Here is a 41,701-nt window from a genome sequence, read left to right as displayed (position 1 = left end):
CCCCCCCCCCCCCCCCCCCCCCCCCCCCCCCCCCCCCCCCCCGCCGCCCCCCCCCCCCCCCCCCCCCCCCCCCCCGGCCCCCCCCGCCCCCCCCCCCCCCCCCCCCCCGCGCCCGCGCTGCCGAGCGCGGCAGTCGTGCGGCCGCCGTCGACCGTCTGCCGCGCCCGCGGCTTGAACTTCCACCTCACCGAAGGCCGTGGTCTGGCGCGCGGCTGGAAGGAGCGTGCGCGCGACAATATCGCGGCCATCCGGCTCGCCGGCGAAATCGAAGCGGACGAGCGCCCGGCCACGCTCGGGGAGCAGGAGAGGCTGATCCGCTTCACCGGCTTCGGCGCGTCCGACCTTGCCAATGGCGTCTTCCGCCGCCCCGGCGAGATCGACTTCCGCAAAGGCTGGGGCGAAATCGGCTCAGAGCTGGAGGATGCAGTCGGAGAGGTCGACTATGCCTCGCTCGCCCGCTGCACCCAGTATGCCCACTTCACGCCGGACTTCATCGTCCGGGCGATCTGGTCAGGCCTGCAGCGGCTCGGCTGGCGCGGCGGCCGTGTGCTCGAGCCCGGCATCGGCACGGGCCTGTTTCCGGCGCTGATGCCCGAAGCGCTACGCGATGTGTCACACGTCACCGGGATCGAACTCGATCCCGTCACGGCACGCATCGCCCGGCTGTTGCAGCCGCGCGCGCGTATCGTCACCGGCGACTTCGCCCGCATTGATCTGCCGGCGAATTTCGATCTTGCCATCGGTAATCCGCCATTTTCCGATCGCACCATTCGCTCCGACTGGGCCTATCGCTCGCTCGGCCTGCGCCTGCACGATTATTTCATCGCCCGCTCCGTCGACCTGTTGAAGCCGGGCGCTTTCGCCGCCTTCGTCACCAGCTCCGGCACTTTGGACAAGGCGGATTCCTCTGCGCGTGAGCATATCGCCAAAACGGCCGACCTGATCGCCGCCATCCGCCTGCCCGAAGGCAGCTTCCGCGCCGACGCCGGCACGGACGTCGTGGTCGACGTGCTGTTTTTCCGCAAGCGCAAGGTCACCGAGCCCGAAGGTGATCTGTCCTGGCTCGACATCGAGGAGGTCCGCCAGGCGACGGAGGATGAAGGCGCGATCCGCGTCAACCGCTGGTTCGCGCGCCACCCGGATTTCGTGCTCGGCACGCATGCCACTGTCTCGGGGCCTTACGGCGAGGCCTATTCCTGCCTGCCCCATCCCGGTGTCGATCTGGAGCGGGCGCTCACCGCAGCGATCTCCCTCCTTCCACAAGCCATTTATGACGGCGAGCCGGACGAGATTGATCATGACGCCGACGACAGTGCCGACGTTGTCGATGCCCTGCCGGAATTCGCCGGAGTGCGCGAGGGCAGTTTCTTCGTCGCGAGAAATACCGCCCTTGCGCAGATGATCGGTGGCGCTGCTGTGACCGTCACCGTACGCAAGGGCCGCACCGCCGAAGGCATCCCCGAAAAGCACGCGCGGATCATCCGCAAATTCATCCCCATCCGTGATGCGGTGCGCGAGCTGCTGAAGGCCCAGGAGCTCGACCGGCCCTGGAAGCCGGCCCAAGTCAAGCTGCGCATCGCCTGGTCGAATTTTGTGCGCGACTTCGGGCCCATCAACTTCACTACCGTGTCGGTGAGTGAGGATGCCGAAACCGGTGAAGTGCGCGAAACACATCGCCGGCCGAACCTGCAGCCCTTCCTCGATGATCCCGATTGCTGGCTGGTGGCTTCTCTCGAAGACTACGATCTCGAGACCAATACCGCCCGGCCGGGTCCGATTTTCACCGAGCGCGTCATCGCGCCGCCCGCAGCACCCATCATCACAAGTGCTGCCGATGCGCTTGCCGTCGTGCTCAACGAATGCGGCCATATTGACATCGATCACATCGCCGAATTGCTGCATGAAAATGTCGATGACGTCATTGGCGAATTGGGTGACGCCATCTACCGCGATCCGGAGACCGGTTCGTGGCAAACGGCCGACGCCTATCTCTCCGGTCAGGTCCGCGACAAGTTGAAGGTCGCGGAAGCCGCAGCCGCCCTCGATCTCGCCTATGAGCGCAACGTCACGGCGCTGCAGGGCGTGCAGCCGGCCGATCTTCGTCCCTCGGATATCACCGCGCGTCTCGGCGCGCCATGGATTCCAGCCGCTGACGTCGTCGCCTTCGTCAAGGAGACGATGGGTGCCGAGATCAGGATCCATCATATGCCGGAGCTGGCATCGTGGACCGTAGAGGCGCGGCAATTGGGATGGATGGCGGCTGGCACGTCCGAATGGGGCACCGATCGCCGTCATGCCGGCGAGCTCATCGCCGATGCGCTCAACAGCCGGGTGCCGCAGATCTTCGACACGGTGAAGGAGGGCCATGCTGAAAAGCGCGTGCTCAATGTCGTGGATACGGAAGCTGCCAAGGAAAAGCTGCAGAAGATCAAGACCGCTTTCCAGACCTGGATCTGGTCCGATCCTGACCGGACCGACCGGCTGGCGCGCGTCTATAATGACCGCTTCAACAACCTCGCCCCCCGAAGATTCAACGGGGATCATCTGCAACTTCCAGGCGCCTCCGGCGCCTTTTCTCTTTACGGGCACCAAAAGCGCGGCATCTGGCGCATCGCCTCGGCCGGCTCGACCTACCTTGCCCATGCCGTCGGCGCCGGCAAGACCATGACGATTGCGGCGGCCGTCATGGAGCAGCGCCGGCTTGGCCTGATCGCCAAGGCCATGCTGGTCGTTCCCGGCCATTGCCTTGCACAGGCGGCCCGCGAATTTCTGGCGCTCTATCCGACCGCGCGGATCCTCGTGGCCGACGAGACGAATTTTTCCAAGGACAAGCGGCATCGCTTCCTGTCACGGGCGGCGACCGCCGCCTGGGACGCGATCATCATCACGCATTCTGCCTTCCGCTTCATTGGCGTGCCGTCGGCCTTCGAGCAACAGATGATCAGGCAAGAACTGGAGCTCTACGAGACGCTGCTGACCAAGGTCGAGGGCGACGACTGTGTCTCGCGCAAGCGCCTCGAGCGGCTGAAGGAGGGGCTCAGGGAACGGCTGGAAGCGCTGGCGACCCGCAAGGACGACCTGCTGACCATCTCCGAGATCGGCGTCGACCAGATCATCGTCGATGAAGCCCAGGAGTTCAGGAAGCTTAGCTTCGCCACCAACATGTCGACGCTCAAGGGCGTCGATCCGAACGGCTCCCAGCGGGCCTGGGACCTTTATGTCAAATCCCGGTTCGTGGAGACGAAGAATCCGGGCCGGGCGCTCGTGCTGGCTTCCGGCACGCCGATCACCAATACGCTTGGCGAGATGTTCTCGGTGCAGCGCTATCTCGGTTACGAGGCGCTGCTTCAGCGCGGCCTGCACGAGTTCGACGCCTGGGCTTCGACCTTCGGCGACGTCACGACCGAACTTGAATTGCAGCCATCCGGCAAATACAAGCCGGTGACGCGCTTCGCCACCTTCGTCAACGTGCCGGAGCTGATCGTGATGTTCCGCTCCTTCGCGGATGTGGTGCTGCCGGAAGACCTTCGCGAATATGTGAAGGTGCCGGCGCTTTCGACCGGCGCACGTCAGATCGTCACCGCCAAGCCGTCTGCGGCCTTCAAGCGCTACCAGATGGTGCTCGGCGCCCGCGTCAAGGCCATCGAGGAACGCGACCGTCCGGCACAACCTGGTGACGACATCCTGCTCTCGGTGATCACCGATGGCCGGCACGCCGCGATCGACCTGCGCCTGGTCGATCCGGACAATGACGATGAGCCGGACAACAAACTCAACGAGCTGATCGGCAATGCCTTCCGTATCTGGCAGGAAACAGCGCAAAGCAGCTATGTCCGCGCCGACGGCAAGCCGTTCGAGCTTGCGGGCGCAGCGCAGATGATCTTCTCCGATCTCGGCACGATCGGCGTCGAGAAAAGCCGCGGCTTCTCAGCCTATCGTTGGATCAGGGATGAACTGGTCCGCAGGGGCGTTCCGGCATCGGAAATTGCCTTTATGCAGGACTTCAAGAAGGCGCAAGCCAAGCAGCGCCTGTTCGGTGATGTGCGGGCCGGCAAGGTCCGGTTCCTGATCGGCTCCTCCGACACAATGGGCACCGGCGTCAACGCGCAGCTCCGCCTCAAGGCGCTGCATCATCTCGACGTGCCGTGGCTTCCCTCCCAGATCGAGCAGCGCGAAGGCCGTATCCTGCGGCAGGGCAACCAGCACGATGTCATCGATATCTTCGCCTACGCCACGGAAGGATCGATGGACGCCCAGATGTGGCAGAACAACGAGCGCAAGGCCCGGTTCATCGCGGCCGCCCTTTCCGGAGACACGTCCATCCGTCGGTTGGAGGATATGGGTGAGGGGCAGGCCAACCAGTTCGCGATGGCCAAGGCGATCGCCTCTGGCGATCCGCGTCTTATGCAGAAGGCAGGTCTGGAGGCAGACATTGCCCGTCTGGAGCGCCTTCGCGCGGCCCACATTGATGATGAGCACGCCGTTCGACGGCAGATCCGCGATGCCGAGCGCGATATCGAATACTCGACCCGGCGCATCGGCGAGGTCGGGAAGGATATCGAGCGCCTCGTGCCAACCACCGGCGATGGGTTCAGCATGGTGATCGGAGGCGACGCGTTCACGGAGCGCAAACTCGCCGGTCGTGCGCTGATGAAGGAAATCCTGACTCTCGTGCAGCTTCAGCAGCAAGGCGAAACCACTATCGCCTCCATCGGCGGGTTCGATTTCGAATATTCCGGCGAGCGGTTCGGCAAGGACGGCTACCGCTGTGCCACCATGCTGATGCGCACCGGCGCCGATTATGAAATCGAGCTCCCCGTCACCACCTCGCCGCTTGGCGCCATCGCCCGGCTCGAGCATGCCTTGGCCGGCTTCGAGGGCGAGCAGGAACGATATCGCCAGCGTCTTGAGGATGCCGAGCGCAGGCTCACCTCCTATCGCTCGCGTGAGGGTGGCGAATTCGGATTCGCTGGTGAACTGGCCGAGAAGCGCCGACAGCTTGCGGAAATCGAAACCGATCTTGCGTCTTCGATTGATGGCCAGGATCAGCGTGCAGCCGCATAGCAGGCTCAACACAGCTGCCGGTCAATGTGTCAGGCATTGACCGGCGGCAAAGGTTCAAGGTGGCTCGGGTGCAGACGATACAGGAGGCGCGCCGATATCCGGTCAAGCCGCGATACAAATCGTGGCGGAGTCCCGTCTCGGATCGTTCGGTTCTGGATCCACGTCGCAGGACGGAGCAAGGAAAACGGAGGAAGAATAGAGCCCGCTCGCAGATCGGGCGGGCCGCTGACGCTGGGGCTCAACCGCGCCGCTCGCGATCCCGGCCGATCGCTCTGCGCAGGGCTCAAGAGCCCCGCTTGATCTGCCCGGCAGGGATGCTCGGCCGCAGTTGCACCTGCCCGTCCGCTCCGCGGGCCGGGGGATGTCTTCGGGAAGAAGACGAGGAAGGACCCGCGAACGGCGGTGTCCGCAATCCCCTTGAAGGAGCATCTCCATGGAACTGAAGTTTGTCGATCCGCGTGCGCTGAAGGACAACCCTGACAAGGCGCGACGCTCGAAGTCCAGCCCGCAGGCCGACGCATTGCTGCTTGCCACTATTCGCGCCGTCGGCATCGTGCAGCCACCTGTCGTGGCGCCGGAAGCGGATGGCGGCAACGGCTATGTCATCGATGCCGGACATCGTCGTGTGAGGCAAGCGATTGCCGCGGGTTTGGAAGAGATCGCCGTGCTGGTGATCGAGCGCGCCGAGGATGGTGGTGCAATGCGGTCGCTGGCCGAGACGCTGGCGCATGAGCAGCTCTTAGGTTATGCGTCAAGTGTCCTGTTAGCTGGATGGCGCTGATTCTTTTAGCATTTTTGCTGCGGATTGCATTTTAGGTGTATCTTTGGCGTTGAAGCGCAGCCGGTTGGTGTCAATCACGATGGCTTTCTTGACGGAAGCGATAGCCACCCTTTGATACGCGTAGTGCTTTGGCGATAGCCTTGTTGATGTCATCGAGATTGCAGGACTCCGGGTGGAACTTGCGGCCAACCCATCGATGCATGGCTTTGTGTTCTTCATGGTCTGGGTCGAGCCAGGCCTCGAGGAAGTTGGCATAGCCTGAAGGCCCACCAGCGTCTTCGGGAGGTCCTGAGCGTGCGGCGGCGATACAGCGAGGATATTTGGCGCTCTCCTCGCGCGCGACGCGCTCCAAGCGCAGCAGATGACGCCAATTGTCGCCAAAGTCGTATTCGTAGAGGATCGTGAGAGGGCTTTCCTCGGGATCGTAGGGAAAGTGAAGGTCGATCATCCTGACCTCGGTCGCCTCGAAGGTCCGGCTATCGGACAGACCGTCCTCATCGAACTCCGGGGCACCATAGATAAGACCGCCAATATTGAACTGATGCAAATGACTGTCGGTCCAGCCAAAGGCGGCCTGGAGAATCTCGTGGAGTTGGGCAAGGTTGAGTGTGATTGGCAGTTCGAGAGTGCGGCTGATCTTGGGCTCGACGTCGAGGATATGAACCTCGGCGCGCACAATGAAGCTGTCTGGATCGAAGGGGTCAAGCATGCCGCAGATCATGCCGCGCACGATGGTCGCAGGCAATCGATGGGGAGACAATTTTCCTTCGACGAGCATGGCGACACGAAGTGGCAACCGTAGACGACGTCAGGATTTTGGCCCGCGGGTGAGCGGCACTGGTTTCACAGCTCGATCGCGTTCGGCAATCAGGCGGGCGTTGTGATGCTTCTGCCGCGCAACCTCCGCTTCGGCTTCGAGAATACGTTTCAGCAGGACGGCGTTTTCCGTAACCCTGCGCCTTTCCTCGATCTGCAAGACCTGAATCAGAGCTCGCTGCTGGGCGAGTTTGTCTTCCCAGGCTGCCAGCTTCTCGGGGACGATCTTGCGATCGCTAGCGCGGCGCAACTCGTCGATCATCGACCGGTGGTTGGTGTAGATGGCGTTGCGGCCGACGTGCGCTTCGCGCGCGAGCGTCGCAACAGTCAGGCGGTAGGATCGTTTTTGCAGGTCCGGATGTGTGGGGATCCCCTTTACCAACCGCCCCAGAGCTTCCCGCAGCCTGCGGTTCGTGTTGCGTAGCCGCTTTTCGTGAGGCGTTAGCGCCGGCATTTTGCTGGTCTTACGCGCCATCGCGACCATCCTTTCCATGATCGAGATTGCCAAGAATGCGATCGCATTCGGCAATCCGGGCTTCGGCAAGTCTCCGGCTGATCGGGTCCAGCCCGGGGTGATCGAGAAGGCCGGCATTGCGATCCCGGCGCGCCTGCCAGACCGGCCTGTGCCTGGCTGTGACGGCGAAGTTGGCGCAGGACAGACAGGTGCTTTCGGTTCTCAGCACAGGGTTCGGTCCCCGCTCGTCGCCGAAGCAGGCCGCGGTTTCGACACGGTAGACGCAATAACCCGGTCACAGACACCGAGCCTGAGGTCGGTCTCCGCCATCAGGAAGGAGACATAGGCCTGGACATCGCCGTCGCGCGTGCGCCCGCGGAAGCGGGAGCGCTCGGCAATCATCCGTCCGCCCTTGCCTGCAAGCTCAGTCGCCGTCAGCACCTCTTCCAGGGCAGCGCGGGTTTCCTCCTGTGCATGCCGGTCGATCAGGTCGTCGAGCGCGAAGTCGGTCCCGACATAGCCGCGGTCGGTCATGGCCCGGGTGACATGACCGAAGTGCGCCTGAAGCGCATGCAGGCCGGTCCGGTCGCGTTTGCCAACGAAGCGGGCGAAGGTCTTTCGGCCCTGATGGGTGTTCAGGTGCCAGGGTTCGCCCTCGTGGTCCGGCAGGCCGATGAACGGCGCAAACTGATTGTTCAGCCGCGATATGATCGTGTTGACGATTGGCAGGCTGATCCGGGCTGCAGGGCCGACGAGCCCCGTGCAGGCCGTCACCAGGAAGAGCTCGGATCGCCTACTCTGTGCCCGCAGGCGGGCGGACAGCCGGTCCATGACCTCGACCGCCCGCTCGACCGGCGCTGGAGCAACCCAGCGATGGGCTTGGCCATCGACACCGCGCGCCGTCTTGTAAATCTGTCCGGCAAGATAGGCGAAGTTCTCGCCGGCATCGCCGGAGCGATGCTGCTCGATACAGCCGGTCTGAAGGCCAAGGATCTCCGAGACCCGGGCGCCGACAAGATAAGCGATCACGACAAAGCAGGCGTCGTAAATGCGATTGGCAAGATACCGCACCTGCTTGGTGCTCGTGACGGGCGCCTCATACCAGGGAGTTTCCTCGCCGGGCAGCGTCGAGAAGGTAAACGGCGCGATCGCGTCGGTTACGATGAAGCCGGCCTTCGTCTGGCTGATCCCGTTGGCAAGCGCGTCGTCATAGGCAGCCTGCGCCTGCGTTAGCAAAGCGATGACGTCGTCCGCCGGCTGTTCGATCAGCCGCAACGCCGCCGAGATTAACGGCACGGCGATCGCGTCCGGCGTATAGGGCAGCCAGCCCCGGTCACGGCGAACGAACGGGGGCGCGATCCCCGGGAATGGATCGTCGATCGCCACTTCGGGGAACTTCGCTCCCTGAAGATACAGGCATGTCAGCAAGTTTGCATAATGTTGCAGGGTCACGGTCATCACCGCCTTGCCCGGCTTGCTGCCCGGACGCTGCGCCATCGCCGCCATGAACCTATCGCAGCCATCATGATCGAGATCGGCGAAGCTGCGGTATCCTTGCGCCGCCATCCAGCGGATCAGCATCCGCAGCGTGTTGAAGACACGGACGATCGTCGACTCGTGAACGTTGCGGCGACCTGGAGGCGGGTCCAGCTTCAGGCTCCACAGGAACAATTTGGCCGCCTCTTGCCAGTCAGCCCATTGCGGATCGCTGAGCCGGCTGTCGTCGGCAAGGGCAAAGCCCCAGTCGAGCGAGAAGTCGCTCCGGTTTGCACCGGGACGATGGCCGTCGAGATGCCAGACCTGATCCGACCACACCGAGCGGGCCGATATCCGGAGTGCTGGCCTTGCGGCGGCAACAAGATCGGATGCAGTGGACGCTTGCATCGTTCACTCCAGCGCCGGAAGGGCTGGCAGGGTCGACATTCGACGTTCGGCTTCCGTGCGCAGCGATTGCGGGAAGTCTGGCAGGATGTCGTCGACCAGAATGCGCAGGCTCGGCGCATACAGAAGCTCGAAGCGGCGCGGATCGATGCGTTCACGCGTGCGCTCCAGCTCCTCCTTGGCCTGAAGAACGCGCGCCATGTGATCCGCATCGATCGGGATAACCAGTCCCGGGCAGCGCAGGCATCCGCCGAAGTGCCGGCAGATCCTGCCAGCCGCCGATCCCGGTGCTGTGCCCGCTACCGGGTTGAGGCAATCATGGCTGAACGGAACCGTCGCATCGCTCGCCAGCGCAATCTGCTCGCCTTGCGCCTGATCCTCGGCTTCTGCCTTCTCGCCGATGATCCAGCCAAGCATCAGCTTCTGCGATCGGGCGATGGTCTCGCGCTGAATGCGGCGCGTCTGCGGTCCCTTGATGTAGAGCTCGGTCGTGTCGGCGCGGGCGTGGTTGAGTACATCCTGTGTCGCGACGATGTCGCCGCCCGACGCCTTGTAATATTCGGTGGCGACGCTGCCTCGCAGCAGAACGGCGGCAAAGTCCGGCAAGAGCTGACGTGCGCGTTCCGGTGCGGCCTTGTTCCAGATGGCGATCCGGGCATTGGAGCGTTTGATGAACGGCTTCAGGGCATGCGACAGGGTCGCCTCCGCAATCAGCGTCACCGAGTCCTTCTTCTCGCTCTTCACCAGAAACAGGCGGTTGCGGTCCTGTCGGCTGGATCGGGAGACGAGCGGTGCCGTCATCGCCAGCAACCGGTTAATCAGGTTCGGCGCTGCATGCCGCCGACGACGATCGAAGGACCGCCGCTGCGCGCGCTTCACCTTCGCGCCGGCCCGGGGCTTGGCCCATTCGACGATGATGCGATGCTCGTCGAGCGGATGCGCCACCTGGCAATCGCGCGCCATCAGCCGCAGCGCATCAGGATTGCCCGCCGTCTGAATCGACAGCGCGATGAAGAACGCGACGACCGTTTCGCCAGTCAGGTGAAGATAGCCGCCGAGATGACGAAGCCCACCATGGCGGTTGACCGCCGAGATGTTGACACCTCTGCGGATCGCAAGCGTCCGCGAAGGAAGCACTCCGTCATTCACCCGGGCGAGCGCCCGGACCAGGTCGCAAAGCTCGGGATCGACGCCATCGACCGGGCCGCTCGTGGCGAGGATGGTCCGACCCGCTTCGAAGCGATCCCACGCCTCGTCAATTTCCTCATAGCACGCGCGCAGAATTGCCTTGAGGTCATCGCCGCCGAGACGAGCCCGGGGATCGGCACTACGGTTCGGCCAGACCCCCCAGGGGAAGTCGATTCGGCCCGGCAGCCGGGACGGATGCCGGCGCTTCGTCCAGTCGATCATCTGGCGAAGCTGCATCAGCACATTCGCCCGCGAGCCCTTTGACCAGGGCTGGTTCGTCTGTCCTCCGATCTGGCGATCCAGCCACGCGATATAGCGCCCGACCATCGCACTGGTCAGATCGTCGACCGACACAACAAGACCGTCTTCCGACACGAAGCGCGCGAACGCCCGCAGCGCCATCCAGCAATGACGCTGCGTGTCCCGGCTCGAGGCGGCATGATGATGACGAAAGGCGTCGGCCAGAAGCGTTGCGACGTCACACGGCAAACCGAGCCTGCCGAGATCGTAGCGCTTTGTGACCTCGCCCCAGCCGTCACGGAAGACGACGATGGTATCGGCTGGCTGATCCAGAACGATCGGCGCCGCAGCCGACAGCCGCCGGTCGATGCGCTCGCGTCTAATGGCCATCTGGGATCAGCTCGCCATAGAGATAGTCAATGCTGTCGGCGAGGTCCCGGGCATTCAGCTCGACGCAGCGCAGGTAGATCGACGTGCTCTGGATCGAACTGTGCCCCAGCAGCACCTGCACGATCTTCAGCGGGTTGAGGTCCGGCGTGGTCGCTGCCTTCCGCTGCAACCGCACCAGCATCGTCATCGCGAATGTGTGCCTCAGGTAATGCAAAGTTCCCGTCACACCCGCCGCCCGGAACGCCTCTGCAAACACCGCCGTCAATCGTGTCTTGCTGACTGCGTTTCCCTGAAGATTGAGGAACAGCGCCGAGGGCGGCCGATAATCCGGCCGTCGACGACGCAACGCCCGGACCTGCGGCGTGCGAACCTCGTCGATATAGCGTTGCGTCCGGTCGACCAGGCGGATCGGCGGGTAGATCGTGCGCGGCTTGTCGCCCTTGGTGATCGTCAGCGGGACGCCGATCAGGGGATGATCCTCGTCGTCCAGATGCGCCGTCTCCGGAACCTGGAAGACGGCCAGGCCGCAAAGCTCCTTGCGCCGCAATCCCGTCGCCAGCGCCCATTCCGCCATCAGCCGATAAGGCATGTCCAGATGCGCGAAGACCCGGCGCAACTGGTCGACCCGCAACGGCCTCGGCAAACGCTCGTGTTCGGCAACCGTCAGGATGTTCGCCGCCGCCATTCCAGGCCGCGCCTCCACATGCGCGAGGAACGATTGCCTCCGGCCGGAACCCACGCGAACGTCGACGAAGTGGAACGGCAAGCCTTCGATCCAGCCGCGGCCCTGCGCCCACCCGTAGAATCGGCAGACCGTGCGAACCCGGTCATTCACCGTCGAGCGCGCATAGGGTCGCTTCGTATGCGGGCTCGGCTGCGACAGCATCCGGTTGCGCCAGGCCGCAATCTCGGCCTCGCTCACGCCGCGCCAATCGAGACCGGATTGCTCCAGACTGTCGAACCAGTCGTGAAGATGCTCGCCATAGGTCCGGACCGTTTCCGCCGCGTGGCTGCGGCCCGGTATCGTCGCCAGTTCCATCAGCCAGGCGAATGCCGGCTCGATGATCGCCATCCGCTCCGATACCAGGATCGGAAAGCCCACCGGGATCGCGGCATAGCCCATCGCTCCCTTGATGATCCGCACCACATCTGTCCTCTTTGCTCGCCGCCGTCCCAAACGGCAAAAGACACAGAACAGGGCGCAACCCCCTGCACAGCAATAAAGAAGACAGTTTCCCGAACCGGATGTTATCTTGAGCGGAGCGCCTTTGGCGCACTTCTCTCTTTTGATTGCGAGGGGTTCCCCTCGCGCTCTCCCGTTCGCCACGTGGCAGGGGTGCAGGACTTCGTCTACACCCCATCAAATAGCTTGTGGTGTCGCCGCCGCATCAAGCGTTGTCCTCGCTACGCTGCGGGAACGCTTGACCCGGACGTCTACGTGCCTTCCTCGATATGCCCCGCCAGTATCGCCCGGAACCATGACGGCCATGCGAACCAAACAGGACAGTTGCGACACAGAACCTAACATTGCAATCCCGTCGACCAATGGCGCGCGATTGAGCGGTTGGTCGCGCTCGGCTGGACCGAGGAAGCGATCGCCCTCGCTTTAGCGCTTCCCGTCCGCCAGATCAGGAAGCTGCGCCTGCTCGCCAGCGTTCTACCGGCCATGTTGGACCAGATGGCCAAGGGCGACATGCCCAACGAGCAGCAGTTGCGCACCATCGCGTCGGCTTCGCTTGATGAGCAGAAGGAGGTCTGGAAGAAGCACAAGCCGTCCAAGGCCGATCCCCAGGTGTCGTGGTGGAGCGTGGCGCAGGGGCTGACGAAGCGCCGCATGTACGCGCGCGACGCCAGCTTCGGTGACGATCTCGCTCACGCCTACGGCATTGCCTGGGTCGAGGACCTGTTCGCGCCGGCCGATGCGGACAGCCGCTATACGACCGATGTCGAGGCCTTCCTTGGCGCGCAGCAGGAGTGGATGGCAAACACTCTGCCCAAGCGCGGCGTGATCGTGGAAGCCGGTCAGTGGGGCGAGCCGAAGCTGCCGCCCAAGGCCGAACGTGTGTACGGCAAGCCGTCGAAGTCCGATCACACCGCCATGTATCTCGACCGCGACGGCAAGGTGCAGTCGCTCGCTTACCGCATGCCGGCGGCCAAAAAGCCCAAGGGCAAGAATGGCGCTGATGTTGAGGCCGATGGCGATGATATCGTCGTTACGGCAAAGCCACGTCCGGACGTGACCCGCAAAGGCATAGAGATGATCGGCGATCTGCGTACCGACGCGCTGCACGAGGCGCTGTCGCGCGCACCGATCGAGGACGACACGCTGATGGCGCTGCTCGTACTCGCCTTCGCCGGCCAGAATGTCACAGTGGCATCTGGTGCCCGCGACATCTCCTGTTACGGGGCCGCAGGCCTCGGCGAACATGCCGCGCGCCTGTTCGACCAGGAGGGCAGGCTCGCGTTCGAAATGGACACGCTGCGCATTGCCGTGCGGTCCTTGCTGATCGACGTTCTGTCCTGCAGGGAGAATCGCTCGGACAGCGGCGTTGTCGCCCGTGTCGCCGGCACCGTCATCGCCGCCGACCACTACCTGTCGAACATGGGGACGGAGGACTTCCTGTCATGCCTGTCGCGGCAGGCATTGGAAGCCGCCTGCGCGGATACATCCGTCCTGCCCCGTCAGAAGGTCAAGGACACCCGTGCGGCCCTGGTCGAGCATTTCAAGGAGGGCCGCTTCGTCCACCCGTCGGCGCTGTTTGCGCCCGCCCCGGAAAAGCTGACCTCCTGGCTGAAGATGAACGAGGCCAGGCAACAGCCTGAGGACGACGGCACGCCGGACGAGCTCGACGGCGATGCGATCGTCGAGTCGCCGCACGGCTGTGCCGGCGACGATGACGCTGAAGGCTTCCGCGAGGCCGCCGAGTAGCAGCGCGCGCCTTTTTCCTTCCGATCGCATTACCGCCGCCGGTGACCTCACCGGCGGCGGTTTCGTTTTCACCCTAAACACCGGAGACCCATCATGTCGGCTCAATTGATCTATGACCTCGTTCCACTCGGTTCGCTGGTAACTTATCGCGATGGAACACCACGCCCGCCCGAACGGCATCGCAAGAAGCTCGCCGCCTGGGAGAACCGCAACAGCGGCGGCCGGCTGATCCGCAAGCAGGCCGAAACCCGCGTCGGCAACACCACGCTGCCGGCATCCATTACCCTGCACAAGGGTGACTATGGCAGTCAGGGCACCATCGTCCTGCGCGTTCACCAGAGTTTTTCGGTGAACAGCGATCTCAACTTTGCGGTCAAGGAGCGGCCCGCTATCGGCTCGGTCCTGGTGCTCGATCGCGACGGCGAAGACGCCGAACTGGTCTATCTCGCCAGCCATCGTGCGGATGCCGAGGAATGGCTGACGCAGCACGGCTATCCGCGAGCCGTTCTGCAAGAGATCACGGCCGATGCCGTGGCCGCGGATACCGTCGAGGGGAGGGCGGCATGAGCGTGGCCACTCCCCAGATACGCGACGAACAAACCTCCTTGGCCGCAGCGCCGACGGTTATCCGGTTGCGCTTGTCGGTGAAACGGCGTTCGCCATGGTCCCGGACCGGAACGGACGGCACTATCTCGTCACGGGCTGGTGTATCCGCCGCCCATGGCCGAATGGACGCGCAGCGATTTCTACGGCCATGCCGGTGAGCTTGCCGACGAGGCGGCGCTTCGCGCGATGTTGAGGCGAACGCTCGCCACCAGCGACAGCGCGCAGCTCTCGGACGTCGCGAAATCCGTTCCCGTGTCCACACGCCATGGGGAACGTCGCAGGGAGAGACCGTCTATGCCGAGGGCGTCGTGGCTCACTCAACGGCAGGCCATGGCGGGTTCCATCTGTCGGCGGAGCGAAATCGCAAAGTCCATTCCCTTCTTCGTGCCAATGGCGGCTGGTATGAAGAGGACCGCCGTTGGGCGGCCGTGGCCCAGGCTTTCCCCGAGCTCTTCAAGGATTTCGAGATAGCATGTGCGGAAAAGAGCATCCGCGACTGGTATCCGGACGCCTGGGAGGCGATCCGCGGGGAGGGTGCTCGAACCCGGCCAATCCGCGAAAAAGGACGAGCGGGCATTTTTCGAGAAGCATGCCGATGACTGGGTCGTGGTGTCTGCAATCCGTTCCGAGCACCAGGCCGGTTTCACCGAGGTTATCGCGACCCCTGGCGGCAAGCGTGGACCGGGCACGGAGGAACGTCGCTTTCTCGTCGCGACTGACGACTATCATGTCGGCCGCTTTGGATTCGTCATCGATGTTGCGCGCCATCGTGTCTATGGCGGGCCATCGAGCTTCATGGATTGGCAGGGGAGGGACACATAATGTCCGTCGCCGATCGCCTCGCACAGCTCTTTCGCATGGAAGAGGCTCGGCGCCAGACACAGCGCCAGCTCGATATGATCGACCGGCAGGTCATAAGGCGGATGACGGCGATCATTCCGCAGCTCAGACCCCAATGTGTCGGCTATCGACGCGGGAGGGGCCCGGACCCGGCAATGTTTCTCGAACGATATCGAGCCAACCTTGCAGCGATCACACTGGAGAGGCAGCACGAGATCGACGCTCTCTCCCGCAAGCTCGCAAGGCAGGATGCTGCAATCGAGGTGCTGCGTACCAGACTGCCACCGGACCTGAGGCGCGCCTGATACCGCGGCCTGGTCAGCGCTTGCGGACGAATTCAGTTCGCAACACCAGCCCCTTGATCGCGTCATGCCGGCAGTCGATTTCGTCGGGATTGTCGGTGAGGCGGATCGACTTGATCACCGTACCCTGCTTCAGGCTCTGCCCAGCGCCTTTGACCTTGAGATCCTTGACGAGCGCGACGGAGTCGCCGTCGGCCAGTACCTTGCCGGCGGCATCGCGCACTTCGATGCTGCCAACAGAAGCTGCAATGGCAGCCATCGCCGACGCTGGTCGCCATTCCCCTGTCGCGTCGTCATAGACGTAGTCGTCGTTGTGATCGATGATTGCTGCCCTCGCCCCGGGATTGAATACAGTGCGCTGTCATTCCGACGTGGGAGCAGGCCAAAAATCTGATCCGCAGCGGCGGACCGGCGCGGCCCATCACCTATACCGGCAGGAGGCGAAGTTCAAACCACTGTCGTCCCTGGCGCAGCCTGACGGGCAGGCGGATCGTGTGGCGGCGGGAATTGAACAGTGATTTCCTCCCGCATGCCGATGTCCGGATCCATCCCTTGCGGTCTTCCCGGCGGGTTTGCTGCGGTCTGAACCGGCGGCTGTCCGCTTCAAGGCCGCTATCGCGCCGCGGAGCGGCCGGAACCCGCCGATCTCGGCAAGGCTGGCCCGCGTCCCGCGCAGGGTCAGTGAAGAACTGGCCCCGCTTGTCCGCAAGCCAACCTCGCTCGCCTGGCAGGCTCCGGACCCTGAAGCGTCCAGCTTCCGCCGGTTCCTTTTGACCGCACCCGCAGGAAAGACCGGCAAGGGCCGGATCCCCTGAAGGGCATCGCTAGAAAGGTAAGCTCAAATGTCCAGCTCAACCCGCTCCACCAAGACCAAGGCCCGCGTCGTCCAGCTCCGCAAGGGCACCACCCTCGAAATGGTCCGGCTCTGCTGCCCGGATGGCCACCAGGCCACGCTCATCTCCGAAAGCTTTGGCCTCCCCGTCCTCGACAGCGACGGCATCCGTGAATTCCATGAGCGCAGCCTGATCGAAAGCGCCGATACGCTCTCCGAGGGCCTTTCTGACAAGGCCATGCAGATCCACCTGCAACGGATCGTCGGCTCCTATGTAGGCTCCGCCTACGGAGCAGGCCAGTTCTACTCGAAAGCCGTCACCGAGGCTAAGGACGCCACGGCCAAACTCGCCAACGACACCCGCGACGAGGACATTGACGGTCCGGTCGGCTTCGACAGCAATGCACAGCGCAAGCGCGAGTTCGCCGCCGACATGGGCCTCCAAGCCCACGCGTTGCGCATGGCGGCCGAGGGCGCCGTCGCCGCCTACGAGCACATCGTTGGTGAAGGCTGGAAGCCTTACGAACGCCAGACCGAGAACCCCGGCCAGACAGTCAACCGGCAGGCGGCCGACCTTCAAATGGCGGCGCTCGGCTAACTGCCACCGGGCGGAGCTTCGGCTTCGCCCGGTCTTCCTCGGTCGGCATAGTGTTCGATAGGGTAAACCGGCCTCAGCAACCGTGCGACGGCGCCAATCCTGGAAGCCGCAGCTTCTCCGACACTTGCGGGCTCGCTTCCTTGCCTTCTGCCCCGACAGGCTGCGCAATCGGCAGAGGGCTTCGCAGGAAGGGAGCGATACCCAAATCTTGAAGTCTTCGCGCGTCGGTCTTCCTGCACAGGGAAGATGTCATAATTCTTCCGGGCTCCGGGTGGGGCGCGCGCGGCGGATTCACTGGGCTGAGCTGTGAGGGAAGGTGCTCGAGCACCGCAGTGACGCCCAAGATTGCACGGCAGGGTTGCAAATTGGGTGATCTGTGATAAGGAAATGTGAAGTCAGAAGAGGCCTATTGAAATGAAGCGCATGCAAGAAAAGGACATTCCCGCATTCGTGCAGGACGTGGTCGCAACGGGCTGCGATATCTGCGCCGTCGGTCCGAGTTGTTACTCCCTGGGCGATACCGATGTTCCGCACGACAAGCGTAGGGGATTGTACAAGAAGCTCGGCGAAATCGATGCGCGCTACGGGAGCCGCGATCACCTGCGTTACCAGATTGCGGCGCACCTGGCCTCGCTTGGCCGCTACATCGACGCGCCCCCAAAGGAGGAGGAGTCCTGGATCGATAATGAAACACCCGAGTTGGCCGAGGTCACGCCTTACGACGTGGCGCACTTTCAGACTTACGCGGTCCTGCTGATGTCGGAGGCGATGGGCCTCGACTGGTGCAAGGTGGCACGAGCCATCTTGAACATTGACCCAGAGCGCCAGCCGGAACGGGCACGTCGGGCTTGGGCATCCCACCTGGCGCGGGCGCGGTGGCTAGCGACGAGCGGCTGCGGGCAGCTTCAGAGCGATCGGTTGCAATAGCCGCCGCCGTACGGGAAGCTGGCATGACCAAGGCAGCTGTTCCCAAGGCGAACATCGAACTTTTCGAGCGGCGGCGTGTCGAAAAAACTGCAAGCTTTTTTCGTTCATACGCTGATCGAATACTAGATCGACACCTCCCACGGCTTGGCAACATCAGGATGTAAGGTTCGTTACGCTGCTCAACGCCGTCCTTGTGATGGCGTTGAGCAGAAGGCGAGCTCCAGGACCTTAGGCGTTAGCCTAGCGTTTCGCGGCTGGCTTATTGATTGGAGTTGTCTTCTCTTCCCATGCCAAGTTGCCGCCGATTAACTCGGCGCAGCCGTCCTTTGCCAAACGGCATGACCGACAGTTCTTGCGCGTTCGGAAGGTTGGTCGTCCGATTGATCGTTTCCGTTCCTCAGAAGTCGCGAGGAGATTGGGAGGGCAACGGTATTCATCTAGAAGCCAGGATGCGCTGCTTTGCCCCTGCCGGACGAATCCCCATTTTTTCAGGCGTCCACAATCATTGTATATATGGGTGCTACGGAGGCTCGAACTGGGAAACAAAACAAATCGGGCGAGGCTTGATCATGACGACCCCCAGCCGAGGGAAATCGCCCGCACAGCTTTTCCGGCATCTATCGGCAAAGTGGCCTGCGGCGTTCAATCCGAAAGCGCCCAGGCCGCTTAGGATCGGCATCCATCATGACATTCGCGTGCTGGACGGCGAACTGTCAGATGATGAATTGAGGAGAGCCCTGCGCGCCTCAATAGATGAGAAAAGCAGGAAGACCACTTCGTACGGCCGCGCCAACCGCGGTCGTCACGAATGTTGGTCCTGCTCCGGTCCTCGTTCCGCTAAACAGCTTCGCCGTCCTCCACTAACGTTGCGGCCCTTTAGCGACGTGTCCCTTCCTTCCGATTGCTCTTCTGCGGGTTCGCGGACCTGCGGTCCTGCGCTGTCGGACCTCGTGACGGCCGCGGTTGGCGCGGCCTCGAATGGAGGTCCGGAAAATGGACAGGAAGAGCAACAAAACCCGCGTCGATATCTACGCGAAGATCACCGACCGCATCGTCGCGGAGCTGGAAAAGGGCGTGCGGCCGTGGGTGAAGCCGTGGAGCGCGGCGAACACCACGGGGCGTATCACGCGCCCGTTGCGCCACAATGGATTGCCATATCAGGGGATCAATACCCTGCTTCTCTGGTCGGAGGCGGTTTCGAGGGGTTTTGTTTCCCCGACCTGGATGACGTTCAAGCAGAGCGTCGAGTTGGGCGGTCACGTCCGCAAAGGCGAGACCGGCTCAATGGTTGTCTATGCCAGCCGCATCACACGCACCGAAACCGATGCCCATGGCGAAGAGGTCGAGCGCGGGATTCCGTTCCTCAAGGCCTATACGGTGTTTTGCGCCGACCAGATCGAAGGCCTGCCCGCGCAGTATTACGGCAATCCCGCGCCGGTGTCAGATCCGGTGGAACGGATCGAACATGCGGATGCCTTCTTCGCAAATACCGGAGCCGTCATCCGCCACGGTGGCGACAAGGCGTATTTCAATCCGGCTCTCGATATTGTGCAAATGCCGCCGTTCGAGAGTTTCCGCGACGGGCCCGGCTACTATGCGACCCTCGGACACGAAATGACCCATTGGGTCGGCTCGGAAAAACGGCTTGATCGCAACCTCTCCCGTTACCACAAGGATCGCGAGTTCCGGGCCCACGAAGAGCTCGTGGCAGACCTCGGCGGCTGTTTTCTAGCAGCTGACCTCGGCATCGTGCCAGAGCTCGAGCCGCGGCCGGATCATGCCAGCTACCTGGCAAGCTGGCTTGAGATTCTCAGGAACGAGAAGCGATTCATCTTTGCCGCGGCGGCCCATGCCCAGCGTGCGGTCAACTATCTGCATGATCTCCAGCCGAATGCGACGCACAGCGCGCAGGCTGCATGATGCTGCATTCTCCGATCCATGTCGGGGGTGCAGAGCCATCCTATCTTGCAGCCGGCTGAGATCCGCCATTGGCACCCGGTCAGTTCGGGTAGGCCCCAGCGGGCCGAGCCAGATCAGCCGGCCCCTGCCGACGTCCCGCTCGGGATAGGTATTTCCGTAACCGTGTTCGCGACCATCCATCCTTAAGCGGCAGACGCCGGACCCTCGGAGTTTCGCCAGTCGGCCGGTCGTCAACCGACCGAAGTGATGGGGGCGGGTGCGTCCCTTTCCGGCTGTGGTTGTCGGTCGTTTTGCCATGATGCGTGACGGGGACGGCCGGGCTTGATGGCGCCTCACCGTCGCTGCGGTTGCGGTGATCGTGCCGCTAGGGTTCGCCTGTCGTCTGGCCGGCGGTTTCATGGAAGGGCGCACCACCTGCGTCCTCGTTGGGGCTGGTCTGACCGAAGGCCGTCTCCGCTACGCTGCGCCTCGTTCTTAAGCCCGCAACAGCCGGTCGCGACTTTCTTCCCCTGCTGGCTTCGCCATCATTCCGCGCGGAACAAGAAAGCCTCGTCCTGGCTGCCCTACACTGTCGTTCCGGCCCTAAGGACCACCCCATTGCGCACGCGCAACGGGGACCCCGGTGGGTGCGGGCCGATCGCCTCCGGTCTGTCGACCGCTATCGAGGTCGCGGTGGTCGCGGCCCGAGAAACTCACGGAGACGACATCATGGCTACCATCGGCACCTTTACCTCAAACGGCAACGCCGGCTTTTCCGGCGCCATCAAGACCCTCAACCTCAACGTCAAGGCCAAGCTGATCCGCGTCGAGAACCCTTCCGACAAGGGCCCTCACTTCCGCGTCTACTCGGGTAACGTCGAACTGGGAGCCGCCTGGCAGAAGGTCTCTAACGAGGGCCGCGACTACCTCTCGGTCAAACTGGACGACCCGAGCTTCCCCGCGCCGATCTACGCCACCTTGATCGAGGTGGAAGGCGAGGAAGGCCTGCAGCTGATCTGGTCTCGCCCCAACCGGGACTGATCGCCTCGACGAGGGCTCCGCCGCACGGCGGGGCCTTCGGCGGTTCCCAAGCGAACGCCGGCAGGCGGAAGGAGCACCAAGCGCCGCCTTTCGGGGGTGCTGCTCCTCGCCGTCTCGCCGAGACGGCAAGCGGACGCGGGCTATCGGATTCTCGATGTTCCTCTCTGTTGCCTGCCCGAGCCTACGGTTTCTCGGCCCGCCGCAAGGGCCGCACGGCCTCACCAAAATGGTGACGCATTTCGGCTCCTCCTTGCGCCGGTCGCTGCGCGAGCCTTGCCCCCCGGTCCTCGCGCGCGCATCGCACTTGTCGTCAACGACAAGGAGATACGCTCATGACCGTCATCGATGAAATAGAAGAGCTGCTTGCCGAGCTGCGCGGATGCCTGTTGGAGACTGAAGAGCACAACGCGGTGGAACGCCATCTTACAGGATCTCGTTGAAGCGACGGCTAGAGGGCTTGAGCCCCCTGCGCACCCCGGTTCTTTCCATGGTCGTAGTGCGCCGAGCCGGAGGAGCTCAGAGGAGCCGGCGCGCGTAATCATCGTCGCCTTCGTCGAACCGATTCGGAGTCGTGGTCTCCGGAGATCGGCCGTCTTTGCCGGATCGGTCGGGCCGCCTGTGCTGTGTTCGCCGACATCCTGACCCATCCTGGACAGACAAAAAGATCAAAGCCAGAACAGCGGCGATGTGGCATAGCGGAACCATCTCCGATCGTCGTGTCAATAAACGGCTCGTCCAGCAGGCCGCAGGCCAGCGCCCTGCTCTAGATGGCGCGCAGGATGGTGAGTAAGGTCAAGGAGATTGCGGGCTGGCTGATTTCATCACCGTCGTCGGCTGGGCCACGCACTGACAGCGCCGCAACATTCTGCTACGCACGTTTGATGCCCTGATCCTGCCACCGTCCCCCAGGCACCTGCGCCAACGAGAAATCTTCTATCGCGCCCCCTTGAACCGTCTCGGTCCGGACAGCACATTTGCGATGCTTGCCGGGCGGAAAGCTCGTCCAAAGCGGTGGTTCGTGAACTGGGAGGAGCGCATGGATGCGGAGGAGTTCGGCAGCCCCATTTTCGTGAAGCGTGCGACCTATATCGTGCAAGAGATTGCGAGCCTCGCGGACGCCATCGATTTCCTCAGCGACTGGCCCGAGGATCAAAAAGATCTGATCCACCAGACCGCCCTTCAGGCTTGCTATGACGCAGAGGATGGGCACAAACCGTTAAGCGCCGCACACCATGCTTTTATCGATTTCGCCAGGCAGGTCGCCATCCTAGAAGATCCAATCTCCGCCATGCAGTGGATCGCCGCCTGCAAAAAGCGGCGCGCGTAGGGACAGGCTGGGTTGTAGCTGAGCTTGGGGGCATTCCCGTTTAGATTTTCACCGATCGCGGACAAGAGCGGAAGAATCTCCATCATCGCCGGTAATTCCGGAAAACAGGGATGGCAGTGCTTATGGACGATCGGCTGGCCGCCGAGGCATCGAGTTGGCCTTTCGGGCCTGCGATCTTTTGCGCGATGTCGCCAGCCGCTAGTCCGGATCCCAGTCGCGATATCCGCGCCGGCGCTTGGCGCGCTGAAGCTTCATTGATGCGGTGGCCGCACCGTCTTCGCTATCGAAGGTTTCCATCATCGACTGGCCGCTGGTCCCGATGCGGCCCCAGTTGCGAATGACGGATGCTCCGCCGAACAAGGTCGGTTGGATCGCAACCATATAAAACCGCCGCATGTTCTGCGATGGGTCGATGCGTCGAAGATGAACGGGCCCTGCCTCTTCGTTTTCCATGGCCGCAGTCTCACTTGGCTTGGAAGCGGCGTCCAACGAGTTCTTTGAATCCAACCGGCTCGACCGATTCATTGCGGTTATGGGTGCGGCGCGGTCGCTTCGGGAAGGTCATGATCACCGCGGTGGCCACGAACCTCGTCGCCGCACTGTGCATGATCGAAGGCGCACCCGTCGGACCGTCACGACGTAAGCGCGCAGCAATTCGGCCCCCGAGCCTATCAGACCGCCGGAACCAGGTGGGCGACCTCTTTGGGGGGTTAATCGTCGTCATCAAGACTGCTCTCATCGCCTGAACCTTTGGCGGCGTGGCGGGATCATGTGCGGCCGTTTGAGCGGCGACCGGACAGGGCCTAGACCTCGTGCCTCTGGTTTCGTGGCGGCATCGATCGTACCGCTTGTGCCGGATGCATGGCGGACATTCCGATATCTCCAGTATCGTTCTTCGGAACGGATGCCCGGACCCTCCCTGAACGGCCTCTTTTAAGATTGGTCTGACGCCGGCCCGGCCTTTGCCTGCAACGGCTTCGCCGACCTTCTTCCCCTGCGGCTTCGCCGCATTCCTCGCGGGACAACAAGCTCGGCTTCCGACGTCCTCCGCTCCGCTGCGGCCCAGTGGATGCAGTCGGCCGGACCGTCGTCTCACGACCGCTATCGAGGCCGCACAGGGCGGCTTCGGACAAACCAGTCAGGAGCATACGAACATGGCTACTATCGGCAACTTCCAGCTGGCCGGCGAAGAATTCAACGGCGAGATCGTCACGCTTTCGCTCCCGGCCAAGAAGGTCCGGATCGTCCCCGATACGCGCGCCAGCGGCGAAAACGCACCCAGCCACCGCGTGCTCGTTGGTCGAGTCGAGTTCGGTGCCGGCTGGTCCAAAAAGTCCAACGAGGGCCGCGCCTATCTGGGCCTCAAGCTCGACGATCCGAGCTTCACCGCCCTCAATCTGCGCCAACCTCGTCGCCGACGAAGGCGGTCAGAGCTACAGCCTCATCTGGTCTCGGCCGAACCGTCGCAACGGCGACTGACGAACACCGAATGGGCCCCGAACCAGCGAGGCGTCATTCAGATCGCCCACTCAGCGCCTCAGACCGATAGCTTGACGCGCCATGGGGCGGCTTCGGGCAAACCGTAAGAAATACGAACGCCAGGCATTCCCGCGCGATTCTTGTCTGTCATTCGGCGATCTTAATGACCCGCTCGCGGATTTTTTGATACTTTACTTTGCATGCTCCGCCTTGCAATCATGCCGAGTGAGTCTGAACGGAGGAAAAATCGAGCATAAAAAAACCGGCGCGGAGGCCGGCTTTTTCCAGGGAATAGGCTACAGGAGTTGGCGCTCCTGATCTCGCCCGAAGATTTTGTGAGACCGTAGCCCGTCTTTCCCGGCATTGCAAGAAAAAATGCGCTTCCGCGCCACGGCTTTGCACGGCCTGGCGAGAGGAAAGAAATGGACCTCTATTCAACGTTGAGCCTATGGCTCACGAACATTCGGTCATTGGCCGAGCTGGACGATTTCTGCCGGCAGATATGGAAGCTCTACGGTGAGGCATCGCTGGGCGAGGAGGATGCGGAGCGGCTTTGCGAGAAGGCTAACCGACAACGCGCCACCCTCAAGACGGACCGCGCTGGTGGTTGCCCGCCGCCTCGCTCCTGTTATCCGCAAAGGCCTTGCAGCGAGCGAAGCCGGCGCGAGGCTGCCCACGGCCCGCGAGATCCCGTACGCTGGCAGCGAAAGCGGCGTCTCGCCCGCATGCAGGCTATCCGGCCCGAATTCGCCGGCGAGTTCACCGAAGGCGAAAGCGCGGCACTCTACATCGTCATGTGCGACTGCCGGCAGCACGGCAAATGCGACCGATCCGTAAAGGAAATCGGCGATCGCGCCGGCGTCGGGCCGACAACGGTGCGCAATGCGCTGCGCAAAGCCGGCAGGCTCGGTCTGCTGCGCGTCACCGAGCGCCGGCAATGGCGTGCCAGGAACCTGACAAATCACATTGTTATCGTGCATCGTCGCCAGATCGCCTGGATCGCGAAATTTAGGCCCAATCTCGGCCTTAAATTTTATCCGACTGCCTTCAAAAAAGCGGCGTCCACAGGAAGCTCCCGCAATAAACAGAGCGGAAGACCATTTGGCAGCCGATCCGACTGGCCCCCGGACGGGCCGAAGCCATTCCCCAGTCACGCATCGCCGACCGGCTGACGCCTTAGCCGCCAAAACCACGCTTGCCGCGGAACCCCTAAAAGCGGCACGAGGCTGTCTTTAAAGCAGCCTTTGCGATCGGCCGCGCCACATCAAGCCGGTTGATGCTGGCTGTCGGGTTCCCGAAACAAGAAAGTCGCCGGATCGCGACCGAGCGCCTCGCCGACGGCGGCGATCGTGTCGACACTGATATTGCCGCTCGCGCGCTCGAGCTTGGTGAAGGTGATCTCCGACACTCCCAGGAGCTCCGCCATTTGATAGCGGACCAGGTTGCGGCGCTTACGCTCGCTGTCGACGAGGGCGGCGAGGCGCGCGCGGATCGATTTTTCGGTGAGCTCGTGCGCCCAGGGTTCCACCGCCGCGCCGCCGACCAGAAGTGTCGCGATCGACACCTCGAGCGCCTGGGCCATCTGTTCGACCGTGCGCAGGGTCACGTTGTTTCGTTTTCTCATGGTGCGGATGTAGGTTCGGTATGCCAGCCCTTGACCAGGCGACGTCTTGAACAGTTCCGCCATGTGTTGATGGCGAAGCTTTCGCTTACGGCGCTCGGCTTCGAGGAACCAGGCGATATTGTCCCGAAGCGGGTTGTTCACCTCGCCCGCTTCGTTTGGCAGCATGAATCTATGTATTCGCACGAACGCGCCTGTTCGGTCTGCCCTTTTCTTGGGCCAAAATCCATAGTAAAGTGTCAAAAAGTCTCAGAGAAAAAGAGCCATCACCATGCTCAAATGTCTCGTTGTGGGCGCTGCCGCGATCGCTGGCGCCGCGTCTATTCCCTCCCAAACATTGGCATCCGAGTGGGGCTGCCAGGTCCTGCTTTGTCTGTCTGGTGACTGGCAGGGCACGCCCTCCTGTTATCCGCCGATAGATCGGCTGATCGACGCCATGGGATTGCCGGGCTTTTCGTGGCCGACTTGTCCGCAGGCCAATTCGTCCGGCGCCGGCTACGATCCGTACGAGGCCTGCCCGCAGGGGTGGATGCCTTACGCGCCGGCTAGCGACCGGCCGGGACAAGGCCAGGCCAGCATGTGCCGAATCGCGGCTGGCAATCTCGGTCAGCCTGCCAACTTTGGAGCGCGGCATGGTCAGGCCGACAGAAGTCCGACGGGAACCATCCAGCTCGGCGACCGCACCGTGCCGGTCCAGCTTACTCATGCCTCCAGCGGAGCACATAACGATCGAACGACCACCTATTACGACATTCAACGCCCGCGCCGCGCGAAGCCTTACTACATCGATTACGACGACGCGAACGGGCTGCGGCAGCGCACCTGGTTCAACCTTAGCAGACCATGATCCCGAGTCACCCCGGGCGGCTAAATTAGTGGTAGGAAATGAGGGAGTTACCCCGATGAAAAGCGTCAACAGGTTCACCATTCATGGCAATGTCGGGTCGGTAGCGCCCTTCGACAAAAGCACGAGGGTCAACATTGCCACCAATCGCAATTGGCGTGACGAACAAGGCCATGTCAAGGAAGCCACTGATTGGGTCCAGGTAACGGTCATCGAGGAGAAGCAAGCCGCCTGGGTGGCGGAGAACGCAAAGCCCGGCGATGTGGTCTTGGTCGAAGGCCGCATCAGCAACAACTCTTTCAAGCGCAACGGTGAGACGGTCTATACGACGGACCTTATCGCCTCGACCTTCAACGTTTTTCCGAAGCCGTAATCATGTTCAATGCGGGGGCCCTTATCATGGCGGCGGCATCCGGAACATTGGTCGGCATAGGCGGCACGCTCGCATTCTATCCGACTCAAGGCCAGCTCTCCGCGGCGATTGCGTCCGAGCCGGCACTGTGTGCGAAACTGGCCGCGGCCGGCCTTGAGATTCCATCGCCGGCCGAGGCTTTGGACGCATTCCGGCGAGCGAAAAATACTGATCAAGCGACGTTGCGCATCGGAGAGTGCTCGAAGAAGATCATGGGTCCCGGCGTGCAATGCGCCGTGAAGTATAAGCTTCGCACTTCCTGGAAAGGCGAAGGTGATGGCCTGGTCGCATTCTCCAGGGGACCCGATGGCTGGCAAGCGATGCAGCTGCAATAATTGTCTGCTAGCGAACATCTGGTTTTGTTCAGTTCCGGCGTCGATCAGCAAACCCTCGAAACCCTTCCTGCAGTGATCACCTCGCGAGCGGCACCGGGCCTATCTGACCCGCCATCCGGTCCGTCGAAGCACCTTCTTTTGTGTCGCCGCAATTCCCATGCCCAAAGAGCCGGAGCCGGAGCGCGCCCCCACTAGCGCCGTAGGGACGGCGGAGGCCGGAGAGAACGGGCCGCCGGCGGTTCCGGCTGTGTACAGAAGCCGTGCAGCGCTTTGGCGCGGGCCCGGTTCGCGGCGCTCACTTGTGTGGGGTGCAATAGACGCCTTGGGATTCCAAAAGGACGGCGCCACCCTTCAATTCAGTGAGGGCACCCACCCAGGCGTCGGAATAGGTGCGACTGGCGTCCACCGCCGTCAGCCAGATGACGCGGTTGTCGGCAAGCTCCACCTTGACCTCGCTTTGGAGAGGGCTTGCCTGCACCGTTTGCTGATAATGCCGCTTGATGCGCACATCGCCGCTCGCAAACTCGATATTGTTGTTGTCGTAGTTGAGCAGGAATGAAGCATCCTCTTTTGCGACCTTGCAGGAGCCGTCGCGTTCACACACGATTTTTGCTGCCGTGGCGCAATCCCATCGCAGTCCCGCGGGCCACATCGGATTGCTGCCGGCCTCCTTGGACCGATCACCTGGAGCGGCGGCGCCGAGGCTCGCCGCCGCCGCTACGGCCACCAATACTGCCCTAATCATCCGTTCCGCACACCTTACTGTTCGGCACCATCAAGATCAGCTCGCGCTGGCGCATCATGCCGACGGAGGCAAGCGCGCTGTAATGCGCCAGCGTGGCGGCTGCCGCATCAAGCGCGGCCTCGAATCCGTCGCGCGTCGAGATCTCGGCCAAAGCTGCCCTGAACATCACTGTCCTGTCCGGTTGATCGCTCATAAATTGACACTACACTTTGGGTTCAGTTATGACAATTGCCGGGCAGGCGGTTGGTATAAAAGCGGTTCATCGAAGGTCCCCCGAGCTATGATCATATCTGCCGCTATCGCCAAAGGTGGCACTGGCAAATCGACCCTGCTGCGCGCGCTGGCATCCGTCGCCATTAAGCGCGGCTACGCGGTGACACTCATCGACGGCGACGTTCGCCAGAACATGAGCCGGTGGGCTCAGATGCTCAAGGAGGCCGGCAATCGTCCCGAGACACTCCAGCTGGTCAGCGCCACGACGCCGCGCGAGATGCTGAAGGCGGCAGAACTGCACAATGGCGAGCGCAGCGTGGTGCTGATCGACACCGAAGGCACCACGAACGACAATCTCATGGCCGGGCTATTTGCTTCCGATATCGTCGTGGTGCCGATCTTCTTCGCGCTCGATGACGTGACCGCCGCAATCCAGATCACCGACCACTACATCCCGCTCGCGGTCGAAACACGCGGCCGGCCGCTGCCAGCCGTGTTTGTCCTGACAAAACAGACCATCATCGATGCGAAGGCGAGAGCCTTGAGCGAACTGCGCGCAATCATTCAGGCGAACGGCACGCCGATCGCCCAACATGCGCTGCAAAACCGTGTCGCCTATCGGGACCTGCAAAGCGGCCAGACACTCTACAGCCCAGATCAGCCCGACGCGAAGGCGATTGCCGAAAGTGAAGGGGTCTTCGACGATGTCCTGAAGACCTTCACCGAAGCAATGAGGCAGGCCGCATGACCGACAAGAGCCTCCCGGAGTCACAGGACGAAAAGAAGGCTCGCATGATGAGAGCGATCTCCACTGAGCCGCCGGCGCTTCCGAGCATGTTCATCGCTCCCAAGTCCGATCCCGCCCATCAGCCGCTTGCCGCCGCGGCGGCATCGGAGGCCGAAGCTGCGCCAGCGTCACCTCGGCCGGACTTCCGCAAAATGCTGCGACAGGGCCAGAAGAAGGATCCGGTTGCCGGCAAGAAGATTCGCGACGAGGAAATGGTACGCTGCGGCTATTACCTTACGGCCGGGGAGCAGCGCCAATTCAAGCTGCTCGCGATCAGCAACGGCCACAGCATGACCGAGTTGCTGCGCCAGGCGGTGCAGGACTACATCAGGATCCATAAGCACAAGCTGCCGAACGATTAGGTCAGCCCGCTCCGCGGCATCCGCCGCGGTGAGGGTTGCAGAGAACGCTGGAGGCCCATCGGTAACGCCGCGCCATCGATGCTTGGCCCGGCGCAAGTCGGCCGTGATCTGTTGGCCCCGGTCGCATGCCTCGGTTTATCCGCCTTACCTAACCCACGGGGGTCGCGCGATCCCGATCGCACGAGCTCATGTTCCCTGCTCCTTGCGATCTGTCTCCATGTTAGCATGATGATTCCGCAGCAAGGTAACATGCTGAAAAAGAAACATGTTGCTAAGTCGGCTTGTCGATAAGTTGACGATGCAAGATGTTTCCGAGGTAGCATGTTTCCTTGCTAACATGTGCAGATGATTTGGAAATGAAAGCTGGGTGATTTAGAGTACAACCGCAAAGATATTTTGGTTATGTTGTTTTTTGTCTTTGGCAGGATAGCCTTTTTTGTGTTACACACGAAAAAGGCGGCGCGGCCCAAGGGCCTTAGCGCCCGCAAGCGGGCTTGAAGATGAGACCCCACAGTGGCCAAACAGAAACCCAGAACGCATCCCGGCGCTATGGCGAAGTCCTGCATGTGCGCTTCTCAAGCGTCGAACTGGAGCGGCTGCGCACCATGGCTGACGGGGAGTCGGTGACGGTCAGCGAAGTCGTTCGCCGCCTTGTCCGCACCGAGGCGGGGTTTCTGCCGGCGGCGACGGGGGAGCTGCGACCCGCCATTGAGGAGGCCACCGACCAGCTTCGCCGCGTCGGTGTGAATTTCAACCAGGCGGTCCGCGCGATGAACGAGGGCCGGGTGCCGTATGATGAAGACCTCGAGCGCGCCTTGATCGCCGTTGGCGAGCTCGTGCGCCGGTTCCGCGAAGAATTGAAGGCGATGATTGCGAGGTCGCGCAAGCGAAGCGAGGTCAAGGCATGAGCGGTCGTCTCGCCGGATATGCTGCCGAGATCGAACGCTATCTGCGGATGCCGGGCGCTGGCGATCTCGAGGAGCTTGAGGAGGATAAGCCTTTGCAAGCGGCTGGCCGGGAGACGGCCGATCGTCAAGCGATGAACATCCGTGCGAGTGGCGTCGCCCCGGGCCGCTGGCCTTCACCCCAAGCTGGTGGGCAATGGTCGAGCGCAAGCCACCTGGGAGCGGGCCGCCACGTCGCAAAGGCACCGGTTTCATCCGCAGGCCGAGGCCGGCCGCTCAGCGCGCTACCGCTGTCTGTGGGCACCAGCGGGAGTCTGCGTTCATCCAGCGACGCAAATGGGGCGATAGCGATTTTCGGCCTCGCACTCGGCGCCTTCGTCAAGGAAGAGGAAGAAGAATGGCGGCGCCGTGGCGGGGGCGGCGGAAGGTCGGGCGCGCGCGGGTCCGCTCGACACTTCGCGCGGTCGACACGAGAGGCGAGGGCCGTTGCGGCGCGAGCGGCCTATGCCGCCGGCGCGCAGCCGGCGGTGTTCAAGGTCTTGTCCAGCGCGGCCAATGGCAAGCAGGCCGGCGCCTTGCTTGCGTATATCGGCACACGCGTCAATGAACAGGGCGAGAAGCGCGACATCGAGATCTTCACCGATAGCGAACAGGGGCTTGCCAATACCCAGGACCGTAGCGGCTTCCTGCACCAATTCACCCAGACATTCGAGCCGCAGCTCGAGAATACGAATTTCATCGAGGTGCGGTTCGAGCTCGCCGGCGACGTCACGGACGAAGCGCTTTCGGGAGCCTTGCACACGGCCTTCGGATCGAAGCCGTTCGTCTATGCTCGCAACGGCAACAGCGTCGACGTTTATGGCCACACCGACCAACGCGCCGGACCGCTTGCCAAGATTCTAGCGGCCGGGCGTGCAAATTCACGCAGCAAAGCGCTCGACAAGATCGAAGCCGGCTTGGGCGAAGCCATGGGGAAGGCCGGCATCCGTGCCACAGCAGAAGTGACGGCGGCCGTCGGCAACGAGCGTAAGGCGCAATATTTTCTGCAAAAGTTTATCCGGGCGCACGAGCAGGTTCGCCAGGCGAATGGTCAGGCGGTTTCCAGCAAACAGCCGACGAAGGCGGCCGCAGCGATTTTTGAGGAATGGCGGCCACAACTTTCCGGCCGGGAGCGGCGCAATGCCTATCACCTGCTTTTCTCGGCCCGGGCTGGTACGGACGCGCAAGCGGTCTTGGCGGCCGCGCGGGCCGTGCTCGAGGAGCGGGCGCCCGGGCACAAATTCGTGCTCGCACACCATGCCGAGACGAAGCACGTCCATATCCACGCCATGGTGCAGGCGTGGTCGGCCGACGGCGAGCGGCTGACATTCTACAAGGCGGATCTCCATGCCTGGCGCGAAGCGTACGCGGAGAAGGCGCGCGAGCACGGCATCGCGATGGTCGCGACCCGCCGGTACGATCACGCAATGAGCCGACCGTATACGAAGGAACATGCGGGCGCCTACAAGCGCGCAAAGGACGACCCGCGCTACCAGGTCAGTGAAAAGACGGTCGCGCGCGTGGAGGACAAACGACAGCGTCGAATGGATAGCGGATTGCTCGTCGCCAATGGCGGAGCGATCGCCGGCGTGTGGCAGCAGACGGCCGCTGTTATGCGGTCGGCTGGCGTGACCGGCCAAGCTCTGACTGCGGCCGAGGCGATCGGCCACACTGTCCTCCAGGTTCATGCGCGTAGGGGAGGCGAGAAGCCGGCCGCTGGCGTCTCCAAAGATGGCGGGGGACCGGGGCGGACCCCGTCGTTCTTGTCCCATCCCGGCATGAAAGAATTGACCAGGCTGATAGGAGCTACCGAAATGGCGCAGACACCTTTGGAAATGCGGCAGAAGATGGCACGTGTGAACCAGGCGTTGGATCAAATGCGGGACACGCTCCCCAACGCTGAGCAACCCCGTTTCGAGCAATACCGCGATGGCGTGAACGACAAGATGCACGATCGATTGGCCCGGCTCCAGTTCGAGCAGCAAAAGGGTGCAGGCGGAGGCGGCGAGGCCGCGCCCGAAAGAGAGGCGCGCGGCCGCGATTTGCCGGCCCGAGACGACACGCGTCAACCCGAGGCTTCGGCGCAACATGCCGAGAAGGCACGGCAACGCGTTCAGCAGCAAAAAGACTCAGCCAAGCAAAAGGGCCGGCAAGCCGAGGAACAGGACCGCAAGACACAGCGCAGCCAAGACGACGAATACGAGCGCTGAAGCACATGTATCCCGAAGCGGGTTTGAGGAGAATCCATGTGACTGCTTGTAGCGACCTCACCTTTCGCGTCCTGCCGACAAGGGAGAGCGGCCTAAGCAGCGTTATTGGCACCAAGGTAATCAATGAACGTCGCTACCGCCCGCTCTGCCGCGGCGACCAGTTCGAGCTCCTTCGTGCTGAAGGTCATCGGAACAGGTTTCGTTTTCGCTTGGCCCTTCTGTTTTTCCCGAACGGCAAGATCATGAGTTTGAGTGCCCCTGACGCGGCAGCACCTGCCCCTCTATTTCAAAGCCGCATTGATGGCGCCGATAAGCTTCGCCCACGCGTCGCGCTCGGTTTGGCTAAGATCTTGGGCAGTATGGTCCCGGGTCCAGCGCACGTAAGCCTTTGCGAGCTTGTATTTGGAGAAATTGGCCCCGCCCTTTGCTGACAGAAGGTCGACCAAGGGCTTTTCCGGCGTGGCTGTTGCTTCGGCGGTAACGTCGATGCCAAGTTCTTTTGCCGCAAGGGGTATAAGCACGTCGCGCAGCAAATCTTCAATCTCGGCCTTCGGTCTGGGGGGAACGGTGAAGTCCATCGTCCGGAGAATGCGCTTGGCGCCAAGGCGATGCACCAGCACCTCCTGCTTCGCGGCCTGGTCGCCTGCGTTGTCGCTGTCAAGCAATGCCGCGACCTTCAAATTGTGGGCGATTAGAATCGTCGCGAAATAGACCACTTTGCTCGCGGTATTGGCCGAGATCAGGGCGATCTTGTCGTTAAGATCTGCGACGCCGCCGAGCCGCAACATTTCCGACGTGGCCTCAAGGTACCAGAAGTCGGTCAGGCCTTCGAGGATCAGGTTACGCTGTTGCGCAAACAGGCTCTGCGCGAGGTCGTAGCCCAATGCCTCCTGCAGTGGCAACAGAGCGGCGGGATCGGCAGCGGTGATGGTTGTATGCACCTTGGTGCCGTCCTTGCGGTCAGCCATCTCGACGACCCGGACGAGGTCGAGTTCATTTGGACCGACCAGAAAAGGCGAGTGCGTCGTGTAGACCGTCTGGTTGGACTCCGAGAGCATGGAGATCGTGTTCCGGAAATCACGCTGCTTCAGCGCGTGCAGGCTCATTCCCGGCTCATCAAGCAGCAGGATTGCGTTTGCATGTTTGTCCTCCGTCTCGGAGAAGAACACCACGAAAAACGAGACCAGCCACTGGAAACCCTCTGATCGCTGATCCAGTTCGATCTCTACGCCCAGGCCATCCTCGACCACGACCTTGAGATATTGGCCGTCAGCGGTGATCCTGAGCCGACTGGCTTCGGCGCGTTCTGGGTTCGGGTTCCAGACTTTTACGATCTGGTCCGTGAGCCGAACACTCGCGGCGTTCAGCTGGTAAGAGCGGTTGTCGAGCTGATCTCTGTATTTCTTTTGGGCGTCCGCGTCCTTGGCACTGGGCTCGGCCGCCTTACCGAGGTCCGACAGCTCTCGCGCCGTGAAGCCGAGGAGCTTAAGGAGGCACTGATTTCCGTAGTCATACTGGCCATCGTCGAGCAGGTTTTGTTCGATGCGGGTCGCGAGGTGATCAAGATGAATGAGCGGCCGGACGCGGAAATAGTTGCTGAACAGGACGAATACCGGCAGGGCCTTTCGTAGCACGCCCAGCGCAGCACTCCATCGGAGTGAGTATCTGCAGCGAGCAAGGAGCCTGTCGTATCGCTCCTCTTCCTTGGTATCCGCTTCATCGACAAGCGGGTAGAATTTTTCTAGCCAAGCAATCAAGCTCGTCGCGAGATCGTCGAAAATCCAGAAATTCTCGCTCTTATAGTTCGCTAGGACAACCTCAAGCTCTTTACTAGGCAGTGGTTCCCCTTCTTTTTGTCGACCATCAACGTGGGCGGCAAGACGGGCGAGATCCTTTTTCAATTCGTCGGTAGTGGCTCTGGCCTGGATGCCTTCAAGGTCATGCCACCACGAGTTGTCGAGGCGGCGTGTGAACACGTAGGTGGCGGGCTGAAACTCCGGTTCGAGCGCTTGCTTGTCCGCAGCCTCTAGTTCGAAATGAGCTACCGCAACGTTGATTTTTGAAGGCTCCGCGCGCTTGGCCGTGATGTCATTGTAATCGCCACGAGGATAGTCGCGAAGAGCATCGAAACCACCAATCCCCGACGGTGCGTTTATCTGTTGGAGGGCCTTAAGTAGCGCCGACTTGCCGGCTTCATTGGGGCCGACGAGAATGGTTTTATTCGGCTCAAAATCAATCCACCCGGAATCCTTGACGCTCCGATAGTTAGTAACCCTCGCTTTTTTTAGTCTCATCTGCATCTTCCCCCACGCATCGACAAGCCTACTGTATACGATGCTCTTTTTTCAAAGAGAATGGCTGCAGACTCGACGCCGGTGAATAGCAATTTTGAGGGCCGGGCCCTCCGCCGTAGAGCCGTTCTCCAAACTGCCCCTTTGGCAATTGAAGACGATCGGTGCCGGTTACGCTGGGGTCACAAAACGCAAGACGAACGCGAGCGGACTACGCTGTCGCCCCGTTTGAACAACCGAGATCACCAACGCATGGAATCAGCTTCTGGGGTTTCGCCATCACTGCCGAGGGGCTTCTACGGGATGATGTCTGGATAACGAAATCGATCAGTCGAGCATGACTTCTTCCTGGGCCGCAGCGTCGAAAGCGACCGGGGCCGTTGCGCCCAGGGATCGACAACGCCAATTACTCGTCCACAATGTCCGGCAATGCTTCTGCGACGACGCTTAAATTGCGGTCGAATGTCTCGGCGTCGGCCGACTGCGGACGGAAAGATTTAGCCTCGGCGAGAATGGCCGCAATCACAGCCTCCTTTTGCGGCGAGATCCTGGTCGACGCCGCCCGGGCGGCCAAAGCCGAAAAGTCGACAGCCTGTGGCGCAACGGGCGCCGCCGTTGCCGACGGGATATGGGTCGCCTCAAGCTCATTCTTTTGCGGGGCGGGCAAGCGACGGCGAGCGATTGGCGGCTCAGTACGTCCGACTTTTGCAGCGAAGGTCGCACCGCGCTGCAGCCGCGAGTGGATGATGCCGGAGCGGTAGCGTGGCCCGACCGGCACGATCGACTGGACGGACGGGGAGGGGAGGGCGGGGGCAGCGACAGGTTTGGCGTGCTTTGCGTTCGCCCTTTCCGGGAGCGCCATGAAAGCCCTCTTGGAGAGCTCCCGATCAGCGAAATAGAAATTGCGGGTTGCAAGGATTGCATTCTCGCCGCGCGGCAAAATGACGACCTTGCTCTTGTCCATGGTACGGATCTCGTCCGGACGCATCAGCGGCCGACGCACTTGCTTGCTGTGAACAGAGCGCGTGTAATAGGTGTCGAAAAGGCTGGCCTGCGTCCTGGTCACGTCCTTCTGGGGTTCGGACGTTTCGCCTATCTGCTCGGAGACGTAGCGTAGATCGTCGGTCTCCTGGGCGCCGAAGAAGATTTGGACTCGGGCAGCGTTGATCAGCGTTTCGCGGCTTTCCTTCCGGTAGATCTCGTCGACGGATTTCAGCGACTGCACGAAAAACCACATCGGCACGCCGTGGCCGCCAAGGACGGTGGCCATGTCCGTTACCTTCTCAAGCTTGCCGAGGTTCTGAAATTCATCGAGCAGGACAAGCACCTGGTGCTCGCCGGAGCGTGGCATGGATTCGGACATGAAGTTCATCATCTGGGTGATGAGCACATTGAAAAGCGGGCCGAGCGAAGCCATCTGCTCGCGCCGGAAATCGAGATAGAGCGAGACCCGCTCGCTCTTGAGATTGCGGATGTCGAAGGAGCTCCGGGAGGTCGCCCGCATAAGCCGCTCGTTCAGGAAAGGCGCCATGCCGGTGCGAACGCCGGCATAGAGACCGGAAAACTGCTTCTCCGCCATATCCGCATAGGGCAGAAGCGTCTGCAGCGTAAAATCGGACACTTCATGCCGGCGGTTGTCGCGCAGGCTCGCGAGGAACTCCAGGATCGGCTCGTCGGCGCCGTTCATGATCTTGAGGATGGTGGCGAAGCTGCGGTTTTCGTCGGCGATCCGCGGGGACTCCATGACGTAAGAGGCAATGCCGGTGAAAAGGAGGCGCGCATCGTTGACCCAATAGGGATCGGCGTTGGCAGGCGGCCGCGGAAAGAGCGCGGCCGCCATGTTGCGCAGGTCGATGTCCCGCTGAGCCGAATCGAGCGAAATGAAATCCATCGGATTATAGAAGGCGGTGTTGCCGTCGCGGTCGGCCGGCGCGAAGCGGACGACCTGGCTGAAGGTGGCCCGATAACCGGCTGTGGCCTCATAGGTCTCGCCGCGCAGATCGAGCACGACCAGCGAATGGGGCCACATCAGCGCGTTCGGGATGATCAGCGCCGCGCCTTTGCCCGACCTTGGCGGTCCGATGACGAAGCCGCCAACGTCATCGCCGTCGATCCACAGTTTCTTGCCGCCACGAACTCTTTGGCGCGTCAGACGCAATTTGCCCGTGCGCCGATCGCGGTGCGGGGCAAAGACGTTGACCAGTCTGCCGCCGGCGCGTCCGATGAAGATGCCCCTCGGCTTCAGCAGGCCAGCCCGGCGAACGTCCGCCATCGACATGAATTTTGCGTCGTTGCGCTTGGGTGGCCGCATCAAGAATGCGATGACGAGCGGCAGGACGAAGCCGAATAGGGCCGCGGCACCGGCGTATTGAAGTTTCGCGAAGCGCCCAGCTCTCAGGTCCGTCCAGGCGTAGCCGAAGACTGGCCGCGGGTCCGCGTTGAGGCTGTCGAAGAGAAAATGCGATCCGGTCCTGTACCAGTCGCTCGCCGCGTATGCCACCACAAACAGCAACGCGCCCAGCGCCACAGCCATCGAGGCCAGAAAAATCCTGCCGGCGACCTTTTCCATAATGCGACCTCGTCAGATCGTCTCAGCCTTCGTGAACTTGATTTCGCTGATCGATCGGCGCCCGCCGTCGCCGCGCACCATCTGCACGACGACCGGGATCACCTCGCGCAGGTAGTCAAGAATCTCGCTGCGAGAGAGCCCGACATTGCTTTGCATGACCATGTGGGCCAGGCGCTCATAGGCCGAGCGGGCCGAATTGGCGTGAACGGTTGTCAGCGAACCAGGATGGCCGGTGTTGATGGCTTGGAGGAAGGAAAATGTCTCGGCACCGCGCAGCTCGCCGAGCAGCAGCCGGTCGGGGCGCATGCGCAGCGACGCCTCGAGCAGCTGTTGCGGCGTAACCCTGGCAAGGCCCTGATCGCCTTTCGAGGCAAGCAGTGTCACGGTGTTGGCCGTCGCCGGCTTGAGCTCGCGCGTATCCTCGATGGTTATGATGCGCTCATGGGAGGGGATGATCTTCAACAACGCATTGAGGAAGGTCGTCTTGCCGGTCGACGTGCCGCCGGAGACAATGAGCGAGATGCGATTGCGAACCGCGTATTGCAGAAATGCCAACGGCGCGGTGTCGTTGAGCATCTCGGCGAGCTGCTTTTCTTCGGCCGAGAGCGCCAGGCCGCTGCCCATCTCGGTCTGTTCGAAGGCGCCCATCTTGGCGTAGTCGCCAAGTGTCATGTCCATGATGACCTGCTTGCGGATGGAGATCGCGCCGCCATCGGAGGCCGCCGGCGGCAGCACGCATTGAAAGCGCTCGCCTGAGGGGAGCGCTGCCGACAGGACCGGTGTGACTTCGTTGACGACCTGGTTGGTGGCCGAAGCAACGCCGACCGAGACCGAGCGAATCCAGTTCCTGGTGAGCTCGCGTTTGACGACGTGCTCCATCTCCTTTGCACCCAGGCGCTCGATGAAAACTTCGCCGGGTCGGTTGACGGCGATTTCGGAAACCGATTCTTCCTCCATGTAGGGCCAGATCGGTTCCAGTTCGGCGCGCAGCACCGGTGCGCGCGCCCAGGGGTTCGGCACAGGCTCTCTGACATTCATCTGGCCGGAGTCCCGTAGCCTGGATAGTAAGGATCTGCCTCAGCCTTCGGCGTCATGAAGAGCGGCGTCGGATCGAGCGCTCTTGCCGGCTTGCCGCCGCGCTTCAGTCGAGCCAGCTCCTCTTCTACCGGATCCGCATAGAGCTCGGAAAAATCCAGATCCCGGCGCACGAAGACGACGATCGGCGTCCCCTGGTCGACATAAATTGTCGGCGGGATGTTTTGTGTGTCGCGGAACGCTTCTTGTGCCAGCTGCTGCAGCGCCGTCGATGATTTGTCGAAGGCGATGCTGCGGGCGTCGCGTTGCGAACCGGAGCCGCCATAGGTGGTCGTGACCGTCTGCCCCGTTACGGGGTCGACGGTCGTCACCTGCCGTTGCTGGCTGTCGCTGCCATTGTCGGCGAGGGAGGACAGGTACTCCGAAACGCCGCCAACGACGGAAAGCATGATCGCATTGCCGTAGCGTTCAAGCCAATGCGTATCGACGCGGCCGCCGAGACCGCCCCGTCCGAGACGGTCGGCGCCAGGTGAGGCGATGTCGACCGAGACGCCGTCGGAACGGATGACGCGGTTCCAGACGATGAACACACGCTTTTGCCCGCGCGCAATCCCCGAACGATATTCGCCGGTCAGCCGAGACCCCTTCGGGATCAGAATGCGGCGGCCGTCGAGCGAATAGACGTCTTCGCGCGCCACCGCGCGAACCATGCCGGGCAGATCGGTGTTGATGGCGGTTTCCAGAAATCCGCGGATCATCGTGCCTTCAGGGATCAAAGCATCGGTGCGACGGAAAACCCGCGCCTTCGCCGTCGCGTTCGAATGTGATTCCGATTGCGCGAGGAAAGCCTTGTTCGCATCATTGTCGGCGCCTGGCACCGGAACAAGCTGACCGTCGGCGGCGATTTGCGCCTGGGCCGGCTGATCGTGCCCGGCGGCCGAGTTTGGTTGCTCACTCGTAATCATCTGGTTCGAACGCAGGCGCTCCCACATTGCCTTTTGCCGCTCAGCCTCCTCCGCCTTCCTGCGGGCCTCCTCGTCGGCCGCTTGCTTGCGGCGGGCCTCTTCTTCTTCGGCTTTGCGGCGCGCCTGCTCGGCCGCCAATTGGGCTTCGATGGCGCGCCGCTGCGCGTCGAGATCGGCGCCCTGCTCAACCGTCTGATCGACATTGTCGGCCTGTTGCTTGCTGGCTTCGCCTGCCGCGGGCGGCGGCACAACGATCTGGTCGATTGTCTTGTCGGCCGCCTGTGGCGTCTCGGCCAGCGCCGGCGGGCGAAATTCAGGCGGGTTGAAATTGTCATTAGTGTCCGAGGCCGCATCGCGAGAGCGCGGCTCGCGGGGCCAGTTTATCCAGGTCAGCGCGATCACCACAATCAGCCCTGCCGCGACCATGGCGACTTTTGTGCCCACTCCGGCATAGCGTCGAGCAACGGTCGGGCCGCCATCAAGCTCGTTATAGTCGATGTTGCTCATCTATCGTCCGCTCGCGGTCGGGGAGGAGAAGGGCCGGGACTGACCAGCTTCCTCGGCCCGTAGACGACAGAGACAGGATCCGTCTTCGACGGCCGGGCTCGATTGTAGAGGCAGAGCGTTTTGCCGTCGGCCCTCAGCGTGAATTGCCGGCCGATCTTGTCAACGATCGTGTATTTTCCCTGGGTGCGCTGATTGACCAGCGATTCCTGACCTTTTTCGTCGACGACGAAGATGGCCGGGATGTCGCCGGTGAACTCCAGGAACATCTTGGTGCCGTCGTCGAAAGCAACGCGCGGCTTCAGGCTGTCATCGCCGACATAGACGTAATTGTAGTTGAGATCGGCATAGTTGAGGTTCTTGAGGTCGGGATCGGCAGCGCTTTGCTGGGCCTGGGCAAGCAAGCGCGCGTCTTGATCCTCATCCGCATATCTGAATCGGACCTGGAACGAGGCACGGTCGCGATCGCTGTCGGTGGCTTTGAGCAGCAGCGAATAGACGCGCCGGTCGGTAATGACGTTGACATTCGTCCAGGCATCCCGTTCGAGCGGCTTGATGAACAGAAAGCGCGAGCCGCGTTTGGGCACAATCGACCAGCCCTTCGTGTCGCCAGCTGAAACTGTTTCGATCACCTCGGACGGGCTGAGTTCGATCATGGTGGAGACGCCGAGCGCGGCATTGACCGTCGTCACATTGTCGTTGTCGAAAGGCACGTAGCGGATACGATAGTCGCGCGCGGCAGCGTAGCTGGTCGAGCCGAGCAAAATCAGCAGGGAGAGAGCGGCGCCAATGTGGGTCTTCATTGCGCGCTCCCGGCCGTCGGCGCGGACTCCTGATCGCGACGGTATTCGATCACCTGGAAGCCAAGCGGATTGTCGAAGCGCCATTCGTTTTTGATCGGCGTCGTCGTGTAACGGAACTTGACCACGGCCACCCAATTGTCGGTCGTGGAAGAGTTCTCGCGACGGGTCGTCGTCGAAAACCGCACCGAAGCGGTCGTGGTGTTGAGCAGTGAAACCGACTTGACGTCGACGGAAATGGTGACGTTGCGCCCGTAGACCTTGTCGAGGGATTGCGCGTTGGACGGCGTGTAAAGCCAGGTCAGATCCCTGGACGCCGTTCCCGTCGAATAAAGCTGCGCAAGATCGTAGTTCTGCTTGATCTCGCGCGCGTCATAGGTTTCGCGGGCGCGGATATAGCGGACGAGATTAGCGGCCGTGACCGCTTCGTTCTGCGACAGATCGCCGGGTTTCAGCGCGCGCGCAACTTCGAGATATCCGGTCGTCTTGTCGACCTCGATCACATAGGGCTCGAATTGCTTGAGCGGAAGGATGAGCACGAGCGTCAGCAATGAAAGGCCCGCAACGACACTCGCGACGCCACTGACAAGCCAGGCCAGCGTGCGCGAACGTCTCAGAGACCTGTGCGTGTCGTCCTCCCATGTCGCGCCGGCCTGATAGTAGCGCTCGTCAACGAGTCTGCCGGGCTCGGCGGGGATGCTTACCTCCATTTTTGACACTTTACTTTAGCCTCATTGTCAAAGCTCCCAAACCAGCCATAAGCCGCGCTTCTTAGGGCGGATGCTCGCGGTCTATGCCAGGGGTCTCGCGTTATCGCGCGCCGCCTGCTGAATGGATGATCGAGCGGCCTCGCTGCTGCGGGATGATCTCAGCCGCTGCCAACGGTTTGCGACAAACCGCGCGCCGGAATAGCGGGCGACATTGCCAGGCACATTGCCATAGGAGCGGTATGCGCCAACTGTGCTCAGATAGCCGCCGCCGTTCAGGATCGAGGCGATCGCCGGGATCTGCATGAGCACATAGATGCCGATGATCGTGACCAGGACGAGCGGCAGGACCATCGACATCTTGTTGTCGACGCTGGCGCCTCCCGAGGTGGCGGTGTTCAAGGCCAGATTGACCAGCGAAAAATAAAAGCCCAGGAAGCCGTAGATGAGGATTTGCTGGATGATCAGATAGGTGGTCAGCGAAAGGAAGCCCTCGCTCATTCGCGTTGACCACCGGTAGAGCCAAAGCACGATCCAGACCGGCGCGAGCGCCAAAGTGATGAACAGCATGATCTTGGCCGCGATGATTGCAGCGATCGCAAGCGCCGAGAAAATGATGGCGGCCAGAAGCACGATGGTGGAAAGCAGCGCGCCGAATATGTCGTAAAAAGTGCCGCTGTAGACCTGATTGGCAACATCCTGGGCACCGCGGTAGAGGTTGTCGATCAGGGCTGGGATCGCATCTTGATCCGAGAGCTGGTTG

The 41,701-nt window shown here is 62.2% G+C and carries 35 protein-coding genes and 5 pseudogenes (1 of these 40 running past the window's edge); 21 read left to right on the top strand and 19 right to left on the bottom strand.

The window, feature by feature from the left end:
- The first annotated feature begins 135 nt into the window (after positions 1–135).
- Complete coding sequence (locus AC0L3I_RS27815; RefSeq protein ID WP_473529006.1) at positions 136–5,064, top strand: lactate dehydrogenase; 4,929 nt, start codon at positions 136–138, stop codon at positions 5,062–5,064.
- 433 nt (positions 5,065–5,497) lie between these two features.
- Positions 5,498–5,803: pseudogene (locus AC0L3I_RS27810) on the top strand (ParB N-terminal domain-containing protein); the annotation flags it as partial.
- Between the two features lie 112 nt (positions 5,804–5,915).
- Here the strand turns inward: AC0L3I_RS27810 and AC0L3I_RS27805 are convergent.
- The 6 genes from AC0L3I_RS27805 to AC0L3I_RS27780 form a co-directional block, all read right to left on the bottom strand.
- Positions 5,916–6,566, bottom strand: coding sequence for a plasmid pRiA4b ORF-3 family protein (locus AC0L3I_RS27805; RefSeq protein ID WP_473529014.1), 651 nt, complete (start codon positions 6,564–6,566; stop codon positions 5,916–5,918).
- 87 nt (positions 6,567–6,653) lie between these two features.
- Positions 6,654–7,136 carry a hypothetical protein gene (locus AC0L3I_RS27800; RefSeq protein WP_473529005.1) on the bottom strand — a complete coding sequence of 161 codons (483 nt, stop codon included), beginning with the start codon at positions 7,134–7,136 and terminating at the stop codon, positions 6,654–6,656.
- Positions 7,126–7,344: a hypothetical protein gene (locus tag AC0L3I_RS27795; protein WP_473529004.1), complete on the bottom strand. Its 219-nt coding sequence runs from the start codon at positions 7,342–7,344 to the stop codon at positions 7,126–7,128. Before AC0L3I_RS27795 ends, AC0L3I_RS27800 begins: the two co-directional genes overlap by 11 nt.
- Complete coding sequence (locus AC0L3I_RS27790) at positions 7,338–8,999, bottom strand: integrase (RefSeq protein ID WP_473529003.1); 1,662 nt, start codon at positions 8,997–8,999, stop codon at positions 7,338–7,340. The genes AC0L3I_RS27795 and AC0L3I_RS27790 overlap by 7 nt, the downstream gene beginning before the upstream one ends.
- A 3-nt stretch (positions 9,000–9,002) precedes the next feature.
- Positions 9,003–10,814 (bottom strand): site-specific integrase, encoded by a 1,812-nt coding sequence (locus tag AC0L3I_RS27785; protein ID WP_473529002.1) that lies wholly within the window; start codon positions 10,812–10,814, stop codon positions 9,003–9,005.
- The gene (locus AC0L3I_RS27780) at positions 10,804–11,958 is read right to left on the bottom strand and encodes a tyrosine-type recombinase/integrase (RefSeq protein WP_473529001.1); all 1,155 of its coding nucleotides are present in this window, start codon (positions 11,956–11,958) and stop codon (positions 10,804–10,806) included. Before AC0L3I_RS27780 ends, AC0L3I_RS27785 begins: the two co-directional genes overlap by 11 nt.
- Positions 11,959–12,345: 387 nt before the next feature.
- Here AC0L3I_RS27780 and AC0L3I_RS27775 point away from each other — a divergent pair.
- From AC0L3I_RS27775 to AC0L3I_RS27760, 4 genes and pseudogenes are all read left to right on the top strand, one after another.
- A pseudogene (locus AC0L3I_RS27775) lies at positions 12,346–13,743 on the top strand (plasmid partitioning protein); the annotation flags it as partial.
- A gap of 93 nt (positions 13,744–13,836) precedes the next feature.
- Positions 13,837–14,310, top strand: a complete 474-nt coding sequence (locus tag AC0L3I_RS27770) for a hypothetical protein (RefSeq protein ID WP_473529000.1) — start codon at positions 13,837–13,839, stop codon at positions 14,308–14,310.
- Positions 14,270–15,171, top strand: a pseudogene (locus AC0L3I_RS27765) (DUF7007 domain-containing protein). Before AC0L3I_RS27770 ends, AC0L3I_RS27765 begins: the two are co-directional and overlap by 41 nt.
- A complete protein-coding gene (locus AC0L3I_RS27760) occupies positions 15,171–15,494 on the top strand; it encodes a hypothetical protein (RefSeq protein ID WP_473528999.1) in 324 nt (107 codons plus the stop codon). The pseudogene AC0L3I_RS27765 and the gene AC0L3I_RS27760 overlap by 1 nt, the downstream one beginning before the upstream one ends.
- Before the next feature lie 13 nt (positions 15,495–15,507).
- Here the strand turns inward: AC0L3I_RS27760 and AC0L3I_RS27755 are convergent, their stop codons facing one another.
- Positions 15,508–15,816 carry an alkylphosphonate utilization protein gene (locus tag AC0L3I_RS27755; protein ID WP_473529013.1) on the bottom strand — a complete coding sequence of 103 codons (309 nt, stop codon included), beginning with the start codon at positions 15,814–15,816 and terminating at the stop codon, positions 15,508–15,510.
- A 517-nt stretch (positions 15,817–16,333) separates the two neighbouring features.
- Here AC0L3I_RS27755 and AC0L3I_RS27750 point away from each other — a divergent pair.
- From AC0L3I_RS27750 to AC0L3I_RS27725, 6 genes and pseudogenes are all read left to right on the top strand, one after another.
- On the top strand, positions 16,334–16,921 hold the full coding sequence (locus AC0L3I_RS27750) for a hypothetical protein (RefSeq protein ID WP_473528998.1): 588 nt from the start codon (positions 16,334–16,336) through the stop codon (positions 16,919–16,921).
- A gap of 414 nt (positions 16,922–17,335) precedes the next feature.
- Positions 17,336–17,848, top strand: coding sequence for a hypothetical protein (locus AC0L3I_RS27745; protein WP_473528997.1), 513 nt, complete (start codon positions 17,336–17,338; stop codon positions 17,846–17,848).
- Between the two features lie 287 nt (positions 17,849–18,135).
- Positions 18,136–18,582: pseudogene (locus tag AC0L3I_RS27740) on the top strand (hypothetical protein); the annotation flags it as partial.
- A 259-nt stretch (positions 18,583–18,841) separates the two neighbouring features.
- On the top strand, positions 18,842–19,768 hold the full coding sequence (locus AC0L3I_RS27735; protein ID WP_473528996.1) for an ArdC family protein: 927 nt from the start codon (positions 18,842–18,844) through the stop codon (positions 19,766–19,768).
- Between the two features lie 708 nt (positions 19,769–20,476).
- On the top strand, positions 20,477–20,788 hold the full coding sequence (locus AC0L3I_RS27730) for a DUF736 domain-containing protein (protein ID WP_095488746.1): 312 nt from the start codon (positions 20,477–20,479) through the stop codon (positions 20,786–20,788).
- 1,036 nt (positions 20,789–21,824) lie between these two features.
- Complete coding sequence (locus AC0L3I_RS27725) at positions 21,825–22,115, top strand: DUF982 domain-containing protein (RefSeq protein ID WP_473528995.1); 291 nt, start codon at positions 21,825–21,827, stop codon at positions 22,113–22,115.
- 198 nt (positions 22,116–22,313) lie between these two features.
- Here AC0L3I_RS27725 and AC0L3I_RS27720 read toward each other — a convergent pair whose 3' ends face one another.
- Positions 22,314–22,568 (bottom strand): WGR domain-containing protein, encoded by a 255-nt coding sequence (locus AC0L3I_RS27720; protein ID WP_473528994.1) that lies wholly within the window; start codon positions 22,566–22,568, stop codon positions 22,314–22,316.
- 701 nt (positions 22,569–23,269) lie between these two features.
- Between AC0L3I_RS27720 and AC0L3I_RS27715 the strand changes: the two are divergent.
- Both AC0L3I_RS27715 and AC0L3I_RS27710 read left to right on the top strand, forming a co-directional pair.
- Positions 23,270–23,594: pseudogene (locus AC0L3I_RS27715) on the top strand (DUF736 domain-containing protein).
- Positions 23,595–24,016: 422 nt separating this feature from the next.
- Complete coding sequence (locus tag AC0L3I_RS27710) at positions 24,017–24,766, top strand: hypothetical protein (RefSeq protein WP_473528993.1); 750 nt, start codon at positions 24,017–24,019, stop codon at positions 24,764–24,766.
- Positions 24,767–24,858: 92 nt separating this feature from the next.
- Here AC0L3I_RS27710 and AC0L3I_RS27705 read toward each other — a convergent pair whose 3' ends face one another.
- Positions 24,859–25,383 carry a helix-turn-helix domain-containing protein gene (locus AC0L3I_RS27705; protein ID WP_473528992.1) on the bottom strand — a complete coding sequence of 175 codons (525 nt, stop codon included), beginning with the start codon at positions 25,381–25,383 and terminating at the stop codon, positions 24,859–24,861.
- 103 nt (positions 25,384–25,486) lie between these two features.
- Between AC0L3I_RS27705 and AC0L3I_RS27700 the strand changes: the two genes are divergently transcribed.
- Genes AC0L3I_RS27700 through AC0L3I_RS27690 form a run of 3 tightly spaced genes read left to right on the top strand, consistent with a single transcriptional unit; the run spans position 25,487 to position 26,806 of the window.
- A complete protein-coding gene (locus AC0L3I_RS27700; protein ID WP_473528991.1) occupies positions 25,487–26,062 on the top strand; it encodes a hypothetical protein in 576 nt (191 codons plus the stop codon).
- Between the two features lie 55 nt (positions 26,063–26,117).
- Complete coding sequence (locus tag AC0L3I_RS27695) at positions 26,118–26,432, top strand: single-stranded DNA-binding protein (RefSeq protein WP_473528990.1); 315 nt, start codon at positions 26,118–26,120, stop codon at positions 26,430–26,432.
- Between the two features lie 26 nt (positions 26,433–26,458).
- Positions 26,459–26,806 carry a hypothetical protein gene (locus AC0L3I_RS27690; protein ID WP_473528989.1) on the top strand — a complete coding sequence of 116 codons (348 nt, stop codon included), beginning with the start codon at positions 26,459–26,461 and terminating at the stop codon, positions 26,804–26,806.
- Between the two features lie 295 nt (positions 26,807–27,101).
- Here the strand turns inward: AC0L3I_RS27690 and AC0L3I_RS27685 are convergent, their stop codons facing one another.
- Positions 27,102–27,533, bottom strand: a complete 432-nt coding sequence (locus AC0L3I_RS27685; protein WP_473528988.1) for a hypothetical protein — start codon at positions 27,531–27,533, stop codon at positions 27,102–27,104.
- Between the two features lie 10 nt (positions 27,534–27,543).
- Positions 27,544–27,744, bottom strand: coding sequence for a hypothetical protein (locus AC0L3I_RS27680; protein WP_473528987.1), 201 nt, complete (start codon positions 27,742–27,744; stop codon positions 27,544–27,546).
- 87 nt (positions 27,745–27,831) lie between these two features.
- Between AC0L3I_RS27680 and AC0L3I_RS27675 the strand changes: the two genes are divergently transcribed.
- The 3 genes from AC0L3I_RS27675 (at position 27,832) to AC0L3I_RS27665 (ending at position 29,821) form a co-directional block, all read left to right on the top strand.
- The gene (locus AC0L3I_RS27675) at positions 27,832–28,512 is read left to right on the top strand and encodes a nucleotide-binding protein (RefSeq protein WP_473528986.1); all 681 of its coding nucleotides are present in this window, start codon (positions 27,832–27,834) and stop codon (positions 28,510–28,512) included.
- Positions 28,509–28,913: a hypothetical protein gene (locus AC0L3I_RS27670; protein ID WP_473528985.1), complete on the top strand. Its 405-nt coding sequence runs from the start codon at positions 28,509–28,511 to the stop codon at positions 28,911–28,913. Before AC0L3I_RS27675 ends, AC0L3I_RS27670 begins: the two co-directional genes overlap by 4 nt.
- Positions 28,914–29,413: 500 nt before the next feature.
- Positions 29,414–29,821 (top strand): MobC domain-containing protein, encoded by a 408-nt coding sequence (locus tag AC0L3I_RS27665; protein ID WP_473528984.1) that lies wholly within the window; start codon positions 29,414–29,416, stop codon positions 29,819–29,821.
- 317 nt (positions 29,822–30,138) lie between these two features.
- Here AC0L3I_RS27665 and AC0L3I_RS27660 read toward each other — a convergent pair whose 3' ends face one another.
- The gene (locus AC0L3I_RS27660) at positions 30,139–30,693 is read right to left on the bottom strand and encodes a hypothetical protein (protein ID WP_473528983.1); all 555 of its coding nucleotides are present in this window, start codon (positions 30,691–30,693) and stop codon (positions 30,139–30,141) included.
- Positions 30,694–30,774: 81 nt separating this feature from the next.
- Here AC0L3I_RS27660 and AC0L3I_RS27655 point away from each other — a divergent pair, with 81 nt between their 5' ends.
- Entirely contained in the window at positions 30,775–32,067 is a 1,293-nt protein-coding gene (locus tag AC0L3I_RS27655; RefSeq protein ID WP_473528982.1) for a relaxase/mobilization nuclease domain-containing protein, read from the top strand.
- 281 nt (positions 32,068–32,348) lie between these two features.
- Here AC0L3I_RS27655 and AC0L3I_RS27650 read toward each other — a convergent pair whose 3' ends face one another.
- The 7 genes from AC0L3I_RS27650 to AC0L3I_RS27620 all read right to left on the bottom strand — a co-directional run.
- Positions 32,349–34,361, bottom strand: a complete 2,013-nt coding sequence (locus tag AC0L3I_RS27650; RefSeq protein WP_473528981.1) for an AAA family ATPase — start codon at positions 34,359–34,361, stop codon at positions 32,349–32,351.
- A gap of 403 nt (positions 34,362–34,764) precedes the next feature.
- Positions 34,765–36,927, bottom strand: coding sequence for a type IV secretory system conjugative DNA transfer family protein (locus tag AC0L3I_RS27645; RefSeq protein WP_473528980.1), 2,163 nt, complete (start codon positions 36,925–36,927; stop codon positions 34,765–34,767).
- A gap of 12 nt (positions 36,928–36,939) precedes the next feature.
- Positions 36,940–37,965: a P-type DNA transfer ATPase VirB11 gene (gene virB11, locus AC0L3I_RS27640; RefSeq protein WP_473528979.1), complete on the bottom strand. Its 1,026-nt coding sequence runs from the start codon at positions 37,963–37,965 to the stop codon at positions 36,940–36,942.
- Positions 37,962–39,434: a type IV secretion system protein VirB10 gene (gene virB10, locus AC0L3I_RS27635; RefSeq protein WP_473528978.1), complete on the bottom strand. Its 1,473-nt coding sequence runs from the start codon at positions 39,432–39,434 to the stop codon at positions 37,962–37,964. Before virB10 ends, virB11 begins: the two co-directional genes overlap by 4 nt.
- Positions 39,431–40,234, bottom strand: coding sequence for a TrbG/VirB9 family P-type conjugative transfer protein (locus AC0L3I_RS27630; protein ID WP_473528977.1), 804 nt, complete (start codon positions 40,232–40,234; stop codon positions 39,431–39,433). The genes virB10 and AC0L3I_RS27630 overlap by 4 nt, the downstream gene beginning before the upstream one ends.
- The gene (locus tag AC0L3I_RS27625) at positions 40,231–40,941 is read right to left on the bottom strand and encodes a VirB8 family type IV secretion system protein (protein ID WP_473528976.1); all 711 of its coding nucleotides are present in this window, start codon (positions 40,939–40,941) and stop codon (positions 40,231–40,233) included. The genes AC0L3I_RS27630 and AC0L3I_RS27625 overlap by 4 nt, the downstream gene beginning before the upstream one ends.
- Before the next feature lie 81 nt (positions 40,942–41,022).
- Positions 41,023–41,701 carry the 3' portion of a TrbL/VirB6 family protein gene (locus tag AC0L3I_RS27620; protein WP_473528975.1) on the bottom strand. Its footprint extends 329 nt past the window's final position, so only the last 679 of its 1,008 coding nucleotides appear in the window; its start codon lies beyond the right edge, outside the window; it ends in the stop codon at positions 41,023–41,025.

The sequence above is a fragment of the Mesorhizobium sp. WSM4840 genome, from assembly GCF_055811755.1.
Note: the sequence above shows the minus strand (reverse complement) of the source record. Positions and strands in the feature narration are given on the sequence as shown.

Excerpts from the sequence above, each read along its gene's own strand:
- AC0L3I_RS27720 (WP_473528994.1), bottom strand. The coding sequence starts at position 22,568 with ATGGAAAACGAAGAGGCAGGGCCCGTTCATCTTCGACGCATCGACCCA.
- AC0L3I_RS27695 (WP_473528990.1), top strand. The coding sequence starts at position 26,118 with ATGAAAAGCGTCAACAGGTTCACCATTCATGGCAATGTCGGGTCGGTA.
- AC0L3I_RS27700 (WP_473528991.1), top strand. The coding sequence starts at position 25,487 with ATGCTCAAATGTCTCGTTGTGGGCGCTGCCGCGATCGCTGGCGCCGCG.
- AC0L3I_RS27800 (WP_473529005.1), bottom strand. The coding sequence starts at position 7,136 with ATGGCGCGTAAGACCAGCAAAATGCCGGCGCTAACGCCTCACGAAAAG.
- AC0L3I_RS27785 (WP_473529002.1), bottom strand. The coding sequence starts at position 10,814 with ATGGCCATTAGACGCGAGCGCATCGACCGGCGGCTGTCGGCTGCGGCG.
- virB11 (WP_473528979.1), bottom strand. The coding sequence starts at position 37,965 with ATGAATGTCAGAGAGCCTGTGCCGAACCCCTGGGCGCGCGCACCGGTG.
- AC0L3I_RS27625 (WP_473528976.1), bottom strand. The coding sequence starts at position 40,941 with ATGGAGGTAAGCATCCCCGCCGAGCCCGGCAGACTCGTTGACGAGCGC.
- virB10 (WP_473528978.1), bottom strand. The coding sequence starts at position 39,434 with ATGAGCAACATCGACTATAACGAGCTTGATGGCGGCCCGACCGTTGCT.
- AC0L3I_RS27770 (WP_473529000.1), top strand. The coding sequence starts at position 13,837 with ATGTCGGCTCAATTGATCTATGACCTCGTTCCACTCGGTTCGCTGGTA.
- AC0L3I_RS27790 (WP_473529003.1), bottom strand. The coding sequence starts at position 8,999 with ATGCAAGCGTCCACTGCATCCGATCTTGTTGCCGCCGCAAGGCCAGCA.
- AC0L3I_RS27650 (WP_473528981.1), bottom strand. The coding sequence starts at position 34,361 with ATGAGACTAAAAAAAGCGAGGGTTACTAACTATCGGAGCGTCAAGGAT.
- AC0L3I_RS27680 (WP_473528987.1), bottom strand. The coding sequence starts at position 27,744 with ATGAGCGATCAACCGGACAGGACAGTGATGTTCAGGGCAGCTTTGGCC.
- AC0L3I_RS27705 (WP_473528992.1), bottom strand. The coding sequence starts at position 25,383 with ATGCTGCCAAACGAAGCGGGCGAGGTGAACAACCCGCTTCGGGACAAT.
- AC0L3I_RS27745 (WP_473528997.1), top strand. The coding sequence starts at position 17,336 with ATGAAGCGCATGCAAGAAAAGGACATTCCCGCATTCGTGCAGGACGTG.
- AC0L3I_RS27735 (WP_473528996.1), top strand. The coding sequence starts at position 18,842 with ATGGACAGGAAGAGCAACAAAACCCGCGTCGATATCTACGCGAAGATC.
- AC0L3I_RS27645 (WP_473528980.1), bottom strand. The coding sequence starts at position 36,927 with ATGGAAAAGGTCGCCGGCAGGATTTTTCTGGCCTCGATGGCTGTGGCG.
- AC0L3I_RS27690 (WP_473528989.1), top strand. The coding sequence starts at position 26,459 with ATGGCGGCGGCATCCGGAACATTGGTCGGCATAGGCGGCACGCTCGCA.
- AC0L3I_RS27710 (WP_473528993.1), top strand. The coding sequence starts at position 24,017 with ATGGACCTCTATTCAACGTTGAGCCTATGGCTCACGAACATTCGGTCA.
- AC0L3I_RS27805 (WP_473529014.1), bottom strand. The coding sequence starts at position 6,566 with ATGATCTGCGGCATGCTTGACCCCTTCGATCCAGACAGCTTCATTGTG.
- AC0L3I_RS27730 (WP_095488746.1), top strand. The coding sequence starts at position 20,477 with ATGGCTACCATCGGCACCTTTACCTCAAACGGCAACGCCGGCTTTTCC.
- AC0L3I_RS27675 (WP_473528986.1), top strand. The coding sequence starts at position 27,832 with ATGATCATATCTGCCGCTATCGCCAAAGGTGGCACTGGCAAATCGACC.
- AC0L3I_RS27665 (WP_473528984.1), top strand. The coding sequence starts at position 29,414 with ATGAGACCCCACAGTGGCCAAACAGAAACCCAGAACGCATCCCGGCGC.
- AC0L3I_RS27760 (WP_473528999.1), top strand. The coding sequence starts at position 15,171 with ATGTCCGTCGCCGATCGCCTCGCACAGCTCTTTCGCATGGAAGAGGCT.
- AC0L3I_RS27725 (WP_473528995.1), top strand. The coding sequence starts at position 21,825 with ATGGATGCGGAGGAGTTCGGCAGCCCCATTTTCGTGAAGCGTGCGACC.
- AC0L3I_RS27750 (WP_473528998.1), top strand. The coding sequence starts at position 16,334 with ATGTCCAGCTCAACCCGCTCCACCAAGACCAAGGCCCGCGTCGTCCAG.
- AC0L3I_RS27670 (WP_473528985.1), top strand. The coding sequence starts at position 28,509 with ATGACCGACAAGAGCCTCCCGGAGTCACAGGACGAAAAGAAGGCTCGC.
- AC0L3I_RS27630 (WP_473528977.1), bottom strand. The coding sequence starts at position 40,234 with ATGAAGACCCACATTGGCGCCGCTCTCTCCCTGCTGATTTTGCTCGGC.